The 56,036-nt window shown below is 62.8% G+C and carries 50 protein-coding genes, 1 tRNA gene and 3 pseudogenes (1 of these 54 running past the window's edge); 22 read left to right on the forward strand and 32 right to left on the reverse strand.

Annotated features, from left to right (window positions below):
* Nucleotides 1–240 (reverse strand): annotated as a pseudogene (locus AC0L3I_RS31010) (hypothetical protein); the annotation flags it as partial.
* 235 nt (nucleotides 241–475) lie between these two features.
* Between AC0L3I_RS31010 and AC0L3I_RS31015 the strand changes: the two are divergent.
* Nucleotides 476–2,437, forward strand: a complete 1,962-nt coding sequence (locus AC0L3I_RS31015; RefSeq protein ID WP_473529450.1) for a M23 family metallopeptidase — start codon at nucleotides 476–478, stop codon at nucleotides 2,435–2,437.
* 21 nt (nucleotides 2,438–2,458) lie between these two features.
* On the opposite strand, the gene AC0L3I_RS31020 is transcribed toward AC0L3I_RS31015, so the two are convergent.
* From AC0L3I_RS31020 to AC0L3I_RS31065, 10 genes are all read right to left on the reverse strand, one after another.
* On the reverse strand, nucleotides 2,459–4,024 hold the full coding sequence (locus tag AC0L3I_RS31020; RefSeq protein ID WP_473529451.1) for an MFS transporter: 1,566 nt from the start codon (nucleotides 4,022–4,024) through the stop codon (nucleotides 2,459–2,461).
* A gap of 174 nt (nucleotides 4,025–4,198) precedes the next feature.
* Complete coding sequence (locus AC0L3I_RS31025; protein WP_473529452.1) at nucleotides 4,199–5,665, reverse strand: L,D-transpeptidase family protein; 1,467 nt, start codon at nucleotides 5,663–5,665, stop codon at nucleotides 4,199–4,201.
* 251 nt (nucleotides 5,666–5,916) lie between these two features.
* Nucleotides 5,917–6,282 carry an MmcQ/YjbR family DNA-binding protein gene (locus tag AC0L3I_RS31030; protein WP_473529453.1) on the reverse strand — a complete coding sequence of 122 codons (366 nt, stop codon included), beginning with the start codon at nucleotides 6,280–6,282 and terminating at the stop codon, nucleotides 5,917–5,919.
* A gap of 39 nt (nucleotides 6,283–6,321) precedes the next feature.
* Nucleotides 6,322–8,928 carry an ATP-dependent chaperone ClpB gene (gene clpB, locus AC0L3I_RS31035; protein ID WP_473529454.1) on the reverse strand — a complete coding sequence of 869 codons (2,607 nt, stop codon included), beginning with the start codon at nucleotides 8,926–8,928 and terminating at the stop codon, nucleotides 6,322–6,324.
* A gap of 222 nt (nucleotides 8,929–9,150) precedes the next feature.
* Nucleotides 9,151–10,113 (reverse strand): DUF4167 domain-containing protein, encoded by a 963-nt coding sequence (locus AC0L3I_RS31040; protein ID WP_473529455.1) that lies wholly within the window; start codon nucleotides 10,111–10,113, stop codon nucleotides 9,151–9,153.
* Between the two features lie 302 nt (nucleotides 10,114–10,415).
* On the reverse strand, nucleotides 10,416–11,306 hold the full coding sequence (prmC, locus tag AC0L3I_RS31045) for a peptide chain release factor N(5)-glutamine methyltransferase (protein ID WP_473529456.1): 891 nt from the start codon (nucleotides 11,304–11,306) through the stop codon (nucleotides 10,416–10,418).
* On the reverse strand, nucleotides 11,299–12,378 hold the full coding sequence (prfA, locus tag AC0L3I_RS31050) for a peptide chain release factor 1 (RefSeq protein WP_123149158.1): 1,080 nt from the start codon (nucleotides 12,376–12,378) through the stop codon (nucleotides 11,299–11,301). Before prfA ends, prmC begins: the two co-directional genes overlap by 8 nt.
* A gap of 204 nt (nucleotides 12,379–12,582) precedes the next feature.
* Nucleotides 12,583–14,853 (reverse strand): phosphoenolpyruvate--protein phosphotransferase, encoded by a 2,271-nt coding sequence (ptsP, locus tag AC0L3I_RS31055; protein ID WP_473529457.1) that lies wholly within the window; start codon nucleotides 14,851–14,853, stop codon nucleotides 12,583–12,585.
* A gap of 181 nt (nucleotides 14,854–15,034) precedes the next feature.
* Entirely contained in the window at nucleotides 15,035–16,288 is a 1,254-nt protein-coding gene (locus AC0L3I_RS31060; protein WP_473489489.1) for an aspartate kinase, read from the reverse strand.
* Nucleotides 16,289–16,496: 208 nt separating this feature from the next.
* Nucleotides 16,497–17,039, reverse strand: coding sequence for a putative glycolipid-binding domain-containing protein (locus AC0L3I_RS31065; protein WP_473529490.1), 543 nt, complete (start codon nucleotides 17,037–17,039; stop codon nucleotides 16,497–16,499).
* Nucleotides 17,040–17,372: 333 nt separating this feature from the next.
* Between AC0L3I_RS31065 and ubiG the strand changes: the two genes are divergently transcribed.
* Nucleotides 17,373–18,122 carry a bifunctional 2-polyprenyl-6-hydroxyphenol methylase/3-demethylubiquinol 3-O-methyltransferase UbiG gene (gene ubiG / locus AC0L3I_RS31070; RefSeq protein ID WP_473529458.1) on the forward strand — a complete coding sequence of 250 codons (750 nt, stop codon included), beginning with the start codon at nucleotides 17,373–17,375 and terminating at the stop codon, nucleotides 18,120–18,122.
* Between the two features lie 6 nt (nucleotides 18,123–18,128).
* Here ubiG and AC0L3I_RS31075 read toward each other — a convergent pair whose 3' ends face one another.
* Complete coding sequence (locus AC0L3I_RS31075; RefSeq protein ID WP_473489486.1) at nucleotides 18,129–19,058, reverse strand: DMT family transporter; 930 nt, start codon at nucleotides 19,056–19,058, stop codon at nucleotides 18,129–18,131.
* Between the two features lie 97 nt (nucleotides 19,059–19,155).
* Between AC0L3I_RS31075 and AC0L3I_RS31080 the strand changes: the two genes are divergently transcribed.
* A complete protein-coding gene (locus AC0L3I_RS31080; RefSeq protein WP_473489485.1) occupies nucleotides 19,156–19,641 on the forward strand; it encodes a MarR family winged helix-turn-helix transcriptional regulator in 486 nt (161 codons plus the stop codon).
* A gap of 4 nt (nucleotides 19,642–19,645) precedes the next feature.
* Here AC0L3I_RS31080 and AC0L3I_RS31085 read toward each other — a convergent pair whose 3' ends face one another.
* The 4 genes and pseudogenes from AC0L3I_RS31085 to AC0L3I_RS31100 form a co-directional block, all read right to left on the reverse strand.
* Nucleotides 19,646–20,071, reverse strand: a complete 426-nt coding sequence (locus AC0L3I_RS31085) for a DUF1178 family protein (RefSeq protein ID WP_473489484.1) — start codon at nucleotides 20,069–20,071, stop codon at nucleotides 19,646–19,648.
* Nucleotides 20,068–20,949, reverse strand: a complete 882-nt coding sequence (locus AC0L3I_RS31090) for a carbon-nitrogen hydrolase family protein (RefSeq protein ID WP_473489483.1) — start codon at nucleotides 20,947–20,949, stop codon at nucleotides 20,068–20,070. The genes AC0L3I_RS31085 and AC0L3I_RS31090 overlap by 4 nt, the downstream gene beginning before the upstream one ends.
* Nucleotides 20,950–20,959: 10 nt before the next feature.
* On the reverse strand, nucleotides 20,960–21,229 hold the full coding sequence (grxC, locus tag AC0L3I_RS31095; RefSeq protein WP_023797293.1) for a glutaredoxin 3: 270 nt from the start codon (nucleotides 21,227–21,229) through the stop codon (nucleotides 20,960–20,962).
* Nucleotides 21,230–21,256: 27 nt separating this feature from the next.
* Nucleotides 21,257–22,041 (reverse strand): annotated as a pseudogene (locus AC0L3I_RS31100) (ComF family protein).
* A 53-nt stretch (nucleotides 22,042–22,094) separates the two neighbouring features.
* On the opposite strand from AC0L3I_RS31100, the gene AC0L3I_RS31105 reads away from it, so the two are divergent.
* Complete coding sequence (locus tag AC0L3I_RS31105) at nucleotides 22,095–22,967, forward strand: methyltransferase domain-containing protein (protein WP_473489482.1); 873 nt, start codon at nucleotides 22,095–22,097, stop codon at nucleotides 22,965–22,967.
* A gap of 33 nt (nucleotides 22,968–23,000) precedes the next feature.
* Here AC0L3I_RS31105 and AC0L3I_RS31110 read toward each other — a convergent pair whose 3' ends face one another.
* From AC0L3I_RS31110 to AC0L3I_RS31135, 6 genes are all read right to left on the reverse strand, one after another.
* Nucleotides 23,001–23,180: a Flp family type IVb pilin gene (locus AC0L3I_RS31110; protein WP_123149166.1), complete on the reverse strand. Its 180-nt coding sequence runs from the start codon at nucleotides 23,178–23,180 to the stop codon at nucleotides 23,001–23,003.
* A 98-nt stretch (nucleotides 23,181–23,278) separates the two neighbouring features.
* Nucleotides 23,279–23,626, reverse strand: coding sequence for a hypothetical protein (locus AC0L3I_RS31115; protein WP_473529459.1), 348 nt, complete (start codon nucleotides 23,624–23,626; stop codon nucleotides 23,279–23,281).
* 120 nt (nucleotides 23,627–23,746) lie between these two features.
* Nucleotides 23,747–24,169 carry a (deoxy)nucleoside triphosphate pyrophosphohydrolase gene (locus tag AC0L3I_RS31120; RefSeq protein ID WP_473529460.1) on the reverse strand — a complete coding sequence of 141 codons (423 nt, stop codon included), beginning with the start codon at nucleotides 24,167–24,169 and terminating at the stop codon, nucleotides 23,747–23,749.
* Complete coding sequence (locus AC0L3I_RS31125; RefSeq protein WP_473489479.1) at nucleotides 24,166–24,945, reverse strand: GNAT family N-acetyltransferase; 780 nt, start codon at nucleotides 24,943–24,945, stop codon at nucleotides 24,166–24,168. The genes AC0L3I_RS31120 and AC0L3I_RS31125 overlap by 4 nt, the downstream gene beginning before the upstream one ends.
* Nucleotides 24,945–26,186, reverse strand: a complete 1,242-nt coding sequence (gene argJ, locus AC0L3I_RS31130) for a bifunctional glutamate N-acetyltransferase/amino-acid acetyltransferase ArgJ (RefSeq protein ID WP_473529461.1) — start codon at nucleotides 26,184–26,186, stop codon at nucleotides 24,945–24,947. The genes AC0L3I_RS31125 and argJ overlap by 1 nt, the downstream gene beginning before the upstream one ends.
* Nucleotides 26,187–26,304: 118 nt before the next feature.
* Nucleotides 26,305–26,535 (reverse strand): putative antibiotic biosynthesis monooxygenase, encoded by a 231-nt coding sequence (locus AC0L3I_RS31135; RefSeq protein WP_292213988.1) that lies wholly within the window; start codon nucleotides 26,533–26,535, stop codon nucleotides 26,305–26,307.
* Between the two features lie 114 nt (nucleotides 26,536–26,649).
* On the opposite strand from AC0L3I_RS31135, the gene AC0L3I_RS31140 reads away from it, so the two are divergent.
* Complete coding sequence (locus tag AC0L3I_RS31140) at nucleotides 26,650–27,300, forward strand: TetR/AcrR family transcriptional regulator (RefSeq protein WP_473489476.1); 651 nt, start codon at nucleotides 26,650–26,652, stop codon at nucleotides 27,298–27,300.
* Between the two features lie 241 nt (nucleotides 27,301–27,541).
* Here the strand turns inward: AC0L3I_RS31140 and AC0L3I_RS31145 are convergent, their stop codons facing one another.
* Nucleotides 27,542–28,471 carry a peptidylprolyl isomerase gene (locus tag AC0L3I_RS31145; RefSeq protein WP_473529462.1) on the reverse strand — a complete coding sequence of 310 codons (930 nt, stop codon included), beginning with the start codon at nucleotides 28,469–28,471 and terminating at the stop codon, nucleotides 27,542–27,544.
* 251 nt (nucleotides 28,472–28,722) lie between these two features.
* Between AC0L3I_RS31145 and secA the strand changes: the two genes are divergently transcribed.
* From secA to AC0L3I_RS31165, 4 genes are all read left to right on the forward strand, one after another.
* Nucleotides 28,723–31,449: a preprotein translocase subunit SecA gene (gene secA / locus AC0L3I_RS31150; RefSeq protein WP_473529463.1), complete on the forward strand. Its 2,727-nt coding sequence runs from the start codon at nucleotides 28,723–28,725 to the stop codon at nucleotides 31,447–31,449.
* Between the two features lie 370 nt (nucleotides 31,450–31,819).
* Nucleotides 31,820–33,220, forward strand: coding sequence for a lipopolysaccharide biosynthesis protein (locus AC0L3I_RS31155; protein WP_473529464.1), 1,401 nt, complete (start codon nucleotides 31,820–31,822; stop codon nucleotides 33,218–33,220).
* Nucleotides 33,220–34,500 (forward strand): GNAT family N-acetyltransferase, encoded by a 1,281-nt coding sequence (locus AC0L3I_RS31160; RefSeq protein ID WP_473529465.1) that lies wholly within the window; start codon nucleotides 33,220–33,222, stop codon nucleotides 34,498–34,500. The genes AC0L3I_RS31155 and AC0L3I_RS31160 overlap by 1 nt, the downstream gene beginning before the upstream one ends.
* 360 nt (nucleotides 34,501–34,860) lie before the next feature.
* Nucleotides 34,861–35,469, forward strand: a complete 609-nt coding sequence (locus AC0L3I_RS31165; protein WP_473529466.1) for a hypothetical protein — start codon at nucleotides 34,861–34,863, stop codon at nucleotides 35,467–35,469.
* A 124-nt stretch (nucleotides 35,470–35,593) separates the two neighbouring features.
* Here AC0L3I_RS31165 and AC0L3I_RS31170 read toward each other — a convergent pair.
* Nucleotides 35,594–35,678 (reverse strand) — tRNA-Leu (locus AC0L3I_RS31170).
* A 272-nt stretch (nucleotides 35,679–35,950) separates the two neighbouring features.
* Between AC0L3I_RS31170 and AC0L3I_RS31175 the strand changes: the two genes are divergently transcribed.
* Complete coding sequence (locus tag AC0L3I_RS31175; RefSeq protein ID WP_473529467.1) at nucleotides 35,951–36,538, forward strand: YqaA family protein; 588 nt, start codon at nucleotides 35,951–35,953, stop codon at nucleotides 36,536–36,538.
* 57 nt (nucleotides 36,539–36,595) lie between these two features.
* Nucleotides 36,596–37,114, forward strand: a complete 519-nt coding sequence (locus AC0L3I_RS31180; RefSeq protein WP_473489267.1) for a disulfide bond formation protein B — start codon at nucleotides 36,596–36,598, stop codon at nucleotides 37,112–37,114.
* A gap of 152 nt (nucleotides 37,115–37,266) precedes the next feature.
* Here AC0L3I_RS31180 and AC0L3I_RS31185 read toward each other — a convergent pair whose 3' ends face one another.
* Nucleotides 37,267–37,824 (reverse strand): HNH endonuclease, encoded by a 558-nt coding sequence (locus tag AC0L3I_RS31185; RefSeq protein WP_029348574.1) that lies wholly within the window; start codon nucleotides 37,822–37,824, stop codon nucleotides 37,267–37,269.
* 129 nt (nucleotides 37,825–37,953) lie between these two features.
* Nucleotides 37,954–38,595: a DNA-3-methyladenine glycosylase family protein gene (locus tag AC0L3I_RS31190; RefSeq protein ID WP_473529468.1), complete on the reverse strand. Its 642-nt coding sequence runs from the start codon at nucleotides 38,593–38,595 to the stop codon at nucleotides 37,954–37,956.
* Nucleotides 38,596–38,686: 91 nt separating this feature from the next.
* On the opposite strand from AC0L3I_RS31190, the gene gluQRS reads away from it, so the two are divergent.
* Complete coding sequence (gene gluQRS / locus AC0L3I_RS31195; RefSeq protein WP_473529469.1) at nucleotides 38,687–39,562, forward strand: tRNA glutamyl-Q(34) synthetase GluQRS; 876 nt, start codon at nucleotides 38,687–38,689, stop codon at nucleotides 39,560–39,562.
* 611 nt (nucleotides 39,563–40,173) lie between these two features.
* Nucleotides 40,174–41,076, forward strand: a complete 903-nt coding sequence (locus tag AC0L3I_RS31200) for a DMT family transporter (RefSeq protein WP_473529470.1) — start codon at nucleotides 40,174–40,176, stop codon at nucleotides 41,074–41,076.
* On the opposite strand, the gene AC0L3I_RS31205 is transcribed toward AC0L3I_RS31200, so the two are convergent.
* Nucleotides 41,046–41,897, reverse strand: a complete 852-nt coding sequence (locus AC0L3I_RS31205) for a YihY/virulence factor BrkB family protein (protein WP_473489271.1) — start codon at nucleotides 41,895–41,897, stop codon at nucleotides 41,046–41,048. The genes AC0L3I_RS31200 and AC0L3I_RS31205 overlap by 31 nt on opposite strands.
* A gap of 57 nt (nucleotides 41,898–41,954) precedes the next feature.
* On the opposite strand from AC0L3I_RS31205, the gene AC0L3I_RS31210 reads away from it, so the two are divergent.
* The 7 genes from AC0L3I_RS31210 to AC0L3I_RS31240 all read left to right on the forward strand — a co-directional run bounded on the left by AC0L3I_RS31210 (nucleotide 41,955) and on the right by AC0L3I_RS31240 (nucleotide 47,620).
* A complete protein-coding gene (locus AC0L3I_RS31210; protein ID WP_473529471.1) occupies nucleotides 41,955–42,821 on the forward strand; it encodes an SDR family oxidoreductase in 867 nt (288 codons plus the stop codon).
* 23 nt (nucleotides 42,822–42,844) lie between these two features.
* On the forward strand, nucleotides 42,845–43,036 hold the full coding sequence (locus AC0L3I_RS31215) for a twin transmembrane helix small protein (RefSeq protein ID WP_023797244.1): 192 nt from the start codon (nucleotides 42,845–42,847) through the stop codon (nucleotides 43,034–43,036).
* A gap of 28 nt (nucleotides 43,037–43,064) precedes the next feature.
* Complete coding sequence (locus AC0L3I_RS31220; RefSeq protein ID WP_473529472.1) at nucleotides 43,065–43,646, forward strand: cob(I)yrinic acid a,c-diamide adenosyltransferase; 582 nt, start codon at nucleotides 43,065–43,067, stop codon at nucleotides 43,644–43,646.
* A 25-nt stretch (nucleotides 43,647–43,671) separates the two neighbouring features.
* On the forward strand, nucleotides 43,672–44,475 hold the full coding sequence (locus AC0L3I_RS31225) for a rhomboid family intramembrane serine protease (RefSeq protein ID WP_473529473.1): 804 nt from the start codon (nucleotides 43,672–43,674) through the stop codon (nucleotides 44,473–44,475).
* Between the two features lie 312 nt (nucleotides 44,476–44,787).
* Nucleotides 44,788–45,537, forward strand: coding sequence for an electron transfer flavoprotein subunit beta/FixA family protein (locus AC0L3I_RS31230; protein ID WP_126104763.1), 750 nt, complete (start codon nucleotides 44,788–44,790; stop codon nucleotides 45,535–45,537).
* A 157-nt stretch (nucleotides 45,538–45,694) separates the two neighbouring features.
* Entirely contained in the window at nucleotides 45,695–46,624 is a 930-nt protein-coding gene (locus AC0L3I_RS31235) for an electron transfer flavoprotein subunit alpha/FixB family protein (protein ID WP_473529474.1), read from the forward strand.
* A gap of 117 nt (nucleotides 46,625–46,741) precedes the next feature.
* Entirely contained in the window at nucleotides 46,742–47,620 is an 879-nt protein-coding gene (locus AC0L3I_RS31240; RefSeq protein WP_029348585.1) for a 3-hydroxybutyryl-CoA dehydrogenase, read from the forward strand.
* 685 nt (nucleotides 47,621–48,305) lie between these two features.
* Here the strand turns inward: AC0L3I_RS31240 and AC0L3I_RS31245 are convergent.
* The 5 genes and pseudogenes from AC0L3I_RS31245 to AC0L3I_RS31265 form a co-directional block, all read right to left on the reverse strand.
* A complete protein-coding gene (locus AC0L3I_RS31245) occupies nucleotides 48,306–49,868 on the reverse strand; it encodes an adenylate/guanylate cyclase domain-containing protein (RefSeq protein ID WP_473529475.1) in 1,563 nt (520 codons plus the stop codon).
* Between the two features lie 25 nt (nucleotides 49,869–49,893).
* A complete protein-coding gene (locus AC0L3I_RS31250) occupies nucleotides 49,894–50,265 on the reverse strand; it encodes a response regulator (RefSeq protein ID WP_031255744.1) in 372 nt (123 codons plus the stop codon).
* Between the two features lie 49 nt (nucleotides 50,266–50,314).
* Entirely contained in the window at nucleotides 50,315–53,047 is a 2,733-nt protein-coding gene (locus tag AC0L3I_RS31255) for a hybrid sensor histidine kinase/response regulator (RefSeq protein WP_473529476.1), read from the reverse strand.
* Nucleotides 53,044–53,805 (reverse strand): Tll0287-like domain-containing protein, encoded by a 762-nt coding sequence (locus AC0L3I_RS31260; RefSeq protein ID WP_473529477.1) that lies wholly within the window; start codon nucleotides 53,803–53,805, stop codon nucleotides 53,044–53,046. Before AC0L3I_RS31260 ends, AC0L3I_RS31255 begins: the two co-directional genes overlap by 4 nt.
* Nucleotides 53,806–53,893: 88 nt before the next feature.
* A pseudogene (locus tag AC0L3I_RS31265) lies at nucleotides 53,894–54,199 on the reverse strand (site-specific integrase); the annotation flags it as partial.
* Nucleotides 54,200–54,532: 333 nt separating this feature from the next.
* On the opposite strand from AC0L3I_RS31265, the gene AC0L3I_RS31270 reads away from it, so the two are divergent.
* Nucleotides 54,533–55,051: a SixA phosphatase family protein gene (locus tag AC0L3I_RS31270; protein ID WP_473529478.1), complete on the forward strand. Its 519-nt coding sequence runs from the start codon at nucleotides 54,533–54,535 to the stop codon at nucleotides 55,049–55,051.
* A gap of 229 nt (nucleotides 55,052–55,280) precedes the next feature.
* On the forward strand, nucleotides 55,281–56,036 hold the 5' portion of the coding sequence (locus AC0L3I_RS31275; protein ID WP_473529479.1) for a cache domain-containing protein. 123 nt of this gene lie beyond the right edge of the window; the window shows 756 of its 879 coding nt (coding positions 1–756); it begins with the start codon at nucleotides 55,281–55,283; the stop codon falls past the right edge of the window.

Genomic DNA, 56,036 nt, shown 5'->3' on the forward strand with positions numbered 1-56,036 from the left:
CGTTCGAGTGTCGCTCACGCGGCTCTCTTGAATTTCGCAGAGGGCAGATCTAGAAGCGAACTTCTTCGTCGCCAGCGGCGCGCCGCCCTCGTTGGTGAGGCGTATATAGTCGGCAGCCGTCCAAAGTGTCAACAACCATTTCCGTCTTTTTTGAATTTTTTGCGACGAAAGATTGTGGCGCCGATTTTCGGTAGCCGACTTCCGCGGCGGCATGGGGATAACAAAGCCGACCACCGCCACGGAGCCCTATTGCCGCCGCATTGCGGTTTGACACCAAGGCCAACGAAGCCGGCGCATGCACCACCGGCGCGGCGCCTTATAAGAGACTGTAAGAGAGCCACTAAGAGAGAAGTATGACTGGGGATCTCGGCCGAAGCCAGGCGCTTCGTTGACTTCGCCCGCCGTGACAGGCAAATGTCATGGCCACAACAAAAGCGACAAGCCGTCCCGCCCGGGGAAGAAGCAGCCTTTCTGGATGCCAGATACGGAAAATGTCATAGCCGAACTCGGCAACGAGCCGCCGCTGATTGCGGACGGTCGCAGTGGCCCGCCCGACCGGCGCGAGGTTTCGGCGCGCTGGCTGTCGGGCACTTTTCTTACGGGCGTGACGTCGAGCGTGCTGATGGGCGTGGCGCTGTTCGCGGCCCTTGACGGCCGTCAGCAATTGGCAACGCCGCCCGAGATCGCCGAACTGATCAGCCTTGCAAGAGGCGACGATTCCGGCGAGATCGCCAAGACCACGAGGCTGGTGGCGCCGCGCCAGATCGCCAGGGCCAAGGACCGCCGGCGTATGGAAGTGTCGATGGTGACCAAGGTCGGCGACCGCGACGTCATCCACACCATGCCTTTCGTGCAGATCAAGATGGCGCTTGCCGCCGGGCACACGACCAGCCGCGCCTATCCGCCTTTCAACCCCATGCAGGTGTTTGGCGACGACCGCGACGGCAATGCCGGTCAGCCGGCGACCGCCGCCGCCGGCCAGATCTATGGCGCCAAGGTCGAAAGCGAGATGAGCCTGAAGACGGTCGATTTCCCGATCGAGACGGCGGCCTTCGACGAAAAGAGTGACTTGTCCGCCGACGAGGTGGAAAAGGTGGTGCGCCAGGCCGGCACGGACCTGAGCGACGGCGCCGTGCAGGTCGCATCGCTGCATTATGTCGACCCGCAGCGATTCGGCGATGCATTCGCCGAGAGCATGGCCGGGTCCTACGACGTCAGGATCGTCCCGGAAAACGTCTCGGTGTCGCCGCGTGCTGCCCCCGACGATCAAGCGCCGGCCTTCGCCGAGGAGATCATCCCCTTCACCAGGGACCGCGACATAGTCGAGGCCTTCGCCGATTCGGGCTATACGGGCGAGGACGCCACCGGCATGGCCGAGGCGATCGCCAAATTGCTGAATGCGACAGCGCTCAAGGCGGGAACCGTGCTGCGCGTCGGCCTCGAGATCCATGGCGACGCCGCCAAGGTCGTTCGCACCGGCATCTACGACAGGGCCCAGCATATCGTCACCATCGCGCTCGACGATCACGGCCAATATGTGCCGGCGCAGGAGCCGGAGCCCAATCCCGAATTGCTGACTGCGTTCGATGATTCGCCGCCGGTGGTGGTGCGCGGCAATCTGCCGAACGTCTATGACGGCATCTACCGCGCCGCCTACTCCTACGGCATGTCCAAGGCGATGACCAAGCGGCTGATCAAGCTCCTGGCGTCCGGTGTCGATTTCCAGTCGCGGCTCAATCCGTCGGACCGCATCGAGGTGCTGTTCTCGCAGCCGGACGGCGACGACCGGGCATCCGACGAATCCGAGTTGCTCTATGTCTCGGCGAGCTTCGGCGGTACGACGCGCAATTTCTACCGGTTCCAGATGCAGGACGGCAGCACCGACTATTTCGACGAGGACGGCCGCAGCGCCCAGCAGTTCCTGCTGCGCAATCCCCTGCCCGCGGGAAAATTTCGCTCCGGCTTCGGTGCCCGCAGGCATCCGATCCTCGGCTATGTGCGCATGCACACCGGCGTCGATTGGTCAGCCTCCATCGGCACGCCGATCATTGCCTCCGGCAACGGTGTCGTCGAGAAGGCCGGCTGGGCCGGTGGCTATGGCAAACAGATCATCATCCGTCACGCCAATGGCTACGAGACCTCCTACAATCACCAGAGCGCTTTTGCCAAAGGCATCGCGCCGGGCGTGCGCGTCCGCCAAGGCCAGACCATCGGCTTTCTCGGCCAGACCGGTCTCGCCACCGGTCCGCATCTCCACTACGAGTTGATCGTCAACGGCACCAAGGTCGACCCGATGCGCGTTCGCCTGCCGGTCGGCAAGGTGCTGAAGGGCGACGATCTCGTCGCCTTCAAGCGCGAGCGCGGGCGCATCGATGATCTGCTCAAGCAGGAAGACAGCGATTCGCTGAAGGTCGCGAGCGCCAAGATCGAAGGCTGAGCCGGAGCCTTTCCGAGCTCCTCAGCTCTGCGAAGTCTCAGATCCACGCGGCCATGGCAGTCGTTCGCCGGAAACAGTCGTCCACGCCACGATTGCCGAGAGCAGGCAAAGCAGCGCGGTCGCCAAGGCGACGGCTGCGAAAGCTGCGTCGCTGGCGGCAAGCCTTGCTGCATCGGGATCCGGTGCCAGGCCCGCCGGCGCCGGTTCGCCGAAACCCGGAATGCCGGATGCGGCACCGCTATTCAGCGCTGCCGCATAGATCCAGGCCGCCAGTGACCCCATCGCCGCCACCGCGATCAGGCCGCCAATGCGCGAGACGGCATTGTTGATTCCCGAAGCAGCACCCGTATCCTTGTCCTCGACCGCCGTCATCACCGCCGTCGACAGCGGCGACACGACCAGCGCCATGCCGAGCCCCATCAGCGCCATCAGCGGAAACACTCCCCACCAGAAACTGTGGATGCCGGCATAGGCCAGCAAAGCAAGCCCGGCAAAGGCGACAGCGACGACGAGGCTGCCGCTGGCGATCGGAAAACGCGGACCGATCCGGTCGGACCACTGGCCGACGGGCCCCGACAACAGCGCGATCAAGACCGACAGCGGCAGGAAGATGAAGCCGACCTCGGCGGCGCTCAGCCCCCATCCGGCGATCAGCAGCATCGGCAGATAGAACAGGTTGGCCGACAGCGCGAAATAGAGGAAGAAGGTCGCTACATTGGCGCCGGCGAAGGCGCCGACCCGAAACAGCGAGAGATCGATCATCGGTTCGTGGTGCCGGCGCTCGAAGACGATGAACACGATGAGCAGCACCGCGCCGGCGGCGATACTCGGGCCGGACATTTGCCCCTCGCCTTCGCTGCCCATCGAAGTCAAGCCGTAGGCAAGCGCGCCGAACGCCAAGGTGGCGAGGGCAGCGCCGCCGAGATCGAGGCTGCGCTTTTCCGTCGGTGCGTCAGCCGGGACCTTGGCGAGCAGAAGGTAGATCGAGACAAGACCAAGCGGCAGATTGATCGCGAAGATCGCCCGCCAGATGCCGTCGCCGAAGGCCGACAAGACAACGCCGCCCAGCACCGGGCCAAGCGCCGTCGTCAGCGCCGAGGCCGCCGCCCAGATGCCGATCGCCCTGCCGCGCTCCTTCTTCGGATAGGCTTTGGCGATAATGGCGAGGCTGCCCGGCACCATAATGGCGGCGCCGATGCCCTGAATGGCGCGAAACGCAATGAGCACCGGCGGGTTCGGCGCCACCGCGCAGGCAAGCGAGGCGGCAATGAACAGCGCGATGCCTGCCACGAAAGCATGCCGCAGGCCAAAACGGTCGCCGGCGGCGCCGCCGACAAGGATGAGTGCCGAAAGCGTCAGCGCATAGGAGTTCGAAATCCACTGCGCCTCGGCGAGGCTGGCGCCAAGATCGACGCGGATCGCCGGGGTGGCGATGGCCAGGATCGAACCGTCGATGAAGCCGAGCGCGGAAGCCAGGATCGCCGCGATCAGCACGAAGCTGCGCCGCGATTGCGGGCAAAACGTATCGGCCGGAAGCGGCCTGATCAGTGGGACGGCTTCGGCGCCGACTTCGCTTGGAGAACGCATGAAGCCTGCTTAGACCTCCTATACGCCGGCAACAACCGGCCAGAGGGTTGCTGTCGTTGAAACCAGAACACCGCGGCTCCTTCGCTTGCCAAGGACCATCGGCCGATTAATACGTCGCCCAAAAACCCTGCTCCCGGGTTGACCCAGGGTGCGCGATGATTTGGGATATGGCGCTCAGTCGATGAATTCCACCGTGACGCCCGGCGACACGATTTTTGCCAGTTCGCGCGCGTCCCAATTGGTCAGCCGCACGCAGCCATGGCTTTCGGTCTTGCCGATCTTGGAGGGGTCGGGTGTGCCGTGAATGCCGTAGGTCGGTTTGTCCAGCGCAATCCAGACCGAGCCGACGGGGCCGTTCGGGCCCGGCGGGATGGTCAGGATCTTGTTGTTTTCGCCCTGCTTGAAATTGATACTCGGGTTGTAGGTGTAGTTCGGATCTAACGCGACCCGCGACACCACATGCGTGCCGGTGGGTGAAGGCGTGTCCGCCGAGCCGATGGTGGCTGGATAGGCCGCGATTAGCTTGCCCGACGCGTCATAGGCACGGACTTGCTTGTTGCCCTTGTCGGCGATGATGTTTGCCACCGGATTCGCCACCAGTCTGCCGAAATTGGCGACCTTGATGATCGTACCGGGACGGTTGAAGTTCGCTTCGGGATTGAGCGCCTTCAGATAGTTCTCGTCCATATGGAACCGCTCGGCCAGCGCTTCGGTGACGGAGGTGTAGCTCAGCCGGTCGAGCTGCGCCTTCTGGCCGTAGTCTTCCGGCACCGAGGCGACATAGGGGCCGGCCGCATCCTCGGGCGTGACGTTGTAGGAGGCGAAGGCATCGCCGCCGGACTGCTCAAGGGCTGCCTGGATGCCGACCACATCGGTCGACCGCAGATTGCCGCCGGTGATCTCGTTGTAGGCGGCGAGCGCCTTGTCGACATTCGAGCCGAAGCGCCCGTCGACGACGCCGGGCGAAGCGCCGGCGCGGTCGAGCAGCACTTGCAACGCAGCAACATCCTGGCGTGCACCGAGTGAAAGCGACGGATCAATAACGGTCTCGCCGCCGATCTTTGGCGGCAGTGCCGCCTGGTCGCCCGGCGCCGTCGGCTCGACCGGTTCGATCGAAGCCTCGTCGAGCGGCTGGCGCTTGACGGTGCGCGGCATTATCGGCTGCGGCGCTTCCGGATAATCGTTGCCATAGCTGCCGTCATCGCGCGGCGCTTCGGGAAAAGCTTCCACCGAATTGTCGCTGTAGGGATCGTATTCGTCGACCGGCGGTGCGACGATCAGGCCTTCCTCTTCCAATTGCCTGCGGCGCAAGCGCGCCACGTCTTCCGGGTCGTCGAGATAATAGCGGTCGTCCTCGACCGGTCCGAGATTGCGCAAGCGCTCGCGGCGGAGCGCGCGGCGGTCGAACCTGGTCTGCGGCGGCTGGATAGCGAGGACCTTGCCGGTTTCCGCATCGACGATGACGCGGTTTCCCCTGGCGTCGTAATAGACGTCGAAATCGCCGTTCTGGGCGACCAGCACGCCACCGGCATCGGCCGCACGGGCAGATCGCGGCGCGATGTCTTCCGTCGGCGCGGCCATTGCGCTCGAAGAAAGCAGCCCGGCGGCAAGCGCCGAAAGGGTGAAGATCGTGCGGAACATGTTGGGCAAATTCTCCAGTCCATAATTACCGCCGCCCGGCGTTGTCACTTTGGAGCGCCGCGCGTCCCTTCGGACGCGCAAGGACGCTCTAACACTTAAAATCTCCGCATTATGCATTCCGAAAATCGAATTCGATTTTAGGGCCTATGCGGCAGCGAACCCCTTCGCCAGCAAATCAGTTGCCAACCATAAAGTTCCAACATGAACCGGGCATGAAGATGGCGGATTTCTGGCGGTGAGAGCAACCTTAGCTAGCTGGTGGCGAGTCCCAATTCCTTGCGCGCCTGCTTCGTCAGCTTGAGCACGACAAGGCGATGGCTTTCGCGCAGATAGTCCTTCAGCGCGTCATCGTCCATGCTTTGGCTTGTCTGGCGCTGGATCCATTTTATGCCGCGAGAGGCAAGATAGGGCGCGGGCCGAAGGCCCGGCTGTTCCTTCAAGATGTCATAAGCGATGTCGGAGCATTTGAAGGTGACGAACGGCTCCTTGCCCTCGCTCCAACCGCCGATCGCAAAGACCTTGGCTCCGACCTTCCAGACATGGGCGCCGCCCCACTGGACGACGTGGCTCGCCGCAGGCAGCGAGGCGCAGAAGCTGTTGTAGTCATCCAGCGTCATCTGCGCCCCGTTGTTTTAATTATGTGGCGGCCTCGAAAATCAGGCCGCCGCCTCGGTCGCCACGACCGTCGGCTTCGACCGGAAGTTCAAACGGTCGGAACCTGCGGTGACCTTGACGGTCGAACTGTCGAGGATGTCGCCGAGCAGGATCTTCTCCGCCAGCGGATCCTGCAGGTCCTTCTGCATCACCCGCTTCAGCGGCCGCGCGCCATAGGCCGGATCGTATCCCTTGGCCGCCAGCCAGTCGATCGCCTCCTGGTTCAGCGAAAGCGTGATCTTGCGATCGACGAGCAGGCTTTCCAGCCGCTTGAGCTGGATCTCGACGATGCGGCCCATATCCTGCCGGCGCAGCCGGTGGAACAGGATCACCTCGTCGACGCGGTTGAGGAACTCCGGCCGGAACGACGCCCTGACAGCGCTCATCACCTCGTCGCGGACGACATCGACGTCCTGGTTCTCACCGAGATTGACCAGATATTCGGCGCCGAGGTTCGACGTCATGATGATCAGCGTGTTGCGGAAATCGACCGTACGGCCCTGCCCGTCGGTCAGACGGCCGTCGTCGAGCACCTGCAGCAGCACGTTGAACACGTCCGGATGCGCCTTCTCGATCTCGTCGAACAGCACGACCTGATAGGGCCGGCGCCGCACCGCTTCGGTCAGCGCGCCGCCTTCCTCATAGCCGACATAGCCGGGAGGCGCGCCGATAAGCCGGGCGACCGAGTGCTTCTCCATGAATTCCGACATGTCGATGCGCACCATGGCGCTCTCGTCGTCGAACAGGAAGCTGGCGAGCGCCTTGGTCAGTTCGGTCTTGCCGACGCCCGTCGGTCCGAGGAACATGAATGAGCCGATCGGCCGGTTCGGATCCTGCAGGCCGGCGCGGGCACGGCGAATGGCTTTCGACACGGCCTGCACCGCCTCGCCCTGGCCGACGACGCGCTTGCCGATCTCGTCTTCCATGCGCAGCAGCTTGTCACGCTCGCCTTGCAGCATCTTGTCGACCGGAATGCCGGTCCAGCGCGACACGATATGAGCGACGTGATCAGGGGTGACTACCTCTTCGACCATGCCGACCTTGCCGTCCTGGGCTTCGGCTGCCTTCAACTTCTTTTCCAGTTCCGGAATCTTGCCATAGGCAAGCTCGCCGGCGCGCTGGAATTCACCCTTGCGCTGGGCAATGGCGAGCTCGTTGCGCGCCTCGTCGAGCTGTTTCTTCAGGTCGGCGGCGAGCCCGAGCTTCTGCTTCTCGGCCTGCCATTTCGAGGTCAGTTCGGTCGATTCTTCTTCCAGAGCGGAAAGATCCTTTTCGAGGCGGGCGAGCCGGTCCTTCGACGCGTCGTCCTTCTCGACCTTCAGCGCCTCACGCTCGATCTTGAGCTGCATGATGCGGCGGTCGATCTCGTCCAGCGCTTCGGGCTTCGAATCGACCTGCATCCGGAGCCGCGACGCGGCCTCGTCGACAAGGTCGATGGCCTTGTCCGGCAGGAAGCGGTCGGCGATATAGCGGTTGGACAGCGACGCTGCCGCGACCAGCGCCGAATCCGAGATGCGCACCTTGTGGTGCTGCTCGTATTTTTCCTTCAGGCCGCGCAGGATGGAGACGGTGTCTTCCACCGTCGGCTCATTGACGAAGACCGGCTGGAACCGGCGGGCAAGGGCGGCGTCCTTCTCGACATGCTTGCGGTATTCATCGAGCGTCGTTGCGCCGACGCAGTGGAGTTCGCCGCGTGCCAGCGCCGGCTTCAGCAGGTTCGACGCATCCATGGCGCCGTCCGCCTTGCCGGCGCCGACCAGCGTGTGCATCTCATCGATGAACAGAATGATGCCGCCGGCGGCAGCGGTAACTTCCGAAAGGACCGCCTTCAGCCTCTCCTCGAATTCGCCGCGATATTTGGCACCGGCGATCAGCGACCCCATATCGAGCGCCATCAACTGCTTGTCTTTGAGCGATTCCGGCACGTCGCCGTTGACGATGCGCAACGCCAGTCCTTCGGCGATCGCCGTCTTACCGACGCCGGGTTCACCGATCAGCACCGGATTGTTCTTGGTGCGGCGCGACAGCACCTGGATGGTGCGGCGGATTTCGTCGTCGCGGCCGATGACCGGGTCGAGCTTGCCGGCGCGGCCGTCGGAAGTCAGGTCGCGCGCGTACTTCTTCAGCGCATCATAGCCCTGCTCGGCGCTCGCCGAATCGGCGGTACGACCCTTGCGGACGTCGTTGATCACCTGGTTCAGCGCCTGTGGCGTCACCCCGGCCTTGGTCAGGATGTCGGCGGTCTTGGCGGATTTCTCGACCGCCAGCGCCGTTAGCAGCCGCTCGACCGTGACGAAGCTGTCGCCGGCCTTCTTGGCCAGTTCCTCGGCGGTCGAGAACACCTTGGCCAGCGGCTGCGCCAGATAGAGCTGGCCGTTGCCGCCTTCCACCTTGGGCATGGCCTCAAGTGCCGTCTCGACGCCAAGCTTGACGTCGCGGACGCTGCCGCCGGCGCGCTCGATCAACGACGCGGCCAAGCCCTCGTCGTCGTCGACGAGCACTTTCAATATATGTTCGGGGGTGAATTGCTGGTGGTTGCGCGAGAGCGCCAAGGTCTGCGCGGACTGGATGAAGCCGCGCACGCGCTCGGAATATTTTTCAAGGTTCATCTCTGTCTCCTTCCGTCACCGGCCCGCTTTGCGGCACCGGATCAGATTGCGGTGACGGACCCGCCCGTTCGAGCCGGGTCCTTTCACGCGAGATATGGGGCGCAAGCCACGGACCCTCAAGACGTCCCAATAATGGTGAATGCATAATATTGCCCGGGCGCGCAAAACAAAAACGGCGGAGATTTCTCTCCGCCGTCCAAGAATGTCTGAAGCCTTGCTCGATCAGTTGTTGACGTCGATGACGGCGGGCTCGCCACCGGCATCTTCCGCCGGAGCTGCATTCACGTTATCAGCGCCAGCATTGTCGTTACCGCCATCCACCTGATCAGCATTGACGCGCGGGCGGCGCGGACGCCTGGGGCGGCGGGCAGCGCCGCTTTCGGCGGCTGCTTCGTTCATCTCAGCCTGGGCAGCGAGAGCCGCCGGCGAAAAGTTTTCGAACTGCGGCGCGGGTTCGGTCACAGAAACCGGCTCGACCGGAGACACAGTTTCCGCCTGTACGGGCGTCTCGTTCTGTACCGGTGTCTCGTTGCGCCGGCTCTGATCGCCGCGCCGGTTCTGATCGTCGCGCCGGTTCTGATCGTCTCGTTGTCCGCCCTGCTCGCCGCGCGCACCGTATTCGCCGCGCTGGCCGTTCTGGCCGTAGCCGCCATTGGGGCGACGGTCACGATGGCGGCCGCCATTGTTGTCGCGCCCACGGTTATCGCGATTATCACGGCCGCTTTCCTGGTTGAACGCCAACTCGGCCGGCGTGCCGTCGATGACCGGCTGCGGGCCGCCACCTTGGTTGACCACCGGAGCCGCAGTCTCACCGACATTGCTGTTACCGGCATTGTCGAACTCGTCGCGATCTTCGTCGCCGTCATCGTCGAAATCGTCGCGGTTCTGCTGAGCGCTCTGGATCGGTAGCTGCGCCTGCGCGGCAGCGATGATGCGATTGTAGTGCTCGGCGTGCTGGAGATAGTTTTCCGCCATCACCCGGTCGCCGGAGCTTTGCGCGTCACGGGCAAGGGTTGCGTATTTTTCGGCGATCTGCTGAGCCGATCCGCGGATCTTCACGTCCGGACCGTTGCTCTCGTAGTTGCGCGTCAGGGGATTTGGGCCCTTGCGGTTGTTGTTGTTGTTATTGCCGCCGCCATTGTTGTTGCGACCGCGCATGCGCCTGTTCTGCTGTTGTGGCCTCATTCGACTCTCTTCATTTTGAAATTTTCGAAAATTGTTCACGCACGGAGGCGCTCATGCAGCCAGCCGTCTCGTTCTTCACCGGCGTTCGCCCGCATCGATTGCGTTGGCGCCACGTCTCATCCTGTTCCGGTTACATCACTTGTCGGACGATTCCCGCACGAAGCTTGGGCGTCGTTTGCGCAAGAAGGCAGCTATTTCCAAGGAAACCGAATCGCTAAGAGCACTGCCTGCTTCGTCTCATCCGGTTAAGGCGACCCTAGCCGCATTCCCCGGCATTGCCAAGCGCTTTTTTTTGCACTGCATCACGGCTTTGTCAGTTCCTTTGTCAGTTCAAAGATCAGAACCCTCTCGTTTCCGCCAAAGTCTCGGAATACCCCCGCCGGCATATAGCCAGCTGCGGAGAATATGCCCGTGACCTCTTTGCGTTGGGTGTGGCCGATCTCGACCGCAATCCTGCCCTCGGCCTCCAAAAAACCTGCCGCCTCGGCGGCGATGATCCTGTAAGGACTCAGACCGTCCACGCCGCCATCGAGGGCTTGGCGTGGATCGAAATCGCGGACTTCGTCCTGCAGATTTTCAATGTCTATGGACGCTATATAGGGCGGGTTAGCGGCAATTACATGGTATCGGCCAAAAACTTTTTCGAACCAGTCGGATTTGAGCACCTGGAACCGGTCGGCTAACCCCAATTCCCCGGCATTGCGCATGGCGGTCGCCAGCGCGCCTTGCGAAATATCGACACCGGTGGCGACCGCCGCCGGAACGGCGCTGAGCAGCGCCAGCGCGATCGCGCCGGTGCCGGTGCCGAGATCGAGGATACGGCATTGGCCTTGCCGTTCCGCTGTCGCCCTAGCGAAGGGCAGCACCGCTTCGACCAGCGTTTCGGTGTCCGGTCGCGGCTCCAGCGTTTCCGGTGACAGCGACAGGCGCAAGCCGTAGAATTCGCGATGGCCGAGGATGCGATGCACCGGCTCACCCGCAATCCGCCGCTTCAAGGCTGCATCGATCGCGGCAATCGCGCAGGCATCGACCGTGCATTCGGGATCGGCGATGGCTTGTGTGCGGGTCGTGCCGGAAAGATGTTCGACGATCAGCCTTGCATCCAGCGCCGGATCGGCGACTGAGGCCGCGGCAAGGCGTGCCCGCGCCGCTTTCAGCAGCGGCCCGAGCGTCCCGGGCAGACTGTCAGCCATCGAGGCCGATATCGGCGAGCAGCTTCGACTGGTGATCGGCGATCAGCGCGTCGACGATCTCGTCGAGTTCGCCCATCATCACCCGGTCGAGCTTGTAGAGCGTCAAATTGATGCGATGGTCGGTGACGCGGCCCTGCGGGAAATTATAGGTGCGGATGCGCTCCGAGCGATCGCCGGAACCGACCTGCGATTTGCGCGATTCGGAGCGTTCCTCGTCAGCCTTGCTGCGCTCGAGGTCGTAAAGCCTGGCGCGCAGGATCTGCATGGCTTTCGCCCGGTTCTGGTGCTGCGACTTCTCCGCCTGCACCACCATGATGCCGGTCGGCAGATGGGTGATGCGCACCGCCGAATCGGTGGTATTGACGTGCTGGCCGCCCGAACCCGAGGCGCGCATCGTGTCGATGCGGATATCTTCGGCCCTGATGTCGATGTCGACCTCTTCCGCTTCGGGCAGCACCGCAACCGTCGCCGCCGAGGTGTGGATACGCCCGCCGGCCTCGGTCGCCGGCACGCGCTGCACACGATGCACACCGGACTCGAATTTCAGATGGGCAAAGACCCCCTTGCCCGAAATAGTGGCGATGATTTCCTTGTAGCCGCCGACCTCGCCCTCGCTGGCCGACACCGTCTCGAAACGCCAGCCGCGTGCCGCGGCGTAGCGTTCGTACATGCGGAACAGGTCGCCTGCAAAGAGAGCCGCCTCGTCGCCGCCGGTTCCGGCGCGGATTTCGAGGATGGCGTTCTTGTCGTCTGCGGCATCCTTGGGCAGAAGCAGGATCTGGATGTCCCTTTGCAGCGCCTCGATGCGTTCCCTGACCTCGGGCAGATCGGCCTCGGCCAATGCCCGCATCTCGGCATCGGTGCTTTTGTCGGCGAGCATCGCCTGCAAGTCGGCCTGTTCATCCTCGGCGGTCCGCAGGGCCCTGATCTTTGCGACCATCTCCTGGATGTCGGCATATTCCGACGCCATCTTGACATAGGCGTCCGCCGCCGGCCCGGCCGACATCTGCGCTTCGAGCATGTCGAAACGCTTGACGACTTGATCCATACGGTCGCGGGGCAGGTTGATCATAGTCCTGGAACTTCGATAAGATTCACGTCAGGGCGAGCCGAAAATGACGAGTTTCGAGAACCGGCCTACGCCGGCCGTAGCCTTCATAGGGCGGAGGCATCGATGAGGGCTTCGGCCGGCGAAGGCCGGAGCGGAATGTACATTTAGGTACATGAGCACCGGAAGCGCAGAAAATCGACATTTGCAGGCCGCCCTCACGTGAATTTACAACGGAATGGAGCGGTCGTCGGCAAAGGCTTGCAGCAGCGCCCGCATCGGCAACCCCTGGACCGGCGCCATGAGATTGTCGTCGAAGAACGTCTCCAGTTCGGCCAGCGGCAGGTCCGTCAGCATCGCCTTGACCGGACCGATCGAAGCCGGCGACATCGAGATCGACCGGTAGCCAAGGCCGATCAGCGCCATCGCCGAGATCGGCTTGCCGGCCAGTTCGCCGCACAAGGTCACCGGGGTTTGATTGCGCACCCCGGCGTCGGCAATCTGCTTCAGAACGCGCAGGAACGGCGTCGACAGCGCATCGAAGCGGTCGGAGAGCTGCGTGTTGCCGCGATCGACCGCCATGACGAACTGGAACAGATCGTTCGAGCCGACCGAGACGAAATCGACGGCCTTCATCAACTCGTCGAGCTGGAACAGCAGCGACGGTACTTCCAGCATGGCCCCGAGCTTCAGGCTGGTCGGCAGATGATGGGCAAAACGCGACAAATGTCGCACCTCGCGATCGATGATCTCGCGCGCCTGTGCGATCTCGCCGAGTTCCGTCACCATCGGCAGCATCAGCTTCAGTTCACGCCCACCGCAGGCCTTCAGAAGCGCGCGGATCTGGGTGCGCAACAGGCCCGGCCGGTCGAGCGTCAGGCGGATGGCGCGCCAGCCGAGCGCCGGGTTCTCTTCCTGGATCGTGTCCTTGAAGTAGGGCAGCACCTTGTCGCCGCCGATATCGATGGTGCGGAAGGTGACCGGCTTGCCGCGCGCCGCGTCGAGCACGTCGCGGTAGAGCCGTTCTTGGGCTTCCGCACGCGGAAAGGTCGAGGCGACCATGAATTGCAGCTCGGTGCGGAACAGGCCGATGCCGGCGGCGCCAGCCTCGGCAAGCTGCGGCAGATCGACGGCCAGGCCCGCATTCATCAAAAGGTCGACCTGGACGCCGTCCTTGGTCACCGACGGCTTCTTGCGCAGTTCGCGGTAGACCTCCTGCCGCCGCGCCCGGAAGCGGACCTTTTCGGCATAGGCGGCTTCGAGGTCGGGCTGAGGGCGCAGATGGATCGCGCCTTCCTCGCCGTCGACAATGATGGCGTCGCCGTTTTCCGCCATGGAAACGGCGCCCCTCATCTGGCCCGCGACCGGTATGCCCATGGCCCGCGCCACGATAACGACATGGCTGGTCGCCGCGCCGTCCTCGAGCACCAGCCCGCGCAGCTTGTCTCTGGGATAATCGAGCAGTTCGGCGGCCCCCATCGAGCGGGCGACGATGATGGCGTCCTTCGGCAGCGAGGCCGCAACGTCGTCTGGCCCGCGCCCCATCAACTGGCGCAGCAACCGGTTGGCGAGATCGTCGAAATCGCTCATCCGCTCACGCAAATACGGATCGGTCATGTGCAGCATGCGGGCACGCATGTCGCTCTGCACTTTTTCCACCGCCGCTTCCGCCGTCAGGCCGTTGCGGATCGCCTCTTCCAGCCGGCGCACCCAGCCGCTGTCGTTGGCGAACATGCGATAGGCTTCGAGCACCTGGCGGTGCTCGCCTTCGAAAGCGACTTCGCGGCGTTCCAGCATATCGTCGATGGAGAGCCGGAGCGAACCAAGGGATGCATCGAGCCGCTTGATCTCCTCATCGCTGTCCTCGTTGAACAGATTGGTGACGACGATGCGCGGCTCGTGCAGCACGACATGACCGAGCCCGACACCCTCGTTGAAGGACAGGCCGGTAAAGCTCACCGGGCGGCGCAGGTCGAGTTCGAGCCCGGGCCGGGTCAGCCGGGCAAGGTCGCCGGTGGCGATCATCTCGGCGATCACCATCGCCGTCGTTTCCAGCGCCTCGACTTCGTCGTCGCGATAGTGGCGCATGGTCTTGTTCTGGACGACCAGAACACCAAGCGTGCGCCCTGCCCTGAGCACCGGCACGCCGAGGAAGGAATTGTAGATCTCTTCCCCCGTTTCCGGCAGGTAGGCGAAGGCTGGATGTTCCTGTGCGTTGGAGAGATTGAGCGGCCGTGCTGAGGCCGCGATCGTGCCGACGAGGCCTTCGCCCAGCCTGAGCTGCGCCAAATGGACGGCCTTTGGGTTCAGACCCTCGGTGGCATAGAGTTCGAGCACCGAATCGGCGCGCAGCACATAGAGCGAGCACACCTCGGCGACCATGTTGGCGGCGATATCGCGCACGATGCGGTCGAGCCGCTCCTGCGGCTCCAGCGGCTCCTGCATGAGCTCGCGGAGCCGTTTCAGCAAAACGCGCGGGCCACTGGCCGTATCACGCATCGCGGCTTGTTCTCCAATGGACATTTTGCCCGCCGCAGTTTCTCCCGCGGCCGGCGCTCACGCAACAACTCAATTAGAGCGCCATGCGTCCAATTGGACGCCAAAGGACGCTCTAAGACTTTCGATCTGCTGCATCGTGCTTTCCGAAAATCGACTCCGATTCTCGGGCCGATGCAGTCTGCTACTGCTTATCCAGACCGTAGACGGAATGCAAAGTGCGAACCGCAAGTTCGGTGTAGGGACCGTCGATCAGGATCGAAATTTTGATCTCGGAGGTCGTGATCGCGCGGATGTTGATCGCCTTGTCGGCCAGCGCCTTGAAGGCGGTGGCGGCGACGCCCGCATGGCTCCTCATTCCGATGCCGATGACCGAGACCTTCGACATGCCGGCTTCCGACTGTACGACGTCGTAGCCGATCGTAGTCTTCAGCCGCTCGAGCACGGTAAGCGCCTTGTCGACATCGCCGGACGGCACGGTGAAGGTCATGTCGGTGAACTTGCCGTCCTCGGAAATGTTCTGAACGATCATGTCGACGTTGATGTTGGCCTCGGCCAACGGCCCGAAAATGCCGGCGGCGACGCCCGGCCGGTCGCTGACACGGCGCAATGAAATCTGCGCTTCGTCCTTGGCATAGGCAATTCCGGTGACGACCTGCTGTTCCACGATCTCTTCCTCGTCGCAAATAAGCGTTCCGGGCGGATTGAGCAAATCCCCCATTCCGGGCGCGTCGGGATCGTCGAAGGACGACCGCACGAAAGTACGCACCTTGTGCACCATGGCAAGCTCGACCGAGCGTACCTGCAGGACCTTGGCGCCGAGAGAGGCCATCTCAAGCATTTCCTCGAAGGAAATCTTGGCCAGCCGCCGCGCTTTCGGCTCGATGCGCGGGTCGGTGGTGTAGACCCCGTCGACATCGGTGTAGATGTCGCAGCGGTCGGCTTTGACCGCCGCCGCGATGGCGACAGCACTGGTGTCGGAGCCGCCGCGGCCGAGCGTCGCGATGCGATTGTCCGGCCCGATGCCCTGGAAGCCGGCGACCACGGCCACCTGGCCCTCGCCGAAGCGCTTGATCAGGAACGCGCCGTCAATGTCGAGAATGCGCGCCGCGCCATGCGCATTGTCGGTCTTGACCGGGATCTGCCAGCCTTGCCAGGAACGGGCATGGACGCCCATGTTCTGCAGCGTGATCGCCAGCAGGCCGGCGGTCACCTGCTCGCCGGAGGCGACGACGGCGTCATATTCGCGTGCATCGTGCATGGGCGAGGCTTCGCGCGTCCATTGCACGAGCTCGTTGGTCTTGCCGGCCATCGCCGAGACGACCACCGCAACCTCATGGCCGGCATCGACCTCGCGTTTGACATGGCGCGCCACATTGCGGATGCGGGCGATGTCGGCGACGGAGGTTCCGCCGAATTTCATCACGATGCGCGCCATGGAAGCGAAATGCCTTTGACTGGGTGCCGGACCGGCTGCCGAAAAAACGGAAAGGGAGCGCCCGACTGGGCCGGCCGCTGAATTCGCGGCCTCCTTAGCCAAATGCTTTGGGTTTCGCAAGGCGTGCTGCCGGTTGCAGCTGGCGACGAAGGCGACAGACGAGGGCGGCAGCGCGTGCCCGCATGCCTATCGACGACATGCGGTGGCTTCAGGCCAGGTGCGCTGCGCCTCTCCACAGGCCCGGATAGTCGACAACGAAGCCGGCCGGCGAGACTTTCAGGATCTCATCGTAGCCGAACATGGGCGAAGCATAGGCGTAACGGGCCTCGTCGAGACGCCGATAGGTCTGTTCGAGGCGCACCAGCCTGAGTTCGGGAAATGTCAGATACGCAGCCGGAGCTTGTGTCGACATGCCGACCTCCAGGTCGAAACGGCGGATCGCCAGCAGGTTGGTAGCGGGCATGAAGCCGAGATCGACATCGATGAGGCCAGCGACTTCTCCTTGGCGTTCGCCGTTCAGCGTCCATCCGCCGTCGGCAAGTCGTTCAATCGCATAGTGCAGATCTTGTGTGCCGAGAAAGCCCTCGATGTGCTCCGATCGTGTATGCCAGCCGGCATCGCAGGTCACCTCGTAGGCAATGCTGCACGGCTTGCCGTCCTGGACGAAAAGCGCCTGCCCTCTGAGGCTGCGCCCACCGTCCGTTTCCGAAGGCCGGCCAGATTCAGACAGCAGGCCATTTTCAGACAGCAGGCAGGCGTCATGGCCTCGAGGTCAAGTCGGCGCCAAAGGATGGAAGCTACGCTTCGCATCATGGTCTCCTCCCGTTGAAAGCAACGCCTCTCCTTCGTCCGCCGGAATAATTTTGTTTCCGCCGTGAGGCGTATCGAGCTGCCACATGCTGACAGATCGCAGTCGGCACCGCCCGGCATCATGAGCACTGCTCTGTCGACAGGCAAAATTGCTGCCTTGACATTCGCTGCCTCGCGACCGACTTCCTAGCGCACCAGAGCGCGATCAGCAAAAGTGATATCCGGTTTTGCGCCCGATCGCGCTCTGAACTTTTGAGTCTGCGGGAGACACGCCATGCCAGAACCCCGACGGTCGACGATCGATGCCGGAGAAGTGGAGCGCTTTTCCGCCCTTGCCGCCGAATGGTGGAATCCGAACGGCAAATTCCGCCCGCTGCACAAGTTCAATCCGATCCGGCTTGCCTATATACGCGACCAGGTGGCGGCGCGCTTCGGCCGCGACCCGCGTGCGGCGCGGCCGTTCGAGGGCCTGCGCTTCCTCGACATCGGCTGCGGCGGCGGGCTGTTGTGCGAGCCGATGGCGCGGCTTGGCGCCGAAGTGCTCGGCGCCGACGCATCCGCCACCAACATCGAAGTGGCCAAGCTGCATGCGGCGGAGGTCGGCGTGACGGTGGATTACCGTGCCACGACAGCGGAGGATCTGGCTGCCGCCGGGGAGAAATTCGACGTCATCCTCAACATGGAAGTGGTCGAGCATGTTGCCGACATCGACCTGTTCGTGGCCAAATGCGGCGAGATGCTCAAGCCCGGCGGTATCATGTTCGTCGCCACCATCAACCGCACGCTGAAGGCGCTGGGCCTGGCCATCATCGGCGCCGAATATGTGCTGCGCTGGTTGCCGCGCGGCACTCACCAGTTCGGCAAGCTGGTGCGGCCAGACGAGCTGGAAAAGGCGCTTGCCGGCGCTGGCCTGACCATCATCGACCGCACCGGCGTCGCCTACAATCCGCTCGCCGACCGCTGGCAGCGGTCGAAGGACATGGACGTCAATTACATGGTGCTGGCGGAGAAGGCACCCGTCTGAACCTTCTCACGCCGCCACCTTCTCACCCGTCTGGCTTTGCGCCTTCGTGGCGATCTGGCTTTGCGCTTTGGTGGTGATGAACACGCCGGCAGTGATGATGGCAGCGCCCGCCCAGGTCAGCAATTGATAGTGCTCGCCGAGAAAGATCGTCCCGGCGAACAATCCGACCGCAGCCGCGACATAGCCGATCTGGCTGAGATAGACCGGGCCGCCGACTGCCTGCAGCCGGAAGAAGAAGGCGAACATCGCCGCGGCTGACGCGACCTGCCCGACGACCACCAGCGGCACGCCGCCGAGCAGGGCGAGCGAACCGCCGCCCTGCAGCGTGAAGATGCCGCAAAGAAGCAGCGCAGCCGATGCCAGATGGCTGCCGACGGCAAGCTCGATCGGTCCGGTCCCTTCGGGCCAGTCGACCGTGCGGTAGATGTTGCCGGCGGCAAGGCTGACCGGGATGAGCAGCCCCACCGCCACCCAGAAAAATTCGGCCGGCTGGCCAGCCTCGCCGCGCGTCACCGCCACCATGACAGCACCGAGGAAGCCGACGGCAATGCCGACGATACCAAGCAAATTGGGACGCCGAACGCCAAGCAGGATCGAAAACACCAGTGTAACCACCGGCGACAGCGTGAACATGATACCGGTGTAGCCGGCGCCGAGATGCGGAATGGCCGAGAACATCAAGAGATTGGGGAAGGCATAGGACACCGCCGCGGTGACGAAGAAATAACGCAGTCTGTGCAGGGTGAGCCGGATGCGTTGTCCGCGCAGCAGCAAGGCGCACAAAAGCACGCTGCCGGCGCCGAGCGAGATGACGAGGGCCCAGACCATGGCCGAAACACCGGCCGCCGTTGCGATCTTGCCGAACGGCAGCGTTAGGCCGAGCAGGCCGCCGGTGACGACCAAAAGGCCGAGCGCTGAATCCCAGAGAAATTTCATAACGAACCTATTGTCTTTGCGGCTCTTGGCCAGCACTGTGTCTTGAGGTAAGATAATGCAAAGATTCTTAACGTCAAGATATTTAACGGTGATATAGATGGATCGCGCCGCGAAGGCCATCGAGCAGTGGAAACGAGAGCGGCCGGATTTGGATGTCTCTCCGATGGCCGTGCTTGGACGGCTGAACGAAGCCTCGTCGCTGATAGCACGAGAACGCCTCGCTCCGCTGTTTGCGCGTTTCGGTTTGCAGTCCGGGGAATTCGATGTGCTGGCGACGCTGCGCCGTTCCGGACCACCTTACGCGCTGACGCCAACCGCTCTCTACGAAGCGACGATGGTGACGTCGGGCGCCATGACCAACCGGCTCGACCGCCTCGAAAAGTCAGGATTGATCATGCGCGGGCCGCATCCCAACGATCGGCGCGGGGTTGTCGTGCAGCTGACCGAAAAAGGTCTGGCATTGGTCGATGAGGCTGTCGCCGCCCACGTCGCCAACGAACACGAGATACTTTCCGGTCTGACGCGCGCCGAACAAGAGACGCTTGCTCGCCTGCTTGAGAAATTGATCGGCAGCGTAACCTAGCCAGTCAGTTGCGGTCGTCGGGGAAACTTGGGATCGGCATGAATTCGACGCCGTCCTCGGCCAGGCTCTTGGCCTCCTCCAGCGTCGCCTCGCCATAGATGCCGCGCGGATCGCTCTCGCCGAAATGGATCTTGCGCGCCTCCTCGGCAAACTTGTCGCCGACATAGTCGGCGTTCTCGCGCACCTTCTCGGCCATCGCCTTCAATTGCGCCAGCGCCTGCTTCTGGGCCGCGCCCATGGCGAGCGCGATCTTCTCTCGGCTGCGCCCGGTGGAGAGGGCCGGTGCCATCAACGCCTTCTCTATTTTGTGCGAGCCGCAGGTCGGGCAGTCGACGAAGCCACGCTTCTTCTGGGTGTCGAAATCGTCGTTGCTGCGAAACCAGCCTTCGAATTCATGCTCGTGGTCACAGATCAGTGAAAAGCGAATCAAGACGCCGCACCCCTGAGACTTTGCGCCTCGACCGGAGTGGCGTTCACGGCGAAGTCGCGTGAATTTTTCAGATTTGGGATTTTCTTGCGGGCAGCGACCGACTGCGCCGGGTCGATCTCGGCGATGATCACGGCCGGCTGGTCATGTGCCGCTTCGGCGACGATGCGGCCCCACGGATCGACGATCAGCGAATGGCCATAGGTCTCGCGGCCGTCCTCGTGCAGTCCGCCTTGCGCCGCGGCGACGACATAGGCACCGTTCTCGATGGCGCGCGCCCGCAGCAGCACATGCCAGTGCGCCTCGCCGGTCTGGCGGGTGAAGGCGGCGGGCACCGAAAGCAGGTCGGCGCCGGCCAGCGCCTCGGCGCGGAAGAGCTGCGGAAAGCGCAGATCGTAGCAGACGGCGAAACCCAGCCTCGCCCCATCGATCCCGGCGCCGCTGATCTCGGTGACGACGGCCTCGGTGCCTGGCTCATAGGCGGCGGATTCGCGCCAGCTTTCGCCATTGTCGAGATCAACGTCGAACATGTGGATCTTGTCGTAGATGGCCAGTGTCGCGCCATCCGGCCCAAACAAAAGCGCACGGTTGGCGAGTTTGCCGTCGGCGCGCAGGATGGCGGTCGAGCCGATATGCAGGAAGACGCCAAGTTCTTTCGCCAGCTTGCGCGAGGTCGAGACGATGATGTCCTTGTCCTCGGACGTGAACGAGGCGGCCCGCGCCTGGCTGTCGCGGATCAGCGCACCGGTCATTTCCGGTGACTGGATATAGGTCGCACCCTGGCCCGCGGCCTCGCGCACCAGCCGCTCCAGATCGACCGCGTTGCGCTCGGGGCTGGTGCCCGAACGCATCTGGATCGCCGCCGCCTTGAAAGTACCCATCGTCATATCCTCAATTCGTCGAGCCATTGGCGAGCAGACGGTCCAGCCGGCCCTCCGCCTCCAGTTCGTGGAGATCGTCGGAGCCGCCGACATGCGTATCGCCGATGAATATCTGCGGAAAGGTCGAGCGGCCATTCGCACGGGAAATCATTTCCCGGCGCAGTTCCGGCGAGAAGGAGGCGTCGTGCTCGGTGTAGGCAACGCCCTTGCGCTCGAGCAGCCGCTTGGCCGCCACGCAATAGCCGCACATCATCCGTGTATAGATCGTCACGTCGACCATCGGTCAGCAATCCTGCCTTTCTTCAATCTATATAGTCGCGGACTCGTCGGCCCGAAAGTCCCCCGGCAGCACGCGCGCAAAGGTCAGCACGTCGACGGTCCCGGCACCGCCCTTCTTCAGCGCCTTGGCGACCGCGCGGACAGTGGCGCCGGTGGTAAAGACATCGTCGATCAAGAGCACCCGGCGGCCGGCGATCTCGATCTCGGCCTCCTCCGGCACTCTGAAGGCGGCACGCACATTCTCCTCGCGTTCCCGCCGCTCCAGCCCGACCTGCTGGCGGGTGAGTTTGACGCGCCTGACCGCCGAGGGCGCAAAAGGCAGGCCACCAAGTTGCGATACCGCCCTTGCCAGTTCCGCCGACTGGTTGAACTGGCGCCTGAAGAAACGCCGCCAGTGCAGCGGCACCGGCACGACCACATCGGCCTCCGCGATCAGTTCGGCACCGGCGCGCAGCATCCAGCGCGCCATCCACGGCGCCAGGTCGGTGCGATCCTGGTATTTCAGCCCTTGCACCATCTGGCGGGCGACACCGGAATAAGCGACCGCGGCCCGCGCGCGCTCGAAGGGCGGCGGGTCGGCGATCGCCTCGGCCGACAGAAACCCTCGCCCATGTGATGGATGAACGGCGTGCCCATCACCGGGCACCATGGCCGCTCCAGGAGCCTGAGCTTCGGCCAGCAGGCGCCGCACAGCACGCCGGGCTGCGAGACATGCCGTCGGCAGCCGGCGCAAACCGGCGGAAACAGGATGCGCGCCGGCCAGTCCAATGCCTTTCGAGCGGTACTCTTGATATCTGGCATTGGATCGGCCACGTGGTTGCTCCTCCGCCACCCTATATCAGACAGCGGAAACCAGGAACCGTCAGTTGCAACCTATAGTCGACACTTCTCTCTGGCTGGCGCACAAGCGCCGGGCGCTCGCCCGACCGACTGCCGGCGCGGATTTCCTGATGCGGCGGGTGGCCGAGGAGCTTGCCGAGCGGCTGGGCGCCGTCGAGCGCAAATTCGACAGAGCGGCCGTGCTGTTTTGCCAGACGCCGGCGGCGGTCGACGTGCTCGCGACAAGCGGCAAGGTGACGGACATCATACGCGTGGAGGCGGACGCTATGTTCCTGGGCGATGCCGCCGGACTGGTGGCGCCGCTGGAGACCGTGCCATTCGAGCCGGAAAGCCTCGACCTCGCGGTGTCTCTTTTGTCCCTTCAGGCAATGAACGACATTCCCGGCATGCTGGTTCAGATCCGCCGCGCGCTGAAGCCGGACGGTCTTTTCCTCGGCGCTTTTGCCGGCGCCGGTACGCTTTCCGAGCTGCGCGAAAGCCTCCTCGCCGCCGAGACCGAGCTTTACGGCGGCGCCAGCCCGCGCGTCATCCCGTTCACCGACGTGCGCGACGCCGGCGCGCTTTTGCAACGCGCCGGCCTGGCCTTGCCCGTCGCCGATGTCGAGACGGTGACGGTGCGCTACGATTCTCTGTTCGGCCTGATGGCGGACCTGCGGGCGATGGGCGAGACCAGCGCGCTCATCGACCGCAGCAGGCGACCGGGCACACGAAGGCTGTTTGCCCGCGTCGCCGAAATCTACGCCGAGCGGTTTTCGGATGCCGATGGTCGCGTCAGGGCGAGTTTTCCGATCGTCTGGATGTCAGGCTGGGCGCCCGACGCCTCGCAGCAAAAACCGCTGAAGCCCGGCTCGGCGAAAATATCGCTGAAGACGATACTGGAAGATCCCGGCGGGCGTTGACCGGATTCTACGGATGCGGCTGGCCGGCCGTGATCACTGCGCGAAAGCGTTCACAAGCTTGCTGGAATTGTCGCTGAACAGCCACGCCATTGCGTCTGCGGCCTGGCCGATGCCGCCTATGATGGCAAGCGACAGCACGGTCACGATCAGCCCATATTCGATGGCCGTCGCGCCGGTCTTGTCTTCCAAAAATCGTTGCAGCACTGTTTTCATGACCGTCGATCCCGCTTGCCGGAACCCTAGCGTCGACCTGTTAAGAAAGGTTAACGGCACAGGCTTAACAGGCGATGAAACGACCGCTTTAAACCATCTCAGCAGTCGCCGCTGCGCTTGCCATTGTCGCGTATCACGCAGATCGAACTGGGCAGCGGCTGCAGCACGCTCCTGCGCAGCGTGTAGGTAACACGACGGCCGATCGAGCCCGTGCTTCCAATCGAGCCTATGCTCCCGACCGATCCTGTGCTCATTCCGTCGAGGCCGCCGGCAAAATGGTCGCGGGCGGATCGCGTCCGGCTGTCGAGCAGGGGCGTCGCGATCAAGGCCAGCGCCACCGCGGCCGAGCCGAACAGCAGCGTGATCCGCAATATGCCCATGCCGGCATGGACAGCGCTGAAGCTGCGGTCGGGTCGGATCGATTCCCAGTCCCTGTCGAGGCTCATGCAGCCGCCCTCCGGCGAAGGCCTGAACACGGCCTTCCCTTCGATTTTCCATGCCGTCAATTTCTCACAGCGAGATAAATCTTCCATTAACGCTGTCTAAATCGGGCAGTGACGGCACAATCACAGAAGATCGATGAGGAACTGGATCAGCGGCGCGTCGGCCGGCGGCATCGGAAAATCGCGCATCTGGCGCGGCCGCACCCATTTCAGCACCTGCCCCTCCTTCGGCTGCGCGATGCCGCGGAAGCGACGGCAGACGAACAGCGGCATCAGCAGGTGAAAATCATCGTAGGAATGGCTGGCGAAAGTGAACGGCGCCAGGCAGGGAATATCGGTCTCGATGCCGATCTCCTCGTACAACTCACGGATGAGGCATTCTTCCGGCGTCTCGCCGGGCTCGACCTTGCCGCCCGGAAACTCCCACAGGCCGGCGAGCTGCCTGCCTTCGGGCCGCTGCGCCAGCAGCACGCGGCCGTCGGTATCGACCAGCGCGCAGGCTGCGACCAGGAGCAGGCGCTTGCCGACAGGGTTCGGGCCGGTCATGCGCCGGGCGGCCGGCGATAATGGTAACGATAGACTTCGTCGAACCCGAGCGAACGATAAAGCGCCAGCGCCGGCGCATTGTCGGCCTCGACCTGCAGCCAGGCTTCCCGGGCGCCGCGCAGCCGTGCCCATTTCAGCGCCGACAGGATGAGGTGACGGCCGTGGCCCTGGTTGCGTACTGATCTGTCGGTGGCGATCTCGAACAGTCCGGCAAGATCGCCATCATGGACGCAGATCAGCGTCGCCAGCGGTTCGGTGCCCTTTTCGAGCGCGAACAGCCCGGCTTCCGGCTGGATGGCGCCGATGATCTCCGACAGGCCCGGCCGCAGCGACACATCCGAGCCGCTTACTTTGAGCGACGCGCCGATGAAGCGGCTGATGTCCTTCAGCGGGATCTGGTCCATGGCAGCGTCCAGCTGGGCGTCTGCCAGCGGCAGCCGCATCACCAGCGATTCGTCGAATGTGCTCCAGCCTTCGGCGTCGAGATGTTTGGAAAGGACCGGCCCCGACAGCGGCGATATGCGGAAGGTCAGCGGCCTGCCATAGGCGTCGAAACGGCGGCTGGCGCGGCCAATGCGCTCGGCAATGTGCTGGATGTCGCCCGGATCGAGCGGGTTGACCGAATTCAGCCGCTTGGCCGGATGACCCGCCGTCAGCCGCACCACCCAGGTGCCGTCATAATGGACCGCCGCCGCCGGCCAGGCGCGAAAGCCGGCCGCCTCATAGCGGCGCACGATGGCAAGCACGCTTGCCGGATGTCTGGAAACCAACGCCATCAGCTCCGATAATCGCCGTTGATGGCGACATACTCCTTGGTGAGGTCGCAAGTCCACACCGTCGCCTTGCCGCGGCCGATGCCGATATCGGCATGGATGCGGATCTCGTCGCGCTTCATGTAGGCCGATGTCGCCTCCTCGGAGTAGGCGGCGTCGCGCTCGCCCTCATGCGCCAGCCTGATATCGCCGAACCAGATCGACAGAAGGTCGCGGTCGGCCGGTTCACCGGCCTTGCCGATGGCCATGACGACGCGACCCCAATTGGCGTCCTCGCCGGCCACCGCCGTCTTGACCAGCGGCGAATTGGCGATCGACAGCGCGATGCGCTTGGCCGAGCGGGCCGATTTCGCGCCGGTGACGGTGACCTCGACCTGTTTTCGCGCGCCCTCGCCGTCGCGCACCACTTGCAGCGCCAGCGATTTCAGCACCTTGCCGAGCCCGCGGCGGAAGGCGCCGAGGCGCGCATCCCCGGCATCGGTGACGTCAGGCGCGCCGCGCCTGGATGCCGTGCCGGTGGCGAACATCAGCAGCGTGTCGCTGGTCGAGGTGTCGCTGTCGACGGTGACCGCATTGAAGGTCTTGGCCGTGCCGCGCGACAAAAGATCCTGCAGCACTGGGGCTGCGATCGGCGCATCGGTGGCGATGAAGGAGAGCATCGTCGCCATGTCGGGCGCGATCATGCCGGCGCCCTTGGCAATGCCGTTGATGGTGACGTCGGCGTCGCCGAGTTTTACCGTCGCGGTCGCCAGTTTCGGATAGGTGTCCGTGGTCATGATCGCCTTGGCGGCTTCGGTCCACAGATCCGGCCTGCCCTCCTTGACCAGTCCGGCGAGCAGGTGGCTGAACTTGCCGGCATCCAGCGGCTCGCCGATGACGCCGGTCGAGGCCAGAAACACCTCGTCCGGCGTGCAGCCCGCAGCCTTGGCTGCAGCCTCGCCGGTCATTGCCGTGGAGGCTCGGCCCTTGTTGCCGGTGAAGGCATTGGCGTTGCCGGAATTGACGACCAGGACGCGCGCCTTGCCTTGCGCAAGATTCTGCCGGCAGAAATCGACCGGCGCCGACGGACATTTCGACCTGGTGAACACGCCGGCGACCGTGGTGCCGGCATCGAAGACCATGGCGAGCAGGTCGGTGCGGTTCTTGTACTTTATCCCGGCCTCGGCAGTGGCGATGCGGACGCCCTCGATGTCAGGCATTTTAGGATATTTTTTCGGCGCGAGCGGCGAAATCGTGGCTGACATGAAGACCTCGGGCGGGAAAATCGCAAGCGGAACGCCGGTTTGCCCGATAGCGGGCGCCGGCGCAAGGGCGTTTTCCCGACCGTTGCGGACGACACCGAACTGCCGCACCACGCTTACCTCACTGGGCAGGATTGAGGAACCGTCGGAACATCTTCTGCACGCCCGGAATGAGCCCCCAGATCATGATCGCGACCATCAGCGGCGCGATGACCAGCGTGCGTTGCCATATCTCCCACTCTTCGGTCAGCGGGAACACCACATAGAGGATGGCGGTGATCAGCGGATAGACGCCGGCAAGCACCAGCAGCGCAAAGCGGAGGCGCGAGAAGCGGGCGGCGGTCGAGGTCATTGGCCTTCTCCTTATCGTTACGAAACGTTCCGTTATATAAAACGGACCGTTCCGTTTCGTCAAGAGAGGTCGTATATGCATGTTGAGGAAACTGTCGATAAGGAAAAAAAGCAGATGGCTGAGGACGCAGATCGGACCCGCAAATCAATTGGCGCGCGACGCAACCCCGACAGCGCCGACGCCATTCTCGACGCCGCCGAGGCGGTGCTGGTCGAGGCCGGTTATTCCGGCTTCTCGATCGAAGCGGTGGCGCGGCGGGCGCGTGCGGGAAAGCCTACGATCTATCGCTGGTGGCCGAGCAAGGCCGCTTTGCTGTTCGACGTCTATCAGCGGCTAAAGCGCGTCGAAAATCCCGATACCGGAAACCTCGAGGATGATCTCGTCGGCTTCCTGAAGAACCTGTTCTCGCACTGGCATGATACGTCGTCAGGCAGCGTCTTCAGATCGCTGATCGCCGAGGCGCAGTCGGATGCGACCGTGGCCGCCGTGCTTGTCGAATACACCAAAGGACGCCATGCCCATACCGGCCAGATGATCGAGCGCGCCAAGGCAAGAGGCGAAGTGGCGGCCGACGTCGATGCCACGCTCGTCGCCGACCTGGTCGCCTCCTTTGCCTGGACGCATCTTTTGACCAATCGCCTCGACGAAGACGAAACGACGCTGCGCAAGGCGGTTGGATATGTGGTGAAGGGCATAGCCGCTGACGATGCCGGCTCGCTCGACGCCGCGGCGGTCCGGCGGAGGCGTCGACGCATCGTAGGATAGGGCGATCTCGGCGCCGCGCTTCTTCCCTTCTCCCCTTGTGGGAGAAGGTGGATTGGCGCGAAGCGCCAAGACGGAAGAGGGGTGCTGGACGGAGTGCGGTCGGTGCCAAGCGGAACACCCTCATCCGACCGAGCGGAGCCTGTCCTCGGGCTTGCCGGAAGACCCGTGGGCTCGGCCACCTTCTCCCACAAGGGGAGAAGGGAAGTACCGACGACCCCGCCTGCCCTAGCCTCGCCCTCGCCTACTTGGTGTTTTCCAGCGCGTCGACCGTCTTCTTCAGCTTCTCGTCCGGGATCTCGACCTTGGCCTCGGCGCGCAGCGACTTGACCAGCGCGATGTATTTGTCGCGGATGACCGCCTGACGGGCCTGGTCCTTGACCTGGTCGAAGGCCGGCGGCTGCTTGGCGCGCTTGTCCTCGACCTGGATGACGTGCCAGCCGAACTGCGACTGCACCGGCTGTTCGGTGTATTTGCCGACCGCCAGCGCAAAGACCGCCTTGTCGAACTCCGGCACCATCTGGCCGGGTCCGAACCAGCCGAGATCGCCGCCGCTGGTCTTGCCGCTCGGATCGCTGGTGTGCTCGTTGGCGAGTTTCTGGAAATCGGCGCCGCCGTCGAGCTGCTTGATGATCGCATCGGCCTCTTCCTTCGATTTCACGAGGATGTGACGGGCATGCACCTCGTTGCTCGGCGGCGTGTTGGCGATTTCCTGGTCGTAGCGGGCGCGAACCTCGGCATCCGTAACCTTGCCGACGACATCCTTCTCGACCATTTCGCCATGCAGCGCGCGCTGCTGCAGGAACGCCATGCGGCGCTGGAAGTCGGGATCCTTGTCGAGGCCGGTGGTGACCGCCTGGGCAGCCATGACCTTGATCTCGATCGCCGCCGAAAGTGCTGCGGCGCGGCGCTGTTCGGGCGGCATCTGCGCGAACTGCTGCGACAGCTCGCCTTCGGCAAGCGCAAGGTCTGCCTCGGTCAGCGTCTGGCCGTTGATCGTGGCGACCACGGCGTTCGGATCGACCGGCGCCGGTTGGGCGGGGGCGGCCGGTTGGGCCGGGGCTGGTTGGGCAGGCGCGGTGTCCTGGGCCATCAGTGGCGACAGCGACAAAGCCGACAGCCCGAATGCCAGGCCGAGGCTGGCGAGCGACGCGCGGCGGAACAATAAGGACATACGATTAACTCCAATAGGGGATAGCTAGAGCGGGATGGCTTCCAGACCAGCCAGATTGTGGCGGAATTTGGCACGGTCGTCAGGACGAGGGCGCCGTTGACATCGATTGAGCCCCCTCTTATCTGTCCAACGACTTTGCGTCCAGAACCGTTTTCCGGGCGCTTTTTGCGTTTGTCCGCGTTTCACGTGGATTTGATGGGGCCGCCGGCACCCGTCGCAACGACTTGGAATGCTATCGAAAGGACCATTGAATGGTCAGTTTTGGCGGTCTCGCCCGTAAGGTTTTCGGCTCCTCCAACGATCGCCGGGTCAAGTCGACCCGACCGCGCGTCGAAGCGATCAACGCCATGGAAAACGAGATGCGGGCGCTCTCCGACGCCGAGCTGACCGCCCGCACGGAAAAATTCCGCCAGGACGTGGCCAACGGCGCCAGCCTCGATGATCTCTTGGTGCCGGCCTTCGCCACCGTGCGCGAAGCGGCGCGCCGCGTGCTCGGCATGCGCCCGTTCGATGTGCAGCTGATCGGCGGCATGGTGCTGCACAATGGCGGCATCGCCGAAATGCGCACCGGCGAGGGCAAGACGCTGGTCGCCACGCTGCCCGTCTATCTCAACGCGCTCGCCGGCAAAGGCGTCCATGTCGTCACCGTCAACGACTATCTTGCCACGCGCGACTCCGAATGGATGGGCCGCGTCTATAAATTCCTCGGCCTTACCGTCGGCGTCATCGTCCATGGCCTGTCCGACGAGGAACGCCACGCCGCCTACGCCGCCGACGTAACCTACGCCACCAACAACGAGCTCGGCTTCGACTATCTGCGCGACAACATGAAATACGAGCGCAGTCAGATGGTGCAGCGCGGCCACAGCTACGCGATCGTCGACGAGGTCGATTCTATCCTGGTCGACGAGGCGCGCACGCCGCTGATCATTTCCGGTCCGCTCGAGGACCGCTCGGAAATGTACAACACCATCGATGCCTTCATGCTGAAGCTCGAGCCGGCCGACTATGAGATCGACGAGAAGCAGAAGACCTCGATCTTCACCGAGGAGGGCACCGAGAAGCTGGAAAACCTTTTGCGCGACGCCGACCTGCTCAAGGGCGAGTCGCTCTACGACGTCGAGAACGTCGCCATCGTCCACCACGTCAACAATGCGCTGAAGGCGCACCAGCTGTTCCAGAAGGACAAGGACTATATCGTGCGCAACGGCGAGATCGTCATCATCGACGAATTCACCGGCCGCATGATGCCGGGCCGCCGCTATTCGGAAGGCCTGCACCAGGCGCTCGAAGCCAAGGAGCATGTGGCGATCCAGCCGGAGAACCAGACGCTCGCCTCCGTCACCTTCCAGAACTATTTCCGCCTCTACAAGAAGCTTGCCGGCATGACCGGCACGGCGCTGACCGAGGCCGAGGAATTCGGCAACATCTACAATCTCGACGTCACCGAGATCCCGACCAATCTGCCGGTGATCCGCACTGACGAAGACGACGAGGTCTATCGGACCGTCGAGGAGAAATACAAGGCGATCGTCAAGGAGATCAAGGAAGCCCGCACCAAGGGCCAGCCGACCTTGGTCGGCACCACCTCGATCGAGAAATCCGAGTTGCTGGCCGCGCGCCTGCGCAAGGAAGGCTTCACCGATTTCGAGGTGCTGAACGCCCGTCACCACGAGCGTGAGGCGGCGATCGTCGCCCAGGCGGGAAAACCCGGCGCCATCACCATTGCCACCAACATGGCCGGCCGCGGCACTGACATCCAGCTCGGCGGCAATGCCGACATGCGCATCGCCGAGGAGCTTGGCGACATGCCGGCTGGTCCCGAGCGCGAAGCCAGGGAAAGGGAAATCCGCGACGACGTCGCCCGGTTGAAGGAAAAGGCGCTGGCCGCCGGCGGCCTCTACGTGCTCGCCACCGAGCGCCACGAGTCGCGCCGCATCGACAACCAGTTGCGCGGCCGCTCGGGCCGCCAGGGCGATCCCGGGCGGTCAAAGTTCTTCCTGTCGCTGCAGGACGATCTGATGCGCATCTTCGGCTCCGAGCGCATGGACGGCATGCTGCAGAAGCTCGGCCTCAAGGAAGACGAGGCGATCATCCACCCCTGGATCAACAAGGCGCTGGAAAAGGCGCAGAAGAAGGTCGAGGCGCGCAACTTCGACATCCGCAAGAACCTGCTGAAATATGACGACGTCTCGAACGACCAGCGCAAGGTGGTGTTCGAGCAGCGCCTTGAGCTGATGGACGGTGAAGGCCTGTCGGAGACCATTGCCGAAATGCGCGAGGGCGTCATCGACGAGATCGTCGCCAAGGCCATTCCCGAAAACGCCTATGCCGAGCAGTGGAACGTCGCCGGCCTCAAGGCCGAGGTCGCCGAATTCCTCAATCTCGACCTGCCGATCGAGGACTGGGTCAAGGAAGAGGGCATTGCCGAGGACGACATCCGCGAGCGCATCACCGAGGCCGCCGACGCCGCCGCGAGGGACCGCGCCGAGCGCTTCGGCCCCGATGTGATGACCTATGTCGAGCGCTCGGTGGTGCTGCAGACGCTCGACCATCTGTGGCGCGAGCACATCGTCAACCTCGACCATCTGCGCTCGGTCGTCGGCTTCCGCGGTTATGCCCAGCGTGACCCGCTGCAGGAATACAAGGGCGAGGCTTTCGAGCTGTTCCAGGCGATGCTCGGCAATCTGCGCCAGGCCGTCACCGCACAATTGATGCGCGTCGAGCTGGTCCGCCAGGCAGCCGAAGCGCCGCCGCCCGAGACGCCCGACATGTTCGGCAGCCATCTCGACGGCACCACCGGCGAGGACGATTTCGGCGAGACCGGACTTCTGGTCCGCCAGGAGGCCCACGCAACCGTCGCCCCCGAAAACCGCGATCCGCAAAACCCCGCCACCTGGGGCAAGGTCGGCCGCAACGAGGCCTGCCCGTGTGGGTCGGGGAAAAAGTACAAGCATTGCCACGGAGCGTTCGCGTAAGGCGCCGCTTTTCCTTCTCCCCGTTCACGGGGAGAAGGTGCTCGGAGGGCGGATGAGGGGCGGCGTTGACGTCGGCGATTAGCCAATCTCTCCACCTGTGGGGGAGATATCAGGCGACCAGAGGCGGCGCTGTCCCGCCGACACCGGAAATGGGCCTTCAGCTCTTATTTTCTTTCCATCAGCTGGCCTGTCGTTTCGTCGCGCTCTGCCGCGAACGGTGAACATGGCACAAAGCCATGGCGCCGCCCCTCATCCGCCTGCCGGCACCTTCTCCCCGTGAACGGGGCGAAGGAGAGCTCACCCAACCGTTTCTTAATGTGTTCTCGCTAGACCCAGACCCGAAAAAGAGGCGGAAAACGGAGAGTATTGGGTGCGCTTTTCCGCGGCGACGACAGCCGGGCGGTTCCTGCCGCAGCGCCTTGCGCTGCGCGTAAAGCCGCTGCTTGGCCGTATCGACGCCGTGCTGTTCACCGCCGACGAGCGCGGCGAAGCCGGCCGCATGTCGCTGATCGCCTTTTCCATCCGCATCGTCAGCGCCGTCATCGCCTTCGCCAGCCAGGTGCTGATGGCCCGCTGGATGGGCTCGTTCGAATACGGCATTTTCGTCCTCGTCTGGGTGACGATGGTCATCGTCGGCAATCTCGCCTGCCTCGGCTTCCACACCTCGGTCATCCGCTTCATTCCCGAATACCGCGAGCGCAACATGCTGGCCGAACTGCGCGGCATCGTGCTGACCAGCCGCCTGTTCGTGCTGGTTGCCTCGACCGCAATCGCCGGTCTCGGCGCGCTCGGCGTCTGGCTGCTGTCGCCGTTTATCGAAAACTACTATGTCGTGCCGTTCATCCTCGGCCTCATCTGCATGCCGATGATCGCCATGTCGGACCTGCTGCAGGGGCTGGCGCGGGCCAACTCATGGGCGCTGTTTGCGCTGGCGCCGACCTATCTGGTGCGGCCGGTGCTGATCCTGGCGCTCATGGCGCTGATGCTTGTGGTCGGCTTTGCGCCCGACGCCAGGACAGCGATCTTCGCCTCTATCGCCGCCGCCTATGCCACCACGCTCGGCCAACTCATCGGCATCACCACGCGCATCGACAAAAAAATCCCGGCCGGGCCGATGAAGGTGCATTTCGCGCAGTGGTTCGTGGTGTCGCTGCCGATCTTCCTGGTCGAAGGCTTCTTCTTCCTGCTCACCAATGCCGACGTGCTGATGGCCGGCGCCTACATGAGCCCCAACGACGTCGCCGTCTATTTCGCCACGGTGAAAACGCTGGCGCTGGTGCATTTCGTCTATTTCGCGGTCAAGGCAGGCGTCGCCCAGCGCTACGCGCAATTCACCCATGGCGAGCCGGAAAAACTCGCCGCCTTCGCCCGCGAAACGGTGTCGTGGACGTTCTGGCCGTCGCTGTTGATGGCGCTGCTGGTGCTGGTGCTGGGCGAGCCGATGCTGAGCTTGTTCGGCCCCGAATTCGTTGCCGGCTATCCGCTGTTGTTCCTGCTGGTCTTCGGCGTTGTCGCCCGCGCCGCCGTCGGCCCCTGCGAAAGCCTGCTCACCATGAGCGGCAACCAGAACATCTGCGCCGCCGTTTACGCCATGACGCTGGTCTTCAACATCGGCCTCAATTTGGTGCTGATCCCGCTTTTTGGCTTGTGGGGCGCGGCAATGGCCACCGCCTTCGCGATGATCTTCGAGGCCGGCGCGCTGTCGTTCACGGTCTGGCGCAGGCTCGGCATCGTCATGGCCATTTTCGCAGCCGCCGAAGGGGCCGCGTGATGGCCGCCATCCCGTTGCTCGAGGAAACCAGCGGCGGCCCGGCCGGCGCCATGGTGTCCGGCCTCGCAGGGCTGGCCCGCGAAGCCGATCCCGCCCATATCGAACTCTTGGCCAACGACCGGCCCGAGCGCAAGCTGGCGATCTACCCGGCTTCCGCCGGCTTCGACCTGGTCGAGGAACTCGACTATCTCTGCACCCGCACGATCGAGCCCAACGTCTTCTTCAACCCGCGCTTCCTGGCCCCCGCCATGCCGCGGCTGGAAGACCGCGAGGTGCGGCTGGCGGTCATCCGCGACGGCGACGAATACCGCAACCGGCTGCGCCTGCTGGTGCCGTTCTCGGTGGAGCGGCCGGCGATGCCGCTCGGTGTACGGGTCATGCGCACATGGTCGAGCCCGTTCGGCCCGATCGGCACGCCACTGGTCGACCGTGACGATCCCGTCGGCGTCATCGAGGATTTCTTCTCGATGCTGTCGCGGCCGCATCTCAAGCTGCCTAAAGTCTTCATGCTGCCCGACATCCGGCTCAACGGCCCGGTGGCCAGCCTGCTGGCCACCGTCGCCGAGACGCGTGGCCTGACGCTGGTCACCACCGGCAAGGCCGAACGCCCGATGCTCGAAAGCGAGATCGACGGCGATGACTATCTGAAGGCCTCGCTGCGCTCGCACCACTATCGTGAGTTCCGCCGCCTGAAGCGCCGCCTCGCCGACCTCGGCAGGCTGGAGCATCTGGTGGCGCGCGGACCGGAAAATATCCGCCATGCCATCGAACGCTTCCTGACGCTGGAAGCGGCAGGCTGGAAAGGCCGCGAGCGCACCGCCATGGCCATCGACCGCTACCGCGCCGCCTTCGCCCGCGAGGCCGTGCACCGGCTGGCCGAACGGGATCTGTGCCGCATCCATTCGCTGACGCTCGACGATCGCACCATCGCCAGCCTGGTCGTCTTCGTCGAGGCCGGCGTCGCCTACACCTGGAAGACGGCCTATGACGAGACCCTCGCCGCCTATTCGCCGGGCACGCTGTTGATGATCGAGGTGACCGGGCAGCATCTCGACGATCCCAACATCATGATCACCGATTCCTGCGCCGTGCCCGACCATCCGGTGATGAGCCGGCTATGGACGGAGCGCAGGCCGATCGGCACGCTGGTCATCGGCCTGACGCCGGACGCCGACCGCCTCGCCCGCCAGGCGGCGTCGCAGCTTCACCTCTACCGCGAAACCCGCAACATGGCGCGCCTGCTGCGCAACCGGATGAAGAGCTTGCTGGGACGGCGGTAGCGTTGGCGGTCCTGCTAGGGATCTGGTTTGACAGGTCGGGCCAATAGCCGAAGCATCCCTCCACTTCTTCATCCCAGGGCGGAGCAAGGAGCGAAGCGACGCGGCGCAGACCCTGGGATGACGAAGGCGCGGTGGGACTTAGCTAATCACCAGACGTTGGAGATTGGCAGATGGAGGCCGGTCGGCAGCGACCGTCGACAGTCCCCTTCAGGCTCAGTCGAAGACCAGAGCCTAGGTCGTGAGGATTAATTCTCACAAGCAGCGGAAAGGATTAGCATCGGCGATCGGCCGCGCAACCAGCATCATTGCCGCCTCGGTCCTGCACGGCAGAACGGCAGAACAAAAAACTGGGAGGAATGCATGACGAAAACCACTTACCTCAGGCGTCGCAGTATTCTCGCTTTGACCGGCCTCATCGGCGCCTGCCTGACTGCCGCCGCAGCTCAGGCCGCCGAGCCCGGCAAGGTCGAGATCGATGCCCTGAAACAATCGCTATCGAAGTACGAAGACTACAAGGCCGCCATTCGCGACCTCTATCTGTCGACGGTCGGATGCGTTTATTACAGCGGCGAAAAAGTGGCTGGAGCTATGGATTACCCGAAGGGCGCGATGGGCATTCATTTCGTCAACGTCGCGAGCGTCAGCCCGACACCAGATCCAGCGCGCCCCAATGTCCTTATCTATGAGCCGGTCGACGGCGGCTTGCGCCTGGTGGCCGTGGAATGGCTTGTTCCGCTGACGCCCGACACCAAAGAGCCGCCGAAACTCTTTGGACAGACGTTCCAGGGGCCGATGGAGGGGCATTATCCGCTTATTCCGGTGGAGTTCTACCATTACGATCTTCACGTCTGGCTGTTCAAGGACAACCCGCTTGGAATGTTCAGCCCGACGAACCCCGACGTGAAATGCGACAATTACGCGTTTCCGATGCCGGAGCAGCCGACCAAGATGGTGCCGGGGCCGATGTGATGGCGACCTGAGCTACGGAGCCCGATCTAATCAGGAAGCACCGGCCTGGGCCTGAATTATGGTTATCCCAGGATGTTCCTGGGATAACATTCAACCGAGCATTCAAGGCGTCTCGGGTGGAAAATGGTGCCCCTAGCCGGGATCGAACCAGCACTCCTTGCGGAACTCGATTTTGAGTCGAGCGCGTCTACCAATTCCGCCATAGGGGCTCAGGCCGGGCGGCCTGGATGGGCGCGGACTATACGGTTGGAGGCCTGTTCGTCAACTGGCCAATTCCCGACATGCGGCCTTCGCTCGGCCACGGCCTTTCGATTTCGTGAAGCGGCGGCCATTGTGCGGCGCCAAAAATCTTTCTAGACAGGCAGCGCATTGAGGCGCGTCGCGTCTGGAGAGATTCATATGGCGCGCTTTTGGTCTTTGTTTTTATGCATTGTCATACCAAAACCGCTGCGCATTTTGGGTGAGTGCATCAGGAGTGCCAATGCTTCGCGGACTTTATGACTGGACCTTGTCGCTGGCGGCAAAGAAATCCGCCGAATGGTGGCTGGCCATCATCGCTTTCGTCGAAAGCTCGGTGTTCCTGGTGCCGGCCGACGTGCTGTATCTGCCGATGGCGCTGTCGCGGCCGGATCGCGCCTATCGCTACGCGCTGGTCGCCACGCTGGCTTCCGTTCTGGGCGGTATCGCCGGCTGGTACATCGGCCATTATGCCTACGACACGGTGGCGCGGCCGATCCTCGAATTTTACGGCAAGTATGACGACTTCGAGACGCTGCGTGTTTCGTCGGGCGTCGGCTTCATCATCCTGATGCTGGTCACCTCCGGCCTCGCCCATCTGCCGCCGATCAAGGTGGTGACGATCCTGTCCGGCGTCATCGGCGTCAATCTCCTGCTGTTCATCGCGCTGGCGATCGTGGCGCGCGGCGCCCGTTTCCTGTTCCTTGCCTGGCTGCTGCGCCGCTATGGCGAACCGATCCGCGAGTTCATCGAAAAGCGCCTTGGCATGATTGCGGGCGCCGGCGCCGCTGCCCTGATTTCGCTCTATATCGTCGTCAAATACGCGTTTTAGAGCAAGGATGTTCGAATTGACCATCCTTTGCCCTGAGCGAGAACGGACGGTAGATCGATGACAGCGACCGTGAATGCCGACACTGGACGCCAGCGCTTGCGAACGGCGGTGTTTCTCGCCGTCGCCATGGCCGCCACCGTCGGCTCGGCGCTGGCCTTCCAGTATCTGGGCGGCTACATCCCCTGCAAGCTCTGCCTGGAGCAGCGCACCCCCTACTACATCGGCGTGCCGCTGATGCTGGTTGCAGTGCTGTCGTCGGCTCTGCGCTGGCCGGCTTGGCTGACGCGCGGTCTGCTGGCGGTCGGCGGGCTGCTGATGGCCTACGGCGTCTATCTCGGCGTCTATCATTCCGGCGTTGAATGGGCGTGGTGGCCGGGGCCGACCGATTGTGCGGCGGCGGCAGGACCGGTGGACACCGGCGGCAAGGGCGTGCTCGACGCGCTCGACAAATTCGTCCCGCCCTCCTGCGACAAGGCGGCTGTGCGCATCCTCGGCCTGTCGCTGGCCGGCTGGAACGCCATCGCCAGCTTTGTCCTGGCTGTCATCGCCTTCCGCGGCGCCTTTGCCCGCGACTGAGCTGCACAGCGCAGAGTTCGTCCAGAAATTCGTCAGGCCGGAGCGCATGACGTGGGTTTCGAGAACCGGAGCGGAGCGTACTTACAGTACGTGAGCACCGGAAGCGCAGAAAGCTGCGTCAGGCGACCGGCATGGCGGATTTCTGCCGAACTCTATGGTTCGAGTTCGACATCCCAGTAGAGATAATCCATCCAGCTTTCATGCAAATGGTTGGGCGGGAACAGGCGGCCATTATTGTGCAGATCATGCACCGTCGGCTGGTAGGGCTTCTGCAGCGGCCACATCTTGGCGTGAGCCGGCATCATGCCGCCCTTCCTCAGATTGCACGGCGAGCAGGCGGCGACGACATTCTCCCACGTCGTTGCGCCGCCGCGATGGCGGGGAACGACATGGTCGAAGGTCAGATCCTCCGGCGTGCCGCAATACTGGCACTGGAAACGATCGCGCAGGAACACGTTGAAGCGGGTGAAGGCCGGATGCCGCGATGGCTTCACATAGGCCTTCAGGCTGACGACGCTCGGCAGCTTCATCGAGAAGGTCGGCGACGACACGGCGTGCTCATATTCGGCGACGATATTCACCCGCTCGAGGAACACCGCCTTGATGGCGTCCTGCCACGACCAGAGCGACAGGGGGTAATAGCTGAGCGGACGGTAATCCGCGTTCAGCACCAGTGCTGGAAGCCCATCCGGAGATACGGCAACCGTCACGTCATTGACCTCCTTGGCTCTCGAACCTGTCGGCGCGGATACTGTAAGCCCGACATGACAGGGATGTGAAGCGGCTTGTCGATCAAACGCAGCGCTAAAAATGCAGGATTTTCATGCTTTTTTGCGGATTCAGGCAGGAGGCGCGGCGTCCCTGCCCCGGGTTTCACGATAATAGGCCCAAAAAAGCCTTGATGCGACACCTCGCCACGGGCTCCATGATTCGGCGAGCTGGATCAGTGTTTTCTCGGGCGGACGCGGGTCGATGCCGAGCGCGTGGCCGACCGCACTCTGCAGGGCAACATCGCGTGCCGGGAAGACATCGGGATGGCCGGCGGCGAACAAAAGATAGACTTCCGCCGTCCACGGGCCGATGCCCGGCACCTTGGTCATCGCTGTGATCGCCTCAGCGGCGTCGAGCAAGCAGAGATGATCGAGGTCGAGGCCATCGACCACCGCCTGGGCCACGGCGATCAGGCCGCGCTGCTTCGGCCGCGACAGTCCGGCCTCGCGAAAAATGGCTTCGTCGGCGGCAAGGATGGCTTGCGGCGTCAGCGGATCGACGAGTTTTGTCAGCCGCCCGAAGATGGCGTCGGCGCTGGCGCGGGAAACCTGCTGCGAGACGATGATCGATGCAAGGCTTCTGAACCCCGGCTCGGAGAGCCGAAGCGGCACCTCGCCGGCCATGCCGCGCACCTTTGCAAGACGCGGGTCGAGCAGGCAGAGCGCGTCGAGCCCTTGCGCGATGTCGTCGAGCGTGGCGATCCGTTGCATGTCTGCTTGTTCCCAGCGCAAAATGTCAGATGTAATCAGGCGCAAAGTAGCAACTGGCGAAAGCGCCGCACAACCCGATTGCCGCCGAAGGATGACACTCCTGACATTCCGCTTCGCGCCGAGCCCAAATGGCGAACTGCATCTCGGCCATGCCTATTCGGCGCTGCTCAATCATAAATTGGCCAGCGCAACGGGCGGGCGCCTGTTGCTGCGCATCGAGGACATCGACACGACGCGCTGCACGCCGGAATTCGAGGCCGGCATTTTTCGCGACCTGAGATGGCTCGGGCTTGGCTGGGAAGAACCGGTGCGCCGTCAGTCCGAGCATTTCGCGGACTATCAGGCGGTGCTAGATCGGCTGATCAGGGAAGAACTCGTCTACCCCGCCTTCATGAGCCGCGGCGAAATCCGCGCCTTCATTGCCGACAGCGAAAAGCGCGGCCGCGACTGGCCGCGCGACCCGGACGGGGTGCCGCTCTATCCCGCCGTCGACAAGGCATTGCCGATGAGGGAACGCCAGCGACGGATTGCCGAGAATGCGCCCTTCGCCTGGCGGCTGGACGTCGGCGCTGCGATGGCGCGCGTCGGCAAGAACCTGGCATGGATGGAATTTTCGGATGAGATGCTTTCCGCAACACATACGGTGCACGCCCGGCCGCAGGACTGGGGCGACGTGATCGTGGCGCGCCGTGAAATCCCGACAAGCTATCATCTCGCCGTCGTCGTCGACGACGCGCTGCAAGGCGTCAGCCATGTGGTGCGCGGCCAGGACCTCTATTCCGCCACCGGCGTGCAGCGCCTGCTCCAGGAGATCCTCGGCCTGCCGCAACCAAACTACTTCCACCATCGTCTCGTCCTCGGCCCGGACGGACGAAAGCTGTCGAAGAGTTTTGCGGATACCGGCCTTGCCGCCCTGCGCGAGGCCGGCGCATCACCGACCGATGTCAGGCGGCTGATTGGGATTTAGTCCATTCCGTTACCTCAGAGCGTCACGAAGGTGCAGAACCTTTGATGACGGAGCGAGGCGCCCCCCTCTGTCCTGCCGGACATCTCCCCCACTTGGGGGGAGATTGGCAGCTTCGCGGACAGCGTCCTTTTTGCAAGGTTGGTGGTTGGCGAAATCAGTGATGAGGCCAATCTCCCCCCCCTGTGTGGGGGAGATGTCCGGCAGGACAGAGGGGGGCGCGAAGGATCACTACAGATCAGCATTTATCTTGGTCCGCTGCATTCTTCGGCTGATGTCACGGAATGGGCCCCAGGGTCTGCGCGCGTCGCTTCGCTCTTTGCTCCGCCCTAGGATGACGAAGGTGCGGGGGCTACGGCTAATCGCAAACGTTGGTGATTGGCGGCTGGAGGCCGGCCGACAGCGACCGTCGACAATCCCTTTCAGGCTCGGTCGAAGAACCAAATCCTCTGTGCAGAGGAACTGGATCATGTTTTGAACCTCCCTGCCCCAGAGCGCCTCCTTCAATTCGGGTGAGCCTATGGATCAACCGTTTGGTTTTGCTTGCCGGGTTGAACCGCATTAGAGCAGTCGCGACAGTCAACCCTCACCGATCACGCGGCAGCCTTCCGAAAATGCACAGCATCAAGCGGTTCATCCCCGCCTCCTTTGTCGTCCTGTGGGCGACCGGCTTCATAGGCGCGCGTTATGCCATGCCGTGGGCTGAGCCTTTCACCTTCCTGGCCGCGCGCTTCGTTCTGGCCGCCGTCCTGTTGGCCGCCTTGATGGCAGCACTCGGTTCCAGGCGGGCGACCCGCGCGGAAGCGCTGCACGCGACCGGCGCCGGCATCCTGATGCATGGCGTCTATCTCGGCGGCGTCTTCTGGGCCATCCACAGGGGCATGCCGGCCGGGCTTTCGGCCCTGATCGTCGGGCTGCAGCCGCTGATCACGGCGGTGATGGCCGGCAGGTTTCTCGGCGAGGCCATCCTGCCGCGCCATTGGGCCGGTCTCGGCATCGGCCTGGTCGGTGTGGTCATCGTGCTCTGGCCGAAGCTCGGTGCCCTCGGCGGCGGCGTGACGGCCGAGACGCTGGCCGCCTCGCTTGTCTCGGTGCTCGGCATGAGCGCCGGCACGATCTGGCAGAAGCGCTTCGCCTCCGGCGGCGATCTCGTGGCGGCCACCAAATGGCAATATGTTGGCGGCGCGTCGGTGATGGTCCTGGCCTCGCTCGCCTTCGAGACGCGAACGGTGGTCGTCAATGGCGAGCTGATCTTTGCCATGGCATGGCTGGTGCTGGTGCTGTCGATCGGCGCCATCTTCCTGTTGATGGTGATGATCCGCGACGGCGAGATGTCGAAAGTCGCTTCGCTGTTCTATCTGGTCCCGGCGGTCACTGCGGTCATCGCCTGGCTATTGTTCGGCGAACAGTTGACCCTGGTCCAGATCGTCGGCATGGCGATCGCGACGCTCGGCGTCGGGCTGGCAACCGCTCAGCCGACCAAGAATCAGCCAACTCGGGCGCGTGCCTCCAGATAGCGGCTGATCGCGGCGTTGAGCTCACCGCCGAGGATGAAGATCGCCGAGACGATGTAGAGGAAGACGACCGCGACCATGATCGAGGCAAGGCCGGCATAGGTCGTCACATAGGACGAGAAACGGTCGAGATAGGCGGCGAAAATGGTCGACCCGATGAGCCAGGCAATCAGCGTGAAGATGATGCCCGGTATGATCGAGACGAAGCGGCGCTTGCCCGCAGGCAGCCAGTAATGCACCGCGAACAGCCCGCCGACGATGACGACGGAGGCGATGATGTAACGCCACAGCGTGATCGTGCCCATATAGGGCTTTATCCATTCGAAATTGGCCTCGGCCAGCCGCCCCAGTAAGGGCGCGAAAACCACGAGCACGCTGATCACCAGAAAACCTGCCGTGGCGATCAGCACGAAGACGATGCTCTGCACCCGGCGATAGATGATGCCGCGCGTTTCGGAAACGCGGTAGGCGCGGTTGAGCGAGGTGCGCAGCGCCTCGATGCCGTTCGAGGCGAAGAAGGCGGCAAGCAGCACGCCATAGGTCAACAGGTCGGTGCGCTGGACGGTGAGCACGTTGAGCACTTCGCGCGCGATCGGCTTGGCGATCTGCTCGGGCCAGGTGTCGAAGACGAGATGCACGGCGGTATCGGCAAAAGCCTGCGCGCCGAGAAAGCTGGCCAGCGTCGTGGCGAAAATCAAAAAGGGGAAAAGCGCCATCAGCGCCGTGATCGCCAGATGACTGGCCATCGCCCAGCCATCGTCTGCATCGAAATGGCCGAACGCGTCATAGAGCACGCGTTTGACGGCTACGATCTTCCGCAACACGAACCGCGTTCCCTTCGATTGTCTCGACGCCGCGAATATGGGAAGGGATTGCGGCAAATGGCAAGCCTAGGTCAAAGCACGCCTCCTCCTGGAGAAGAGTTGCGCACCATCATCGTCACCGGAGCTTCTTCCGGGATAGGCGCCTATTGCACCCGGGCGCTGAAGGCGGAAGGCTGGCGGGTGTTCGCGACGGCACGCAAGCCGGAGGATATCGCCGCCCTCGAGGCCGATGGCATCGAGGCCTTCTATCTGGACTACCGCGAGGCCGGATCCATCGAGACGCTGGTGGCGTCGGTGCTGGAGCGGACCGACGGACGGCTTGATGCCCTGTTCAACAACGGCGCTTATGCACAGCCCGGCGCCGTCGAGGACCTGCCGGTGGCAGCACTCAGGGAGCAATTCGAGGCGAATGTCTTCGGCTGGCATGACCTCACCCGCCGTGTCGTGCCGGTAATGCGGCGCCAGGGCCATGGCCGTCTCATCCATTGCTCCTCGATCCTCGGCCTGGCGCCGCTGCCCTTTCGCGGCGCCTATTCGGCGTCGAAGCACGCGATCGAAGGGCTGATGCTGTGCATGCACCAGGAACTTCAGGGCAGCGGCATCCATGTCTCGCTGATCGAGCCGGGGCCAGTCACATCGAAGATCGCCAGCAACGGCCTTGTGTGGTTTCTCAGGAATATCGACCGTGAGAATTCCGTCCACCGCCGCGCCTACGAGGCGCAACTGCAACGGCTGCAGGCCGGCGGCAGCACGTCACGGCTGAAGCCTGGGCCGGAGGTGGTTCATGCGGCCTTGCGCCATGCGCTTCTGTCGCGGCGCCCGCGTCCGCATTATGTGGTAACGGTGCCAGCCAGGATCGGCGTTATCCTCAAACGCATCCTGCCGGCATCAATGCTCTACCGCCTGCTTGCCAAACGCGCCTGAACGCAATCGACTGGAAACACACTATGGCAACCGTCTTCAACATCCTCGCTGTCCTCGTCATGGTCGCCGTGGTGATCGTGCTGATCCGCGGCCTCATCAACATGATGCGCGGCGGCTCCGGCATGACCTCCAACAAGCTGATGCAGACGCGGGTGCTGCTGCAGTTCGTGGCATTGGTGCTGATCATGCTGGCGGTGTATTTCACCCGCAAGTGACGAGGCTGGCGATTTCGGGAGGCAGAGCGTGGTCAAGCTCAACAAGATCTACACCCGCACCGGCGACGACGGCACCACCGGCCTCGGCACCGGTGAACGGCGACTGAAATCCGATCTGCGCATCGACGCCTATGGCACGATCGACGAAGCCAATGCCTGCATCGGCATGGCCCGCATCCACACCGCAGCAACATATCCGGCGATCGACGCGATGCTCGGCCGCATCCAGAACGACCTTTTCGACCTCGGCGCCGATCTGGCCGTGCCGGACGACGGCAAGCCGCTCGGCTATGAGCCGCTGCGCATCACCGCCGTGCAGACCGACCGTGTCGAAAAGGACATCGACCTGCTCAACAAGGACCTGCAGCCGCTCAAATCCTTCGTGCTCAACGGCGGCACGCCGGCGGCGGCTGCCCTTCACCTCGCCCGCACGGTGGCACGGCGGGCCGAGCGCATCATGGTGGCTTTGACGCAGGTCCCAGGCGAGCACGTCAACCGCGAGGCGATAAGATACATCAACCGCGTATCGGACTTTCTGTTCGTCGCCGCGCGCGCAGTCAATGACAATGGAAACGCCGACGTGCTATGGGTTCCCGGCAAGAACCGCTGAATCTGCCGAGGCGGGAGGGGGTCCGATGTTCATCCCGCTTTATGACACCAACCGGCTGCGCCACATCAAGCTGCAATATGTGACGATCGGCCTGATCGCGTTCAACACGCTCATCTACTTCGCTACCGCGCTTGGCGGCGAGCAGTTCACCAACGCCGCTGTGCTGGGCCTCGGCTTCATCCCGTCGGTCGTCCACGACAGCGTCGAACTGGCTCCGCAGTTCGTCGTTATCCCGGAGAGCCTGAGCTACGTCACCTATTCCTTCCTGCATGCCGATATTTTCCACCTCGGCGGCAACATGCTGTTCCTCTGGGTGTTCGGCGACAATGTCGAGGACGCGCTCGGCCATGTCCGCTTTCTCATCTTTTACCTGCTTTGCGCCATCGCCGGCGCCTTCTTCCAGGGCCTGATCGCGTGGGACTCGCAGGTTCCGCTGATCGGCGCGTCAGGCGCCATCGCCGGCGTGGTCGCCGCCTATCTGATCCTCTACCCCAGGGTGAAGGTATGGGTGCTGGCCTTCGCCCGCATTCCGCTGCGCATCCCGGCGTTCATCCCGCTCATCCTGTGGATCCTGTTCCAGATCGTGATGTTCGCCGCCGGCGGCGAGGATCAGATTTCCTGGGCCTGCCATGTCGGCGGCATCATCGCCGGGGCCGTGCTGGTGCTCGTCTTGCGCAACCGCGCCGTACCACTGCTTGCCGGTGCTGAGGAAGAGACCACGCTGGTAGTCGGCCCGGCACCTGTTGCCACAGAGCCGGCGCCGGGCGACCCGCTGCCTGCTCAGTCGGCGCCGCGCTGGGGACGCGGAAGCGCCTCCAGTCCGGACTGAACCGATTTGAGTGCGTCGCGGATGATTTGGGCGCGCCCCGGATATTGACGTGCGGGGTCGCCGCAACTACGGAAGCTTTCCCACAATGCATGTCGCGCAAAAGTGTGCAGCGGTTTTGCGATAGCGACATGCATAAAACAACAACCTAAAGCGCGTCGCGTGTGGCCGGTCAAACGCGACGCGCTTTAGGCGGTCGGAGACCAGAATTCCGTCCGGAATGTCGGCTTTCGACAACTCTGATGCGGCGTGCGCTGCTATAGCGCGCCCAATTATCTCGAAAGAGGTGGCTATCGTGAAAGAGGTGACAGGCAAATGAAGATCCTTGTGCCCGTGAAGCGGGTTGTGGATGCGAATGTGAAGGTTCGTGTGAAGGCTGACGGTTCGGCGGTGGAACTCGCCAACGTCAAGATGGCGATGAACCCGTTCGACGAGATCGCGGTCGAAGAGGCGATCCGGCTGAAGGAGGCCGGCAAGGCGGAAGAGATCATCGTTGTCTCGATCGGGCCGCAGCAGGCGCAGGAGACCTTGCGCACCGCGCTCGCCATGGGTGCCGACCGCGCCATCCTGGTCAAGACCGACGAGCAGACCGAGCCGCTGGGCGTCGCCAAGGTGCTGAAGGGCGTGGTCGAGGCGGAAAAGCCCGGTCTCGTCATCCTCGGCAAGCAGGCGATCGACGACGATTCGAACCAGACCGGCCAGATGCTGGCCGCACTTCTGGGCTGGGCGCAAGGCACTTTTGCTTCCAAGGTCGTCATCGATGGCGACAAGGCCAAGGTGACGCGCGAGGTCGACGGCGGCCTGCAGACGGTGGAGTTGAAGATGCCGGCAATTGTCACCGCGGATCTTCGCCTCAACCAGCCGCGCTATGCCTCGCTGCCCAACATCATGAAGGCCAAGAAGAAGCCGCTCGACGAGAAGAGCCCGGCCGACTACGGCGCCGACGTCAAGCCGCGGCTGAAGGTGATCAAGACCGAGGAGCCGAGCGGCCGCAAGGCGGGCGTCAAGGTCAAGAGCGTCGCCGAGCTGGTGGACAAGCTGAAGAACGAAGCCGGCGTGCTCTAAGGAAATCCGATGAGGCCGGCCTGCAAACGGCCGGTTTCTCCGCTTCCGGTGCTCACGTACTGAAGTACGCTCCGCTCCGGTTCTCGAAACCAACCGTTTTCGACTCGGCCTGACCGGATTTCAGGGAGTCTCGAAAACGAAAGTCAGGGATATCATAATGGCTATTCTTCTGATTGCCGAACACGACAATGCTACGCTTTCCGACCAGACCGCCAAGACGCTTTCGGCAGCATTGCAGATCGGTTCGGACGTGCATGTGCTGGTCGCCGGCAAGGGCGCCAAGCCGGCAGCGGACGCCGCCGCCAAGCTCAAGGGCGTGAGCAAGGTGCTGCTCGCCGAAGCCGACGAACTCACCGAGCGTCTCGCCGAGCCGCTGGCGGCGCTCGTCGTCGGCATAGCCGGTGCCTATGACACGATCATCGCGCCGGCGACCTCGTCGGGCAAGAATGTCGCGCCGCGCGTGGCAGCCCTGCTCGATGTCGCGCAGGTGTCGGAGATCATCGAAGTGGTGTCATCAGACACATTCAAGCGGCCGATCTATGCCGGCAACGCCATCCAGACGGTGCAGTCGAGCGACGCCAAGAAGGTCATCACCGTGCGCACCGCCTCCTTCCAGGCCGCCCCCGAAGGCGGTTCCGCCCAGGTCGAGACGGTTCAGGCGGCGGCCAATCCCGGCCTGTCGAGCTTCGTCGAGAACAAGCTTTCCGAGACCGATCGTCCGGAGCTGACTTCGGCCAAGATCATCATCTCGGGCGGCCGCGCGCTGGGCTCTTCGGAGAAATTCCAGGAAGTCATCCTGCCGATCGCCGACAAGCTCGGTGCGGCCGTCGGCGCCTCTCGTGCCGCCGTCGATGCCGGCTATGCGCCGAACGACTGGCAGGTCGGCCAGACCGGCAAGGTGGTCGCACCCGATCTCTACATCGCCGTCGGCATCTCGGGTGCCATCCAGCATCTTGCCGGCATGAAGGATTCGAAGGTCATTGTCGCCATCAACAAGGACGAGGAAGCGCCGATCTTCCAGGTCGCCGACTACGGCCTCGTCGGCGACCTTTTCGTCATTCTGCCGGAACTGCAAAAGGCGCTTTGACGCCTTCTGCCAAAGCGTATTAAATTGTGAAGGGCGGGGTAGACGAAGTCGCCCCGCCCTTTTAGTTTGCACCGCACAAAAAGCAGGCCGCAAAGGCCTTTTGACGGGATCGGTGTAATGAACAAGATCGAGACGATCGGCATCATCGGCGCGGGCCAGATGGGCGGCGGCATCGCCCATGTGTCCGCGCTCGCGGGCTACAAGGTGCTGGTCTACGACATCTCACCCGACCGCATCGAAAAGGGCATCGCAACGATCAGCGGCAACATGGCCCGCCAGGTCGGCTCCGGCAAACTCGAGGAAAAGCTGCGCAACGAGGCGATGGCGCGCATTTCGGCAGCGCCCACCATGGCCGACCTTGCCGGTGCCGATCTGGTGATCGAAGCGGCGACCGAGGACGAGACGGTCAAGCGCAAGATCTACGCCCAGCTCTGCCCGCAGCTCAATCCCGAAGCCATCCTGGCGACGAACACCTCGTCGATCTCGATCACCCGTCTCGCCGCGCAGACCGACAGGCCGGAGCGTTTCATCGGCATCCATTTCATGAATCCGGTTCCGCTGATGAAGCTGGTCGAACTGGTGCGCGGCATCGCCACCGAGGACCAGACCTTCGAAGCGGCAAAGGCCTATGTGAACCATCTCGACAAGACGATCACCGTCTCGGAGGATTTTCCGGCCTTCATCGTCAACCGCATCCTGCTGCCGATGATCAACGAGGCGATCTACACGCTCTATGAGGGGGTCGGCTCGGTCGACGCGATCGACACCGCCATGCGGCTCGGCGCCAACCATCCGATGGGACCGCTGCAGCTTGCCGATTTCATCGGCCTCGACACCTGCCTGTCGATCATGCAGGTGCTGCATGACGGCCTGTCGGATTCGAAATACCGCCCCTGCCCGCTGCTGGTGAAATATGTCGAGGCCGGCTGGCTCGGCCGCAAGACCGGACGCGGCTTCTACGACTATCGCGGCGAGCATCCGGTTCCGACGCGCTGACCGGCGATACGAGCTCACGGACATCGCGCGCGGTCGCGGTGAGTGAAGACCATGCGGCTGTCTGTCGACAGCTTCTTGGCCGCTGATCGAAGACCGCGTCAGGCCGATCCTTGCCCGTTTGCTCGCCGACCGCCGAAGCCCGATGGATTTGGCTTAAACCAGCCCGGCAGAGCGTTTCACGTAGAGCATTTGCAGCCAAGTGGAATCACTTGGCGTCGCACAAATGCGGCTAAAACAAAGAGATAGAGCCCGGTTCAATCCAAACGCATTCCGCTTTAGGGTCAAAACTCAATCAGCGGGTTGCCGCCAATGGCCGAGATGGGTGGTTTTCTGCCCTCCGCCTCGCCAATCGGAACGAGCAGGCAGCGCCATAATCGGACTTACGCGGCCATCGCTATGGAGGTCGCGTCTCGGACACGTTCCGGACGTATGGTGCCGCGGTAGAATACCCGTCTCGACATAGGCCTCCAGTCTCGCCAGCAACCCATAACTAATTCGATATGGATGGGACGGGTGGTCGTTGCCAGTCCGCCGAGCCTAACCCAGTCATGCTGATGAGGACACGGACGCTGGTTAATCTGCTCTTCGATTCGCGATTGCTATGGTAGTAATAGCCTCTCAACGCCGGTGCCGTAAGCTACTCGCTTACGCGTCGCTTTGCGGAATATCCTGAGGAAATCAGACATCAGTGTCGAACGAGATAGGTTTCCATCGTGCCGACGCCTCTCAGTTCCACAGTGCAGCGCGGTTCTAGCTCCCAAGAGGCGTGCAGAGCGCGTCTGGTTGCCTCCGAGATTTGCATGCGGTCGGCTACGCCCTGGGACTCAAGCCGGCTTGCGATGTTCACGGTTTCGCCCCAGACATCATAGACGAACCGATGTCGGCCGATCAGACCGGCGATCACCGGTCCGGTGTGTACGCCGATTCGGACGCGAAAACTATCGCTGCCCGACGCCAAGAGCCTCAACGAGTCCAGCATGGATTTTCCCAGCGCCACGGTCCTGTCGGCGTGATCGGCCGCCGGCTCCGGAAGACCACAAGCGGCCATATACGCGTCTCCGATTGTCTTGATCTTCTCCACGGAATGCTTCTCCGCCAGCGCGTCGAACATGCTGAACATCCGGTCGAGGCGCTTGATAAGGTCGGATGCCGGCAATTTCGCTGCGATAGGCGAGAATCCGACAATATCGGCAAAAAGGATGGTCACTTCCTCGAACCGGTCCGCAATGATCTCCTCGCCCCCTTGCAGCCGCGCAACGATTTGACCGGGCAGGACGGCATGTAGAAGCGAGTCGGCCCGCCGCTTTTCCGCCTCGATCCGCTGAAGATACTGGTGCTCGCGGTCGCGCCAACGCTTCTTCTCCAGACTGGAGTTGATCCGGGCGCGCAGCAGGACCGGATTGAACGGTTTAAGCAAGTAGTCGTCGGCTCCCGCCTCGATGCAGCGGACCACGGCGTCGACTTCGTTCAGCCCCGATATCATAATGACCGGGATGTGCCGCCACCGGCGCTCAGCTTTCAATCGCGAGAGCACCTCGATGCCGTTCATGTCCGGCATCAGTATGTCCAACAGAACAAGGTCGAATTCATATTCCGCAAGGCGGGTCAGTGCGGACAGGCCTGACTCGGCAGTGACTACCTGATGACCGTCGTGCAGCAAGCGGCGCGAGAGAAGATCGCGGTTACTGCCGATGTCGTCGACGACAAGTATTCTACCGTTGCGTCCTGAGAATGCATCGCGCTCCGTCTTGCCCAGCGCCCTTTCGAGCCCTGCTGCATCGATCTCTGCCTGATCCGTCGTCCACAGCCCTTCGTTGTCGCTGGCGCGCGATAGGCCGGCAATTGAATCGACATGCGCCAACAGCTCGGCCGCAGCCGCGAGCATCACCCTGACATCTTCGTCCAATGCGTGTTCGTGCAATTCTTCGGCTTCTTCAAGGATCATTTCGGAGTAGCCGATAATCGCATTGAGTGGTGTTCGCAAATCGTGGCGCAGTTTCGCCTCGATCTCGCGCCCTGCATGGTCCGGACAGTCGGCTTTGCCATGGATCAAGCTGTCGATGAGGCTGTTCAATTGCCGGGCAGCGGCGCCGACCCTCTCAAGATCTGGAGTGATGTGCACCAGACCGTGGTTCTGCACCTGTTCTAGCAGCAGTTCCTGAAATCCCGAGATTGCCCGTGCCGGTCCAGCAAGCCGCTGCGCCAGATGGGCGGCTATTGCGTGGCGTTGGAACTCGTTGGCAGTCATGTCTCCAATCCGCCGACTCGGCGGCTCACGGATTTGCGGCAAGCAATTGTTCGATTTTCTGGACAAGCCTCGGCAGGTCCACCGGCTTGCTGTCGTAGTCATCGCAGCCGGCCTCAAGCGCCAATTCCCGATCGCTGGTCATAGCATGCGCAGAAAGCGCGATTATAGGGATCCCCGAGGTGGCCGGATCAGCCTTGATCCGCCGTGTCGCCTCCCATCCGTCCATCACGGGCAGGCTCATATCCATAAGGATCAGATCCGGTCTTTCCGAAATGGTTAGTTCCACGCCGGATTGTCCGTTTTCCGCAATAAGCACTTCGAACCCACGCCGCGACAACCGCCGCGAGAGCATGTCGCGATTCATTTCGTTGTCTTCCACCAGAAGGATTCTCGTCATCTTCGGCCTCTTCTAACGATGGGTCAACGAACTGAGATGCCGGGCCAACCTACTCGGCCGCGGAAATCTGGCGTTCGAGCGCCTTGACCAATTGAGACCTGCTGTTCGCGCCCTTGGTCACAACGGCAACCGCCCTATCGCGGAGCCATTCGAGCTCGTTCATCGACAGATCTTTCGAGGTAACTACGACCACCGGAATGTTCTGCAGTTCGGGCGTCTGCTGCATCTCACTCAATGTCTGAAACCCGTCCATTTCGGGCATCAGCAGATCAAGCACCACCAGGCGCGGCAACAACCGTTTCATCAGGCCAAGGCCGCGCACGCCGTCGCTTGCCTCGTGAACCCGCCAATCCTTCTTGATCAGGATACGCCGAAGGAAATCGCGGGAGGCTTGGTCGTCATCAATTACAAGCACATCGCGGTTGCCACCGCCGCAAGCCTCAATTGTTTGAATCAGCTTCTCGGTGTCGATCGGCTTCGTCAGGTATTCAACCGCCCCGAGTGAGAGGCCGAGTTCGCGATCTGCAAGTATCGTCGCAAGGATCACAGGAATCTCGCAGAGCTCCCTATCGTTCTTCAGAGATCGCAGCACTGACCAGCCGTCCTGATGCGGCATGATGATGTCGAGAATGATCGCCGCGGGGCGATGCGCTCGAGCAGCGGCTATTCCTTCCTCGCCGCTTGCTGCTTCGAACGATGCCAGTCCCGCCTCCGCCAAGGCCCTGGCGATGACGGTTCGGGCGGCTGGTTCATCATCTATGATCAGAACCGCCTTGTCTCGTGGCGGCAACGGCACAGCTTCGGAGGGGTGTTGCTCGCTAGATTCTTTTTTGAACTCGGCTGGAATCTCCATTGTGAAGGTCGAGCCTTTTCCGAGTTCGCTCTCGACCTTTACAACGCCTCCGATCATTCGGCTAAAACTCCGGGTTATGCTGAGGCCAAGCCCCGTTCCGCCATAGTTGCGAGTGGTGGATGCGTCCGCCTGCGTGAAAGCGTCGAAGAGCCGTTCCTGCTGCTCCGGCGTCATCCCGATCCCGGTGTCGGACACTTTGAATATCAGCCAACCGCCCTTTGGTCGCCTGTCGCGACGCACCGTGAGTGTTATACGCCCCCCTTCGGTAAACTTGGCGGCGTTGCTGAGCAGGTTAAACAGGTTCTGACGCAACTTCGTCTGGTCCGAATGCATTTTCCCGAGGTCGTCCTCGAGGTCCAGTACGAAACCGTTTCGGTTTTTCGCCATCAGAGGCGCGACTGTGGCCTGGACGTCGCGCATCAAATCGGCGACGTCGAACGTTTCCAAGAAAATTTCCATCTTGTTCGCCTCGATCTTCGACAAGTCGAGGATGTCGTTGATGAGCGCCAGGAGATGGCGACCAGCCGCGGCGATCTTCTCCAGTTCCGGAACGAATTCCACCATGTGCTGGTCGCTCGCATCTTCGATCAGCATCTCGCTGTAGCCAATAATCGCGTTCAGCGGCGTACGCAGTTCGTGGCTGACGGATGCGACGAAGCGGCTCTTGGCTTCATTCGTCGATTCAGCCCGGCTCTTGGCGCGCTCGAGTTCGTCTTGTCTCTGTTTCAATTCCGTGATGTCGGTGTAAACGGCGACCGCGCCGCCGTCAGGCGTTTTTCGCCTGCTTACGCGAACCCATCTGTCGCCGAAGCGATCCTCACCGACGAAGCCCGCCGGGTCCTTGTGAATGTGTAACCGCTGGGCAATCCACTCCTCCGGCGACGCGCCCGCAAGGTCGACTTGCCCGCCCGCCAGGCGTTGCTCCAAGATTTCTTGGAAGCTTTGCCCAGGAAGAGAAGCTCGCGCATGGTCAGGGAAGAATTCGCAAAATTTGCTGTTGGCCAGGATGACCCTGTCCTGCGGATCGAATAGGACAAATCCGTCAGAAATTGCCTCAAGCGCCGCTGCGATCGTCCGTCTTTGCTGCTCCGCCTCGTCTTCCAGTCGTTTCTTTTCAATCGCGCCCGCGCGAAAAAGTCGAAGCGTCCGCGACATTGCGCCGAGTTCATCGCCTCCCTCAATCGGTATTTCAATATCGTAGCGTCCTTGCGTCAGTTCGCCGATGACCCGGTTCAGCCGCCGTAACGGGCCAATGATCGAGCGAAGAACAAGGATTGTAAGAAGCGACCCAATCAACAGCACGATGACCACCAGAATGGCAGCGGTAGTCGCGGTTTTCTGGGCTAGCCTTACAGCCTCGTTGCGAGCAGCTTCTGCCTCGGCGCTCACTTGCTCGACAAGTTTGTTAAGGGCGGCATCGACATTCGTGCTGTGGGTTCGCGCCTCGGCCAGGAGAGCGTTTCCAATGATGCGGTTATCCTGAGTATAGCTGTCCGCCGCCTCTAGTGCCCTTTTGACGTAGTCATCGATCTCGACACGGATTTCCCTCACTGCATCGGGGGATGATTTCGAAAGGCCGTCCAGTTGGTCCAGCAGTCGCTCACGCGCCTGCTCGGCATTCCGCTGGGAGTTCATTAGCAAGCTGACCGACAAATCGGTGAGCCAGTATCGCAATTCGCCAAAGGTCACGTGCGCCGCAGCCGCAGTCGCCGCGAGATCGAACAATGCCTTAGTGTCTGCGGTGCGGTCGGCACTGCGATAAAGCGCCTGCGTGAGAAGGATGGAAGATACGATGAGACTAATGAGGCCGGCCGCTGTCAGTGCAGCTACGCGGGCCGCGATCGGCAGACTGGCAAGGCGACGTCCCAGGGATTTCGACGGCGCCGGTATGGCTTCCACCTCGTGGGGTGTCTGTTCCAGGACGCTCATTTGAACAAGACGATGCTGATTGCGCCCCCCAGATCGCCGGCTTTTCCGCCCTCCTTGGGATATCCAGTTATGTCGATCTCGCCCTTCGGCTCGCCGTGGCAGGAAAGGCACGACTCCGTATAGTATTCGGGCAGGAGCATTCGAAATGCCGGGCGTCCCTCCACCTCGGTCACATCCGTGTAGGCTTCGCCTTTTGCTCTCTTCGGATCTGAAAAGACGCTTACGATGATGCTGGCTTCCCAAGCGTCCGGAAGAGATTTGCGGTTGCGCACGAGTTGCTCGGGCGCAGTCACGCGCACCAGAGCTTCGTTGCCAACCTTGGCGGCGAATTTCTCATTCAACAGACGCGCGAAAACGGCCGGCACGAAGCCCTTGAACCCGATCCCAGCGCGGTTGATGTCATCTTGGCGCTCGTCCACCACCTCCCGCATAGCCCCAATCTGGGCCTCAAGCAGACGCCGGTCGCGATTGGTCAATTCGCCGGAAAACGGGTCCTGGCCGGTGTTTTTTGAGTAAACGGCGATGGCCTCGCTCGCAAACCGCTCGCTGTCGAGGTGCTTGTCGCCAAGTGCGGGATCGTTGATTAGTGTCTGATAGTTGGAGACAACGCTTCGCCCAGCGCGAAGCAATTCCGCAAGGCGGATTCCCATCGCGACATCTTCAGTATCTCCCGCTCCCATGGCAGCCGGCGCGAGGAACGCGCAACCGACAAGAGCAACGCCAATGCTTCTCCGCGTCAAGGTTGACAGGGCGAACATCTCCATCCCGTCGAAAGAAGCCAAAAAAAAAGTATAGCACAACGCAGGCCGATAGCGTAGCGACAAACGCCCATGCGCAAGTCCCTTTAAGGCCGCGACGGGCTATCCAAGCGTTGACGGCGGCGCGGGTCTGCTCCGTGATCTCGAACTGCACCGGGCGCCCCGTCTCCCTCTGAACGATCACCGCGATCGCGGACGCACCGGAGAGCGCGACATCGCCAACCGTCACGGTGACCAGGTCGCAACCTCGAAGCTTGCTGTCGATGGCGAGATTGAATAGTGCCAGATCCCGTTCTGCGCCTGACAACTGCAGTCGTGTTCGGATGCTCCAGACTTCGCGCGGCTTGAGGGGTGGCTTCTGACCAACAAGGTGGCCTCTATTCCAGCTGGACATGGTTCTTCTCCCATGCCGCCCTCCGCAGCCACAGCGCTCGACGCGAGCAGACAATCCTAGAACGAACATAGAGCCTCGCGCACGTTCGCTCGAGGGATTATAGGATTGTCAGACGCAGGCAGCAGCTTGGTCAATGGACGCGGTCGCGCCATGAACGGACGTTTAGCATACCCGTCCGCTACGGCCGTTTTTGGCCCATTGCTGTCGCCTGCTGGGCGGCTGCCGAACACTCCTATCGCCTTCTCGTGCGGAGCCACTGGCTATCTGCAACGTGCCTTGCATGTTAGCATTGGGAGTTTCGTCTGGGAGAGCCGGACGCAGGGAGCAACGGTCATGGGAGCTAGGGCCATCCGTTTTCTGGTCGGTTTAGCTGCTGGCTTCCTCGTATTGCCCCATCCAGTCGGTGCGCAGGAGGTGATTTATATCGTTCGGCACAGTGATCCGCCATCGACACTGAACCTGGATGAGATTCTCGACGAAACCCCGCTGTCGGAGTCCGGACGACAAAGGGCAAAGATGCTGGCTGAGCGACTAAAAGACGCCGGCGTTACCGCTATCTATGCCACGCAAGCCACGCGTACCGTTGAGACGGCAGAGCCACTCGCGAAAACCCGTGGACTTGAAATTCGTGTTCATTCGTATGAGGACAGCGACGGCTTGGTCCGTCTACTTCGCTCACAGAACGGCAGAGACAGGGTGCTTGTCGTTGGGCATTGGAGTACCATTCCAGAGATTCTCAAGGCGCTCGGATATCCTGAGAAAGTAAAGATCGAACGAAGTGCATATGACAATTTGTTCGTGGTCGTCCCGAAGGAAGAGCAGGCGCCGATCGTGCTGCACCTCCACTACTGACACTACTGAGAATTGAAGCTGAGCGTTTCAACCCATCAAGCGAGCGACCTAACGGGAGGTTGTGTCCCGGACTACAGCCCGCCCTTTCTCTTGCTCGCGGCTCGCTGATCGCCGGATGCCCATTGTCGGTCCGAAATTGCGAATGGTTCTGGCCGGGAAGTTGTTTCCCGGGACGAGATCGGCAGGCGTCACAAGGGCTCGATCCAATAGCGGCGAGGAAGCATCGTCGTTGCATCCGCGCCGCGTCTCGATACGCGCTGCGCTGGCTTTCACGTTTGGTGTCATCATCGCAGTGACCGCAGCCGCGCTCATCCTCGCATTGGAAAGCGGCCGCCAGAACACTATCGCTCTCGTCCGCGACCGCAGTGAGCGAATTATCGACACGATTGTGGAACGGACTCGATTGCACCTCGATCCAGCCCGCGACCAGTCCGAATTCCTGGCCAGGCTTTTCCGCGATGGCGATCTCGACCCGCAAGATGAAGCTGCCTCACTGGGCCAACTTCGGGCGGCACTCGCAGGTATTCCACAGGTCGCCGCGCTAGCCGTCATTCGCACCGATTTGAAGCAATTGCGCGCCGAACGCCATGGCGACGATGTCGTTTTGCGAAAGATTGACATGCAAACCGTGCCCGGCCTGGACGAAGCGTTCGAGATGGCGCGACGCGCAGGTCACCCTGTCTGGGAAGAGCTTCTGTGGAGTGAACGGTTGAACCAGCCTCTCGTCAACGTTCGTACCCCTCTGTGGCATGAGGGTTCCTTTCTCGGGATTTTATTAACCGCGGTTACGGTTTCGGAGCTGTCACGTTTTCTCGCCGAATCGCCCGCCGGGTCAGACGTCGGCGCGTTCATTCTTCTCGGCCGCAACCACGTCCTCGCTCATGCAGCACTTGCGCACAATCCTCAGCTGTTCAAGCGCGATAAACTCCTTCCGGAAGTGACCGAGATCGGGGATCCGGTGTTGGCCTCGATCTGGAGTCCAAAT

This window comes from Mesorhizobium sp. WSM4840 (assembly GCF_055811755.1).

What these genes read in the sequence shown, in the direction of transcription:
- AC0L3I_RS31015 (WP_473529450.1), top strand. Translation starts at nt 476, where the DNA reads ATGCCAGATACGGAAAATGTCATAGCCGAACTCGGCAACGAGCCGCCG.
- AC0L3I_RS31020 (WP_473529451.1), bottom strand. Translation starts at nt 4,024, where the DNA reads ATGCGTTCTCCAAGCGAAGTCGGCGCCGAAGCCGTCCCACTGATCAGG.
- AC0L3I_RS31025 (WP_473529452.1), bottom strand. Translation starts at nt 5,665, where the DNA reads ATGTTCCGCACGATCTTCACCCTTTCGGCGCTTGCCGCCGGGCTGCTT.
- AC0L3I_RS31030 (WP_473529453.1), bottom strand. Translation starts at nt 6,282, where the DNA reads ATGACGCTGGATGACTACAACAGCTTCTGCGCCTCGCTGCCTGCGGCG.
- clpB (WP_473529454.1), bottom strand. Translation starts at nt 8,928, where the DNA reads ATGAACCTTGAAAAATATTCCGAGCGCGTGCGCGGCTTCATCCAGTCC.
- AC0L3I_RS31040 (WP_473529455.1), bottom strand. Translation starts at nt 10,113, where the DNA reads ATGAGGCCACAACAGCAGAACAGGCGCATGCGCGGTCGCAACAACAAT.
- prmC (WP_473529456.1), bottom strand. Translation starts at nt 11,306, where the DNA reads ATGGCTGACAGTCTGCCCGGGACGCTCGGGCCGCTGCTGAAAGCGGCG.
- prfA (WP_123149158.1), bottom strand. Translation starts at nt 12,378, where the DNA reads ATGATCAACCTGCCCCGCGACCGTATGGATCAAGTCGTCAAGCGTTTC.
- ptsP (WP_473529457.1), bottom strand. Translation starts at nt 14,853, where the DNA reads ATGCGTGATACGGCCAGTGGCCCGCGCGTTTTGCTGAAACGGCTCCGC.
- AC0L3I_RS31060 (WP_473489489.1), bottom strand. Translation starts at nt 16,288, where the DNA reads ATGGCGCGCATCGTGATGAAATTCGGCGGAACCTCCGTCGCCGACATC.
- ubiG (WP_473529458.1), top strand. Translation starts at nt 17,373, where the DNA reads ATGCCAGAACCCCGACGGTCGACGATCGATGCCGGAGAAGTGGAGCGC.
- AC0L3I_RS31075 (WP_473489486.1), bottom strand. Translation starts at nt 19,058, where the DNA reads ATGAAATTTCTCTGGGATTCAGCGCTCGGCCTTTTGGTCGTCACCGGC.
- AC0L3I_RS31080 (WP_473489485.1), top strand. Translation starts at nt 19,156, where the DNA reads ATGGATCGCGCCGCGAAGGCCATCGAGCAGTGGAAACGAGAGCGGCCG.
- AC0L3I_RS31090 (WP_473489483.1), bottom strand. Translation starts at nt 20,949, where the DNA reads ATGGGTACTTTCAAGGCGGCGGCGATCCAGATGCGTTCGGGCACCAGC.
- grxC (WP_023797293.1), bottom strand. Translation starts at nt 21,229, where the DNA reads ATGGTCGACGTGACGATCTATACACGGATGATGTGCGGCTATTGCGTG.
- AC0L3I_RS31110 (WP_123149166.1), bottom strand. Translation starts at nt 23,180, where the DNA reads ATGAAAACAGTGCTGCAACGATTTTTGGAAGACAAGACCGGCGCGACG.
- AC0L3I_RS31115 (WP_473529459.1), bottom strand. Translation starts at nt 23,626, where the DNA reads ATGAGCCTCGACAGGGACTGGGAATCGATCCGACCCGACCGCAGCTTC.
- AC0L3I_RS31120 (WP_473529460.1), bottom strand. Translation starts at nt 24,169, where the DNA reads ATGACCGGCCCGAACCCTGTCGGCAAGCGCCTGCTCCTGGTCGCAGCC.
- AC0L3I_RS31125 (WP_473489479.1), bottom strand. Translation starts at nt 24,945, where the DNA reads ATGGCGTTGGTTTCCAGACATCCGGCAAGCGTGCTTGCCATCGTGCGC.
- argJ (WP_473529461.1), bottom strand. Translation starts at nt 26,186, where the DNA reads ATGTCAGCCACGATTTCGCCGCTCGCGCCGAAAAAATATCCTAAAATG.
- AC0L3I_RS31135 (WP_292213988.1), bottom strand. Translation starts at nt 26,535, where the DNA reads ATGACCTCGACCGCCGCCCGCTTCTCGCGCCTCCGCTTTGCGCTGCTG.
- AC0L3I_RS31140 (WP_473489476.1), top strand. Translation starts at nt 26,650, where the DNA reads ATGGCTGAGGACGCAGATCGGACCCGCAAATCAATTGGCGCGCGACGC.
- AC0L3I_RS31145 (WP_473529462.1), bottom strand. Translation starts at nt 28,471, where the DNA reads ATGTCCTTATTGTTCCGCCGCGCGTCGCTCGCCAGCCTCGGCCTGGCA.
- secA (WP_473529463.1), top strand. Translation starts at nt 28,723, where the DNA reads ATGGTCAGTTTTGGCGGTCTCGCCCGTAAGGTTTTCGGCTCCTCCAAC.
- AC0L3I_RS31160 (WP_473529465.1), top strand. Translation starts at nt 33,220, where the DNA reads ATGGCCGCCATCCCGTTGCTCGAGGAAACCAGCGGCGGCCCGGCCGGC.
- AC0L3I_RS31165 (WP_473529466.1), top strand. Translation starts at nt 34,861, where the DNA reads ATGACGAAAACCACTTACCTCAGGCGTCGCAGTATTCTCGCTTTGACC.
- AC0L3I_RS31175 (WP_473529467.1), top strand. Translation starts at nt 35,951, where the DNA reads ATGCTTCGCGGACTTTATGACTGGACCTTGTCGCTGGCGGCAAAGAAA.
- AC0L3I_RS31180 (WP_473489267.1), top strand. Translation starts at nt 36,596, where the DNA reads ATGACAGCGACCGTGAATGCCGACACTGGACGCCAGCGCTTGCGAACG.
- AC0L3I_RS31190 (WP_473529468.1), bottom strand. Translation starts at nt 38,595, where the DNA reads ATGCAACGGATCGCCACGCTCGACGACATCGCGCAAGGGCTCGACGCG.
- gluQRS (WP_473529469.1), top strand. Translation starts at nt 38,687, where the DNA reads ATGACACTCCTGACATTCCGCTTCGCGCCGAGCCCAAATGGCGAACTG.
- AC0L3I_RS31200 (WP_473529470.1), top strand. Translation starts at nt 40,174, where the DNA reads ATGCACAGCATCAAGCGGTTCATCCCCGCCTCCTTTGTCGTCCTGTGG.
- AC0L3I_RS31210 (WP_473529471.1), top strand. Translation starts at nt 41,955, where the DNA reads ATGGCAAGCCTAGGTCAAAGCACGCCTCCTCCTGGAGAAGAGTTGCGC.
- AC0L3I_RS31215 (WP_023797244.1), top strand. Translation starts at nt 42,845, where the DNA reads ATGGCAACCGTCTTCAACATCCTCGCTGTCCTCGTCATGGTCGCCGTG.
- AC0L3I_RS31225 (WP_473529473.1), top strand. Translation starts at nt 43,672, where the DNA reads ATGTTCATCCCGCTTTATGACACCAACCGGCTGCGCCACATCAAGCTG.
- AC0L3I_RS31230 (WP_126104763.1), top strand. Translation starts at nt 44,788, where the DNA reads ATGAAGATCCTTGTGCCCGTGAAGCGGGTTGTGGATGCGAATGTGAAG.
- AC0L3I_RS31235 (WP_473529474.1), top strand. Translation starts at nt 45,695, where the DNA reads ATGGCTATTCTTCTGATTGCCGAACACGACAATGCTACGCTTTCCGAC.
- AC0L3I_RS31240 (WP_029348585.1), top strand. Translation starts at nt 46,742, where the DNA reads ATGAACAAGATCGAGACGATCGGCATCATCGGCGCGGGCCAGATGGGC.
- AC0L3I_RS31245 (WP_473529475.1), bottom strand. Translation starts at nt 49,868, where the DNA reads ATGACTGCCAACGAGTTCCAACGCCACGCAATAGCCGCCCATCTGGCG.
- AC0L3I_RS31250 (WP_031255744.1), bottom strand. Translation starts at nt 50,265, where the DNA reads ATGACGAGAATCCTTCTGGTGGAAGACAACGAAATGAATCGCGACATG.
- AC0L3I_RS31255 (WP_473529476.1), bottom strand. Translation starts at nt 53,047, where the DNA reads ATGAGCGTCCTGGAACAGACACCCCACGAGGTGGAAGCCATACCGGCG.
- AC0L3I_RS31260 (WP_473529477.1), bottom strand. Translation starts at nt 53,805, where the DNA reads ATGTTCGCCCTGTCAACCTTGACGCGGAGAAGCATTGGCGTTGCTCTT.
- AC0L3I_RS31270 (WP_473529478.1), top strand. Translation starts at nt 54,533, where the DNA reads ATGGGAGCTAGGGCCATCCGTTTTCTGGTCGGTTTAGCTGCTGGCTTC.